We start from the raw sequence: 47,172 nt of genomic DNA on the forward strand, positions 1-47,172 counted from the left end.
TGCTCACCGCTGCGGCCCCCCGTACCGGCCACCCGGGCAGCGGCTACCGGCGGCTGGGCGACGGCCCCGGCTGGGACCGTGTCGTACGGGACCGGCTCGCCACCGCCCGCTCCGGCCGCGCCGCCCGGCGCACCACCATCGCCGCCTTCGTGCAACTCACCGACCTGCACCTCACCGACGTCCAGCACCCGGTGCGCGGCGAGTTCCTGCGCCCCGCCGACACCGCCGCCTGGCGCCCCCACGAAGCGCTGACGGTGCCCGGCGCCGTCTCCCTGGTCGAACGCGTCAACGCGCTGCGCACCGGGCCCGCCACCGGGGCGCCGCTCTCCTTCGTGATGACCACGGGGGACAACACCGACAACAACTCCCACGCCGAACTCGGCTGGTTCCTCACGGTGATGAGCGGCGGGCGCATCACCCCCAACACCGGTGACCCGCGCCGCTACGAAGGGGTCCAGGACTCCGGCATCAAGCACTTCTGGCACCCGGACTCGGCCCTGCGCGACACCGACAAGCAGCGCGGCTTCCCGCACATCGAGGGGTTCCTCGCGGCGGCCGTACGCTCAGTGAACAGCCCCGGCCTGCGCATGCCCTGGTACTCGACCGTTGGCAACCACGACTCGCTCAGCAGCGGATCCATGGCGGCCCGCGGCCACTTCCTGGCCGACTTCGCGGCCGGCGGACGGAAGCTGTACGAGATCCCGGCCGCCGAGGCACGCGCCCAGCTGGCCACGGACCAGAAGAACGGGGACTTCGACGGCAGCCACTTCGCCGCCCTGGTCCGCAGGCACGGCAAGGACCTGCGCCCCATCACCCCTGACCCGGCCCGCGCCCCCTTCACCCCGCGCGAGTACCTCACCGCCCATCTCGACCCCGCGCACGCCGGCGCCGGCCCGGTGGGGCACGGCTACACCCGGGCCAACCTCGACAACGACACCCTCTACTACACGTTCCGGATCGCGCCCGGCGTCATCGGGATCAGCCTCGACACCACCGGCAGGGGCGGCCACTTCACCGGCACGGTCGGCACCGCACAGCTGAACTGGCTGGACCGCACGCTCACCGCCCACGCGGGCGAACACGCCCTGGTCTTCAGCCACCACAACAGCTGGACCATCACCAACACCCACCCCGACCCGGCCCGCCCCGGCGAGCGGAACCACTCCGGCGACGAGATCGTCGCGCTGCTGGGCAGGCACCGCAACGCGGTCGCCTGGATCAACGGCCACAGCCACCGCAACAAGATCCAGCCGCACGGCTCCTTCTGGGAGGTCACCACCGCGTCGCACATCGACTTCCCGCAGCTCGCCCGGGTCTTCGAGCTGACCGACAACAAGGACGGCACCCTCTCGCTCTTCACCACCCTGGTCGAGTCGGCGGCCCCGCACCGCACCGACTTCACCGACCTCTCGCAGACCGGACTCGCCGCGCTCTACCGGGAACTGTCCTTCAACGCCCCCGGCTCCCGTACGGACCTCTCGGGTGCGGCCGCCGACCGGAACACCGAACTGGTCCTCAAGAAGCGCTGATCCGCCCCCGGCTGCACCCCCTCGCCGCCGCCGGCCTCCGGCTCAGCGGGGCAGGATCACCACACGGGCCGCGGGCGCGCGGTCCTCGGCGGCCATCAGGGCGGTACGCACCACCGTCGCCTGCTGTCCCGGTGCGTCGCGCAGCTTGGCCGGCGTCAGATGCACGACGGTGATGCCGAGCCGCTCCAGATGGTCGCGCTTACGGGCGTACGGCGAATCGAGCACGTCCTCATCGGCGCAGGCCGCATGACCGGCCGCACCACCTGCCCCCTGACCGGTGCGCCCGTGGGGCGCCGCCCGGGTGTCCAGCGCCACCGCCACCGCCTCGTCGGGCCAGTAGACGTCCACACCGCCCAGCGAGGGACCGCCCGGCAGCCGCAGCTCCACATTCCACAGCGGGTCGGGCAGCCGGTGGTCGCGCACCAGGCCGTAGAGGCGGCCCTCGGCGAGGGAACGCCCCTCGGCGAGGAGCGAGTCGACCGCGTCCGCCACCTGGTCACGCGAGAGCAGCCGGGCCAGCGTCAGCTCCCTGACCAGGGCGGCCGGTTCGCAGTGCCCGCCGCGCACGGCTTCGGTGAGCAGCCGGTGCACGGTGTCCGCGTCCGGCAGCTCGGCGACCGCGTCGGCCAGTGCCCGCTCCACGGGCGCCACCGGCACCCCCGCGACCGGCTGGGCGGCCGGCAGGGTGTGCGCGCGGATGATCCGGGCGCAGCCGGTGGAGCGGAGCCTGCGGGTGCGCGGCACCAGGACATCGATCCGGTCGATCGAGATCAGCGGGGGAGCGGCCGAGAAGCGGTGCAGCGCGAGCGCCGCGAGACCGGTGACCATGGTGTTGCCGTACGGAACGGGCCAGGCCGCAGGGCCGCCGTGTGCTGAACCGCCCTGTGCTGAACCGCTCTGTGCCGAACTGCTCTGTGCCGCACCGGCCGCAACGCCGCCGTGTGCCAGGCCCTGGCGCGGCTGGGACGGCACCTTGCCTGATGACCGTTCCGCCGGTGGCCGCCCGGCGTACAGCAGCGCGGCGTGCAGCCGTTCCTCACCGGTCGGCGGGCCCGGGTGCAGTACGAAGACCCCGGGCAGCAGCTGCTGCCAGGGGCCTCCGGGCCGGCACTGGGCGGCCGCGCGGGCCGCCGTCACTCCGTGCGCGCGCAGCTGCGGTGCCGAGAGCACCCGGCTGTGCACACCGGCGGAGTGGGAGAGGGAACGGGGGGAGTGCGGGGACGAGGTCTCCCCGCAGAGGGAGGTATCGCGGTTCATGCACCGGAGATGCCCACGCTCCTGCCGCCCGCTAACCCCTGTTACACAACTGTCGGCAAAACCGGACAACACCGTCCTAAAGTAAGCGCCTTCAACGGCCGAGCGGGCCGTCGCCCGGATGGCCCAGGCGGACGGCCCGCCGATGGAGCAGCCGACGGTTTATCGGACCGCGACCCGGCTGAGAACCCGGCTGTGGCCCGGCAGAGTCCCCGGCCGGGCCACAAGGCTGAGTCCCCGGCCGCGGTCCGGCGTTCGCTCCGGCTGCCGCCCCGGGTCTCAGCCGGCAGCCCGGCCCGCGCCGGCGTCGCAGTCCTGGGCGCGCAGCGCACGCGCCAGGTCGTCCCTGGCCTCCAGGACGAGCCGGCGCAGCGCGGGCGCCGCGTCCCGGTGCTCCTCAAGCCAGGCGTCCGTCGCGTCCAGCGTCGACCGGTTGTCCTGCAGCCCGGGGAAGAGCCCCCGTACGACGAGCATCCCGATCTGGATCGAACGCTCGGCCCAGATGCGCTCGATGACCTCGAAGTACTTCGGTGCGTACGGTGCGGTCAGCTCACGCTGCGACGCCTGTCCGAAACCGCCGATCGTCGCCTCCACCAGCGCGTTGGAGAGCGTGTCGGACTCCACGAGCGCCGCCCACGCCTCGGCCTTGACCGCCGCCGACGGGCGCGACGCCAGCGCGCGCACCTCGTGCCGCTTGCCGGACGCCGTGTCGTCGCGGGCCAGCTCCGCCGCGATGCCCTGCTCGTCGGCGACGCCGTGCGAGGCGAGCGGGGCCAGCAGCTCCCAGCGCAGCTCCTGGTCCACGTCGAGCCCGTCGACCTTCGCCGAGCCGTCCAGCAGCCCCTCGATCAGCTGGAAGTCGGTGTCCGTCGTCGCGGTGGCCGCGAAGAACCGCGCCCAGGTCAGCTGGGCCTCGCTGCCCGGCTCGGCCTGCCGCAGCTCGCGCAGCGCACCATCGGCGAGCAGCCGCCCGCCTTCCTCGCGCCAGTCGGGAGCCGCGTAGTGCAGCAGCGCGCTCCGCGTCCAGGCGTGCAGCATCTGGAGCACACCGATGTCCGACTCGCGGCCCGCGAACCGCAGGACCAGGGCGATGAAGTCCCTGGCCGGCATCAGCGCGTCCCGGGTGAGATTCCACAGCGCCGACCAGCAGAGCGCCCGCGCGAGCGGATCGGTGATGTCGCCGAGGTGCGCGCGGAGCGTGTCGAGCGAGTCCTCGTCGAAGCGGATCTTGCAGTACGTGAGGTCGTCGTCGTTGACCAGCACCAGATCGGGCCGCTCCGCCCCGGCCAGCTCGGCGACGACCGTACGCGGGCCCGATACATCGGCCTCGGCGCGCGCGTACCGCGCCAGCACCCCGTCCTGGACCCGGTAGAGACCGACGGCGACCCGGTGCGGGCGCAGCTCGGGGTACGCGTCGGCCGCGTCCTGCAGGACGGTCAGCTCCGTGATGCGGCCCTCGGCGTCGTGGACGACGGTGGGCGTCAGCGAATTGACCCCGGCCGTCTGGAGCCAGGAGCGCGACCAGGACACCATGTCCCGGCCGCTGGTCTCCTCCAGCACCGACAGCAGATCGCCGAGCCGGGTGTTGCCGTACGCGTTCCGCTTGAAGTAGCGGCGGGCGCCCTCCAGGAAGGCGTCCTGCCCGACGTAGGCGACCAGCTGCTTGAGCACCGAAGCGCCCTTGGCGTAGGTGATCCCGTCGAAGTTGAGCTTGGCGTCCTCCAGGTCACGGATGTCGGCCGTGACCGGGTGGGTGGACGGCAGCTGGTCGGCCCGGTACGCCCACGCCTTGCGGTTGTTGGCGAAGGTGATCCAGCCGTCGGTGAAGCGGGTGGCGTTCACCATCGAGAAGGAGCCCATGAAGTCCGCGAAGGACTCCTTCAGCCACAGGTCGTCCCACCAGACCATGGTGACGAGATCGCCGAACCACATGTGGGCCATCTCGTGCAGGATGACGTTCGCCCGGCGCTCGTACGCGGCGCGGGTCACCTTGCCCCGGTAGACGTACTCCTCGCGGAACGTCACCAGACCCGGGTTCTCCATCGCGCCGAGGTTGTACTCGGGAACGAACGCCTGGTCGTACTTGCCGAAGGGGTAGGGGAAGTCGAAGTGGTCGTGGAAGAAGTCGAGGCCCTGCTTGGTGACCAGGAAGATGTCGTCGGCGTCGAAGTGCCTGGCGAGGCCCTTGCGGCAGAGGGCGCCGAGCGGGATCTCCAGCTCGGTGCCGTCCTCCAGGGTCCTGCGGTACACATCCGTCACATGGTGGTACGGGCCCGCGACGACCGCGGTGATGTACGTGGAGATCGGCTTGGTCTCGGCGAAGCTCCACACCTCGCCGGTCCGCTCGCCGACGCCGTTGCTCCACACCGTCCAGCCGTCGGGTGCGGTGACCTCGAAGGTGTAGGGCGCCTTCAGGTCGGGCTGTTCGAAGTTGGCGAAGACCCGGCGAGAGTCGGCGGGCTCGTACTGCGTGTACAGATAGACCTCGCCGTCCTCCGGGTCGACGAAGCGGTGCATGCCCTCGCCGGTCCTGCTGTACGCGCACTGCGCGTCCACGACCAGGACGTTCTCGGCGGCGAGCCCGTCGAGTGCGATCCGCGATCCGTCGAAGACGGTGGCCGGGTCCAGCTCCCGCCCGTTCAGCCGCACCGAGGTCACCGACGGGGCGATCAGATCGGCGAAGGTGGAGACACCGGCCTCGGCCGAGCGGAACCGCACGGTCGTCACCGAGCGGAACGTACGCGGCTCGCCGTCCGGGCCGTCCCCGACCGCCGAACGCAGATCGAGGGCGACCGCGTACCCGTCGACGGAGAGCAGCTCGGCCCGCCTCCTGGCTTCGTCGCGGGACAGGTTCTCACCGGGCACGGGCACTCCTTTGTGGTTACGATCCGTTGTCCGAATCCTCCCACGCGCCGCTCGGGGGCGGCAGCCGGGAATGGCGGGGGCCGCCGGGGGCGTTGTCGCGGAGGAGTTGCCGCAGTCGAGAAGTGCGCCTCCCGAGGAGAGACATGTCCGAGAAGACCCCCGTCGACTTCTGGTTCGATCCGCTGTGCCCGTGGGCGTGGATGACATCCCGCTGGATGCTCGAAGTGGAGAAGGTCCGGGACGTCGAGGTCCGCTGGCACGTGATGAGCCTGGCCGTCCTCAACGAGGACCGGCTCGACGAGCTGCCCGAGGGCTACCGCGAGACGCTCTCCAGGGCGTGGGGGCCGGTGCGGGTCGTCGTCGCCGCCCAGCAGAAGCACGGCGACGAGGTCGTCGGCAAGCTGTACACCGCGCTCGGCACCCGTTTCCACAACGAGGGCCAGGGGCCGACCCGTGAGGCGATCGCGGCCGCGCTGGACGAGGTGGGCCTGCCCGCCGAGCTGCTCGACTACGCGGACCAGAGCCCGTACGACTACGAGGCCGAGCTGCGCGCCTCGCACCACGAGGGCATCGACAAGGTCGGCCAGGAGGTCGGCACTCCGGTCATCGCGGTCCCGGGTTCCGACGGTGAGCAGATCGCCTTCTTCGGCCCGGTCGTCACCCCGGCGCCCAAGGGCGAGGAGGCGGCGAAGCTCTGGGACGGCACGCTGATGGTCGCCTCGATCCCCGGCTTCTACGAGATCAAGCGGACCCGGACGCAGGGGCCGATCTTCGACTGAGGCGCTGAAGCCCGGAATCAGCGGTTCTTGGGTTGTCAAAAGGAGTCCGAACTGCGATTGCGCATTGGGCAGATGGACGGTCCCGTTCTCTGGGAGCCGCATCTGGCCGCTGTTGTCCGCGCTGCTGGGCACGGACGGGGCACGAGGGCCGGCAGTGCAACGAGCCCTGCGAGGTGCGTGCTCCGTCCGTCCGGGCGGGCTGGTGGGTCAGAGAGGGATGAGGCGGACCTGGCTGCCGCAGAGCTTGGTCATGTCGTCGGTGTCGGAGGTCAGGAGGGCTACCGGTTTCGGCTGGCGCAGGGCGACCTCGGCGACCGTGGCGTCGATGGCGTACTTGTGCCCGTGCAGTCCGGCGGCTTTGAGGATTTCCGCTGCCGCTTTCGCCGCTTGTTCGGTGACCGGTTCCACCTTGATACGGGACAGGGCCCAGCCCAGGTGAGGCATGTGGGTGCGGGAGTGGGTGACTTCCACGATGGTGTTCGCCCCGATCACCAGGTCGGCTCCCATGTCGTGGAAGACCTGCAGTATCGCGAGGAGCTTACGGTTCTGGGCGATCCAGGCGGAGAGACCCTCCGAGTCCAGGACGACGGTTTCGACGCGTTCGCTCACGCTGCGTCCGCGCCCTTGGAGGAGTCAGCACCGCAGAAGATCTGACCGGAGCCTCCCTCGAAGAGCGGGTGACGAGAATTGAACTCGCGCTCTGAGCTTGGGAATCACCGGTGCTTGGGCTGCCAGAGGCGGCCTGAACTGGGGTTTTGCGTCGGGCAGGTGGATGGGCCTCTGCCTCTGAGAGCCGTATCTGGCCGCTGTTGTCCGCTCTGCTGGGCACGGATGGGGTACGAGGGCCCGCAGTGCGACGGAACCTGCCGAAGTGCGTGCTCCGGGTGGGCGGGCAGGCCAGAGGGGGCCATGGAAGGGTCCCTGACATGTCGGCTGGGCTGCACCTCCAAGGGCCGTCGGTGCCGTGCCGATCCTCTTGCCTTGGTCTTGCTGTCGGTGTCAGATAGCAGCTTCCAGGCTGGTTCGATGGGTTTCGCTGCTCGACGATGTTCAGTATCGGTCTTACCGGGCCGCTGATGGGCGCCCTCGGATGGCCAGAGCGGAACGGGTGCCGTTAGCGCTGTTTTCGACGTATGGGGGGGGGAGTTCACTGAGCGCCCTCGACAGTCGTACCACCCCGCCGGGGAGTGCTGCGCCTGCTGGACGATCAAGCTTCCACCAATGGTTGCGCGCCTGACATGCCCGGCAGATAAGGTGAGTCATGAGCGATGTCCCCTTCCTCAAGCAGCGAGAGCCCGTCCGAGATGGGAGCTGCTCTCCACGGTTCGGCCGACACCCACGAACGGTGTTCCTCCTATCCAAGATGGACGAGTGCTGCCGCAGAGGCTGTTTGAAGCCGTGAGCTTGCGCTTTCCTCTGCGGAGAGCTGGAGCCGGGTGCCCTGGTGCTGTGGGAAAGGGCCTTCCGCCCTGGCAGCGGGTGGCTGCCGATACTCGCACCTGAGCGTCGCTGTCGGCCGCGCCTGGTGGGCGCGGCCGACGGTATGTTCGGAGGCCGTCAGGCCGCCGTAGCGGCTTCGCGGCCCCTTCGCGTCCGGCGGTGGAGGATCTCGTCGAAGGTGGCGCGGGCGCCCGTGGGGTCGATGTAGTGCATGGCCAGGAGGGCGGCGATGACGGAGCCGACCAGGTCGTTCTGGACCTCGGACCAGGTGTGGTCGTCGTCGCAGGTGGTGAGGTCCTTCAGACCGTGGAGGGCGTGCATGGCCTCGCCGGCTTCCTCGGCGACCTTGCCGACCTGGAGGGCTTTGAGTTCCTCGTCGGGGAGATGGGCACCTGCCGCACGGCAGACGGCGGAGAGCTTTTCGATGTTGTCCCACAGGGTGTCCACGTCGGACCTCCGATCGATGGGTTCGGTTATTCCTGTGCGGGTCGTCCGAGCTGGCGTACGGTCCATCCGGCCATTCGCCAGGCGTCGGCGTCGATGAGGTTGCGGAGGTCGACGAGGACCGGGGCCGCGACCAGTGGGGCGAGGGCCTTGGGATCGGCCTCGCGGAAGTGGGGCCACTCGGTGGCCAGGACGATCAGTTCGGCGCCCTGGACGGAGGAGTCCAGGGTGGCGGCGTAGTCGAGTTCGGGGTTACGGCGCAGCGCACTGGGCACGGCGTGCGGGTCGTGGACCGTGACCGTCGCGCCGCGCTGGTGCATCAGCGCGGCGATCGCCAGGGCCGGGGATTCGCGTACGTCGTTGGTGCCGGCCTTGAAGGACGCGCCCCAGACGGTGACGCGTACGCCGTCAACCGGGCGGCCGAGGGTCTGCTCGATGAGCTTCAGCGCGGCGGTGGGGCGTGATTCGTTGACCTCTTCCGCTGCGCGCAGCATGGTCGCGGCCTCGGTGGCGCCCAAGGTGCGGGCGGAAGCGGTGAATGCGCGGACGTCCTTGGGGAGGCAGCCGCCGCCGTAGCCGGGTCCGGCGTTCAGGCCGCCGCGGCCGATGCGAGGGTCGACGCCGATGGCCTCGGTCAGCTGCTGGACGTCGGCCCCCGCCGCGGCGCACATGTCGGCGACGCCGTTGATGAAGGAGATCTTCAAGCCGAGGTACGCGTTCGCCGCGCCCTTGATCAGCTCAGCGGTAGCCGGGTCGGTGACGAACAGCGGGATGCCGTCGGCCAGGAGCGGCGCATACACCTCGCGTACGACGTCCTCCGCGCGGGCCGATGGGACGCCGACCACGATCCGGTCGGGTCGCAGCGTGTCGTCGATGGCGTGGCCCTCGCGGAGGAACTCCGGGTTCCAGACGACCTCCACGTCCTCACCAGCCGGGGAGAGCCGGGCGAGAAGTGCGCCGAGATCGCGGGAAGTCCCAACGGTGACCGTCGACTTGCCGATGATCAGCGTCGGGCGGGTCAGGTGCGGGGCCAGTGCGCGGGCGGCGCCGAAGACCTGCCCGGTGTCGTAGCTCCGTCCATCCGCGTCGATAGGCGTGCCCACGGCGAGAAAGTGGACATCGGCGAACTCGGCCGCCTCGGCGAGGCTCGTGGTGAACCGGAGCCTCCCGGACGCGGTGTGGGTGGCGAGGAGTTCCGGCAGGCCCTCCTCGTAGATGGGGCACCCACCGGCGTTGAGACGGTCGATCTTCGCCTGGTCCAGGTCCACGCCGATGACCTCGTGGCCGATCTCGGCCATGGCAGCGGCGTGGGGGATACCCAGGTGACCGCAGCCGATGACGGATACGCGCATGGTCGACTCTCCTATCCCTGTACTCGCCCGCCCGGTGAGTCCGGGCCGGCCGGGTGCGCCACGCTAGCGCTCGCACCCAGCGCTGCCCTCTTCGTGCAGGTGGCTCAACCGTGCTGTGGCTTCAGGGCGTTGACGAGTGCCGGCAACGCATCGGCGGCGGTGGCCCGGCACACCAGATCACCGTCCTGGGGCCCTTCCAGCGGGTACGACATGAACTCGCCGTCGTGCCAGAAGCCCTCCGGGTCGAGGTAGACGACCTGCATGCCTCGCTCGCGGGCGCGAGCCTGCACCTTGCGTCGGTCGGCATGCAGACCGACGACGAGGAGGGCCTTGGCGCCGTCCACCCATTCGACATCGGGCACCGCCTGGTCGTACCGGCGCATGAAGCACTCGTCGAGCCCGGCACGAGCGGCCAGAACATCGAAGTTGTTGGTGATGACGGGCCCGACGAGGTGGCCGGCGTCCTTCAGCTCCTTGAGTGCCCGCATCGCCGGGGTGGGCTCGGCAAGGAAGCAGGCGCGGAACATCTCGACGAACTCCGCCGCCTTCTCCTCCGGCTCGGTCAGTACCTCGTGGAGGAGCGTGTCGGCCGTCGGCGAGAGCGTGAAGCGGTGTTCACGTGGTTCGTGCCCCTGGCGGTCTGTGACCCGGTAGATCTCGTGGAGCCGGTGCAGGGGCGGGATGCCCGCCTCCACCGACGTACCGCAGCCGATCTCCACCTGGAACGGTCGCAGGTCTGCCAGCACGGACAGGTCCGGGATGCGCGTCGGCGTGCCTGGGCGGTCTTTGCGCCGGATGCCGGTGGACAGCACGTTCCACGGGAGTTGTCGGACCGCAGGCGGAGGGGCATAGGCCACTGATGCGATCTGCACGTCCAGACTCTGGTAGTCAGGGGGCAGCGTGCGGCCGACAGCCGCGTCCTGGGGGTGGACATCGTGTTCGGTGATGCGGCACTTCAGGTCCCGGCGGGTCCATAAGAAGCCGCCAGGTGCTTCTCTCCATCCGCCGGCGGCGAGCGAGTCCATGAGCGCGTCATGGTGCGCGTCGATCTCGTCGCTCGGGGCGGACGTGGAGTGGTAGAGGTACAGGTCGGTCAAGCCGATGGCTGGTGCCGCTGTGGTGGGTACCAGGCCGTACCGGTAGCGGTAGTGAATGATCCGCCGCCGGGCGTCGTCGGAGGTCGCCCAGCCGGACTGGCCGGCGGTGTCCTTCTCCTGAGTGCGACGCCAGATGCCCTCTTCGATGTAGCGGGGGCGGTCGGCGTCACCGAAGTACGTGTTCCAGACTCGCTGCTGCTCGGGTACGAGCTGGTCGATGACGATGTACGGGATGTCCACGATTCCTCCCTGAAGAATCACGCGTGGATGTTCCAGATGGCTGACGGGGTGCGGCCGAGCCGCAGGCGGATCTCTCTGGAGCCGGAGCGGCCTCAGCGGTCGGAGTGCCGGCTCGTGTCCACTGCGACGGCAGAAGGCCGGTGGATGGCGCCGACGAGAAGCGGAGTGGTCTGCTTCTGCAGTGCCCAGGCCGGACCGACCAGCCCGCGACGGCCAGGAACACGAGCGCGAGCCGGCCCCCGCCCCTCGGGTCGTGGGGTGATGGAAGCGGCGCTTCGGGCGTGACGGTGTCGAGCCCTGGTCACGGGGTGCTTCCGAGAGCGCGCTCGTGCGCCTCCAAGAGGCGGCTGGTCTGCGCGTACAGCCGCTCTAGCTCCGCCGTGGTGAGGATGAGTGCGCCGTCGAAGGTCGAGCTGTCGTCGAAGTGGAACTCGACGGGGACCGACCCCTGCCGGGCTCTCCGGTCGTAGACCGCGTCCCCGCCGGCCAGCAGCGTGGCGTGCGTGGCTTTCGCCGGCACCGGCCTGAGCGTCGTCCCGTCGGCGGGCGCGGACCACTGGGTTCCGCCTCCGGGCGGGCGCAGGTGGTAAGTCGTGGCAGAGCCCTCGCCGGGGAGGGCGACCACGACACCGACACGACCCTCGCGGGCGCTGTCGGTGGCGAGGTCGCCGAGCCGTGGAACGAAGGGGGATGCCGTACCTAACTCGACTCCCTGTGACGGGAGATGGGGAGAGGGTTGTCGCGTCATGCTCTGAAGTTAGGGACACGACGACCCTCGAATATGAGCCGGAGGAATACGATGCCTATCCGTCCAGGTGGAAGCGGTCGGACATGCGCCGCAACTTCTCCCGCGTCACCGCTCGTTCCGCATAGACGATGCTGCGCAGCGTCGAGCGGGCGATCGGGTGGTTCCGCACGAGCTGGGGTGCGATCCGCTCGGCTGTCTCCAGCTCGGCCAGGGCCCTTATGCGGTTCCCGTCCCACAGCCAGGCGCGCGCGACATCCATGTGGTGATGCCCCTGGCGGGAGTTGGGCAGCGACCCGATCAGGTCTGGGCTGGTACGACGGTTTATCTCAAGGGCCTTGCCCTGCTTGCCCATCTCCAGAGCCACGCTGATGGCGTGGATCTGCACGTTCCCGGCAGAGAAGGTCAGCGAATGCCGGTCGTACACCGGCGCTCCGACGTACGCGTCCATGCGTTCGGCAGCAGCCTTCGCGTGACCGATACGGTCTTCGGCCTCCGAGGCGCGGCCGGCTCGGGCGGCGGAAACCGCAGCTCGCAGCTGCAGCGTGCCCCAGGCTCGTACGGCCAGCGGTTCGCCACGGTCGTACTCCTGCTCCACTGACGTGATCGCCTTGTCCGAGAGCGTCAGGGCGTCGGTCCAGTCAGCCGTCGCCCACATGTCCCAGACCCGCATCCAGTCGGCGACGGCGGGCAACACGGGGTCCCCCGAAAGCCTGGCCGACCAAGCGACCCGCTCGCACGCCATGGCGACCAGTTCGGGATGCCCGAGAGAGTGGGCGGCGGTGTGTGCGAACTTGCAGCACACGGCGTAGATGGCATACGCCTCCTCCCGCTCGTGCCCCTCCGACTCCTCCGCCAGGGCGCGCGCCTCGCGGAACAGGTCCGGGAGAACCCGGAGAATCGCCACGTTGGAAGCGGTGTCCCGCAGGCGGTGCAGCCGGGTCACCTCACGCCACAGCTGTGATGCGGGCCGCGGAGCCCCGTCGAAGACGGGAACGAGGTCATAGCGGCGCAGCTCGCGCAGGATCGACGAGGCGGCAACCTGCCACTGGTTGTCGTCGGGGGAGCTGCTGTACGGGCGCCCGATCAGGTCGTTCGGATGGACGTGCAACTCTGCGGCCAATTGGTTGAGCAGCCCGACCCTGTCCAGCTCGATCAGGCCACGTTCCATCTTCGACACCCAGCCCTGCGACTTCCCCAGGGCCGTCGCCAGATCGGCCTGCGGCATCCCCAGCCGCAGCCTCGCCCTGCGAACGCGCTTGCCGATCTCCTCGGCTTCCTCCAGCATCAGGACACCTCCCGGCCGCCGGACGATCCGGCGCGATCGCCGGTCCGTCCGTACAGAGTTCGTCTCCAGCACGGTACCCATGACGCGGCTTGCGCGTGAGACGAGCTGCCGGGATTAGGAGTGCCACAGCCGTGTTTCCTGTCTCGCCATGATCCGTCCGGCTCCGCAGGCATCGACGGTGCCGTCTTCGGTCGGCCGCCAGGTGAGGGGCGCACGGCACGGCTCTATCTCTGGGGGTCGGCGACACCGTCGACCCGGTGGTGCCGCTGTTTACGAGCTCTTCGCTGATCCTCTCCGATCCGGCATACCTGCCGAGCGTGGCGCTGGGCGTCGGAGTGGGAAGCGGTCGCCGATACGCCCGCAGCCGGCCCCCGCGAGTCATGTCCTCGCGGGGGCCGGCTGTTTTCATCCGCCTGCAGGTGAAGGTTGAGAAGACGATCACGAGCAGGACGTCATGAGCAGGACGTCAGAAGCACCGCCCCGTCACGGCGCGAGCAGCAGCACGTCGGCGCGCTCCTTGGCGGCGGCGTAACGCTTCGCCACGTCCTGCCAGTTGACGACCTTCCACATCGCCTCGATGAAGTCCACCTTCTGGTTCTTGTACTGCAGGTAGAAGGCGTGCTCCCAGGCGTCGAAGACCAGGACCGGCACCGAACCCTGGCCGACGTTGCCCTGGTGGTCGTAGATCTGCTCGACGATGAGCCGCCCGCTGACCGGCTCGTACGCGAGGACGCCCCAGCCCGAACCCTGGGTGGTCGCTGCGGCCTTGGTCAGCTGGGCCTTGAACTTAACGAAGGAGCCGAACGACTCGGCGATCGCACCGGCGAGCTCGCCGACGCCGTCCTTGTCCAGAGGCTCGCCACCGCCGTCGCCGGTCATGTTGTGCCAGTAGATGCTGTGCAGGATGTGACCGGAGAGATGGAACGCGAGGTTCTTCTCCAGGCCGTTCACCGCGCCCCACTGGTCCTTGTCGCGCGCCTCCGCCAGCTGCTCCAGCGTGTCGTTGGCGCCCTTCACATAGGCCGCGTGGTGCTTGTCGTGGTGCAGCTCGATGATCTGGGGATTGATCACCGGTTCCAGCGCCGCGTAGTCGTACGGAAGTTCAGGAAGTGTGTAAGTCGCCATGTCGTCCGAGCCCTCCGACTGCTTATTGCAAGCTATATGCAAGTGCAGGCTAGCAGCAGCTGCATGTGAGGCGCGGGAGGCCCCGCCGTACCGGCTCGTGCCGCCCGTAGCGCTCGTACCACGGACAGCCGGAAGGGCGGGCGCCCTGTGCGGCGCCCGCCCTTCCGGCTGACTCTCTGACTCTCTGACTCTCTGGATCTCTGGCGTCTCCGGGGCCTCCGGACCGGGTCAGCTCCCCGCGACGGCCCGACGCCGTCGCGCGCTCAACTCCCGTATGCCGGCCGCCACCAGCACCACCGCCGTCGCCCCCAGCGACCACAGCAGCTGCGGGCGTGCCGTGTCATCGGTCAGCATCAGTACGAAGACGACGGCCAGACCGGCCAGCGTGGCCCAGCTCAGCCACGGGAAGCCCCACATCCGCAGTTGCAGCAGCTCCGGGGTGTCCCGCTCGATCCGCCGGCGCAGCCTCAGCTGGCTGGCGGCGATCAGCGCCCACACGAACAGCAGGACCGCACCGACCGCGTTGAGCATGTAGAGGAACACCGAGTCCGGCCACTCCAGATTGAGCAGGACCGACACGAACCCGAAGGCGACCGACGCCAGGACCGCCCGGCGCGGCACGCTGCCGGTGACCTTGAGCAGCCCGCGCGGCGCCTCGCCCCGCTCGGCCAGCGAGAAGATCATCCGCGACGAGCCGTAGAGATTGGCGTTGAGCGCGGAGAGCATCGCCACGAAGACGACGATGTTCATGATGGTCCCCGCCGACGGCACACCGATCGAGTCGAGCACCGTCACATACGGGGAGAGCCCCGCCTGCTGTGCGCTCCAGGGCAGTACCGCCACGATGACCAGCATCGACCCCACGTAGAAGAAGAGGATCCGGAACACCGCGCTGCGCACCGCACGGCCGACCGCCCGCACCGGGTTCTCGGTCTCCGCCGCGGCGATCGTCACCACCTCGAGACCGCCGAAGGCGAAGACGACCGCGAGCACGCCGGAGATGACGCCGTGCCAGCCGTGCGGCAGGAAGCCGCCCTGCCCGGTGAGGTTGGTCAGCCCGACGGGGTCGGTGTCCGGCAGTACACCGAAGACCGCCAGCAGCCCGAGCGCCAGGAAGAGGACGATGGCGCCGATCTTCAGGGCGGCGAACCAGAACTCGAACTCGCCGAAGTTCCGTACGGCCGCGAGGTTGGCGACGGTGAAGACCACCATGAAGACCAGCACCCAGGCCCACTGCGGAACCCCCGGCACCCAGCCGTTGGCGATCTGGGCCGCGGCCGTCGCCTCCACGGCGAGGACGACCACCAGCAGGAACCAGTACAGCCACCCCACCGTGAATCCGGCCCAGCGCCCCAGCGCCCGCTCCGCGTGCACCGAGAACGAGCCGGACGCGGGGAGCGCCGACGACATCTCGCCGAGCATCCGCATCACGAGCATCGCGAGGGTCCCCGCGATCAGATAGGAGACGACGATGCCGGGGCCCGCGACGGCGATGCCCGCGCCCGAACCCACGAAGAGCCCGGCGCCGATCACCCCGCCCAGGCCGAGCATGGTCAGATGGCGCTGCTTCAGCCCGGCGGAGAGGGGCTCCGCCCTGAGGGGTTCGGACATGGTGCTCGACGCTCGCGATGCTCTGGATGACGGGAACGGACGTTTTGGTGAGATCCCACAGTGTCCCCAAGGGGCCACCCGTTCCGCAACGGAGATCTACCTGCCAGGACCTCCAGTGACGAGCATCACGCGCGAAGACGGTTGAACCGCACCCTTTGTATGAAACCAACCAAAGCCCCAACCTCCGCTTTGTGGGCCGCTGATGGTGTTCCGCACCGGCCCGCCGCGCTAACGTCAGCCTGTCCCCACCTGCCCTCACCCGCGGAGTCCCGATGAGCACTGCTGCCGCCACCACCCGCCCCGGAGCGGTCCTCGCCGATCTGCTGCCGGCCACCCGTACGCGCGACATCGCGCTCGTGCTCGGCGGCGCCGCGCTCACCGGCATCGCGGCGCAGATCGCCGTGCCGATCCCCGGCTCCCCGGTCCCGGTCACCGGCCAGACCTTCGCCGCGCTCCTGGTGGGCGCCTCGCTCGGCGCGCGCCGCGGTTTCCTCTCCCTCGCGGTGTACGCGCTGGTGGGCATGGCGGGCATGCCGTGGTTCGCGAACGGCGCATCGGGCCCCGGCGGCGCCACCTTCGGCTACGTCCTCGGCATGCTGCTGGCGTCGGCCACGGTCGGCGCCCTGGCCAGGCGCGGCGGTGACCGGTCCGTGCTGCGCACCGCGGGCACCATGGTGCTCGGCTCCGCGATCATCTACGCGGTCGGCGTCCCGTACCTGGCGCTGACCACCGGCATGTCGGCCTCGGCCGCCATCGCCGCCGGCCTCGTCCCGTTCCTCATCGGGGACGCGCTGAAGGCGGCCCTCGCCATGGGCGCGCTGCCGAGCGCCTGGAAGCTGGCGGGCCGCCGCGGCTGACCCGGCCGGACACGGACGTACAACGGACAGACATGCGGGAGGGGCCGCACCCGGTTCGCCGGGTGCGGCCCCTCCCGCATGTCTGTCCCGAGGTCAGCCGTCGGCCTCCGCCGGAGCCGGCGCGAGGGCCCTGCGCCGCCGGTCCCGTACCACCGCGACCACCAGCACCAGCACCGCCGCGAGCACCGAGAGCAGCATCTGCTTGCGCCCCTCGGTGTCGTACAGCATGTAGCCCACCACGAAGAGGATCAGGCCGATCGTCGCCCAGGTCAGATACGGGTACAGCCACATCCGTACGGTCAGCAGCTCCGGGTTCTCCCGCTCGATCCTGCGGCGCATCCGCAGCTGCGAGAAGCAGATGACCAGCCAGACGAAGAGGGCCACCGCGCCCGACGAGTTCAGCAGGAACTGGAACACGGTGTCCTGCGCGATGTAGTTGAAGAACACCGCGACGAAACCGAACGCGACGGACGCCCAGATCGCGACGGCCGGCACACCGCCCCGGTTGACCGTGGCGAACGCCTTGGGGGCGTCACCGCGCTGACCGAGCGAGAAGGCCATCCTGGAGGCCGTGTACAGACCGGAGTTGAGACAGGAGAGCACCGCGGTCAGCACCACGATGTCCATGATCGTGCCGGCGCCCGGGATGTCCAGCGAGTCGAGCACCGCGACATAGGGGCTGGCCGTGACCGCCTTGGAGTCCCACGGCAGCAGCGTCACGATGACGAAGATCGAACCGATGTAGAAGAGCGCGATCCGCCAGATCACGCTGTTGACCGCCTTGCGGACGGCCTGCACCGGGTTGGGCGACTCGGCGGCGGCCAGCGTCACGATCTCCGAGCCCATGAAGGAGAAGACGACCAGCAGCATCCCGGAGAGGATCGCGCCCGGCCCGTTCGGCAGGAACCCGCCGTGCCCGGTCAGATTGCTCATCCCGGCCGGGTCGCCGCCCGGCGGCAGACCGAAGACGGCGAGCAGACCGATCACGATGAAGGCAATGATCGAGACGACCTTGATCCCGGCGAACCAGAATTCGAATTCACCGAACGAGCCGACCGAGACGAGGTTGGTGCCGGTCAGCACCAGCATCACCAGCAGCGCCCACGCCCACTGCGGTATCGCGGGCACCCACCCGGTGAGGATCGACGCGGCCGCCGTCGCCTCCACGGCGAGGACCACGGCCCAGAAGAACCAGTAGAGCCAGCCGATGGTGAACCCGGCCCACCGGCCGAGGGCCCGGTCGGCGTACGTGGAGAAGGAACCCGAGACCGGATCCGCGGCGGCCATCTCGCCCAGCATCCGCATCACCAGGACGACGAGCAGTCCGGTCAGCGCGTAGGAGAGCAGAATGCCGGGGCCCGCCGCGTTGATGCCGGCCCCCGAGCCGACGAAGAGCCCCGCACCGATCACGCCACCGATGGCGATCATGGAGAGATGGCGGTTCTTCAGGCCGGCCTGAAGTCCGTCCGGTGAATCGCCGCCGGGGGAGTCCCCGCCCGGCGATCTGTCAGCGACCCGAGAAGGAGGTGCAGCGCCCATGCTCTCTGTCCTTAATTGTCGCGAACGGGTCACGCTTTACGTGCCCCGACCAGGCGTCCCACCTACCCGGCGTGCCACACTCGAAGCATGCGCGTGTACCTCGGTTCCGATCATGCCGGATACGAACTCAAGAACCACCTCGTCGAATGGCTCACCGCCCACGGCCACGAGCCCGTGGACTGCGGCCCGCACATCTACGACGCCGTGGACGACTACCCGCCGTTCTGCCTCAGGGCCGCCGTGAAAACGGCCGCCGACCCCGACAGCCTCGGCGTCGTCATCGGCGGTTCCGGCAACGGTGAGCAGATCGCGGCCAACAAGGTCAAGGGCGTCCGGGCGGTGCTGGCCTGGAGCGAGCAGACCGCCGCGCTCGGCCGCGAGCACAACAACGCCAACGTCATCTCCGTCGGCGGCCGGATGCACACGCAGGAGGAGGCGGTGAAGTTCGTCGAGATCTTCCTCGCCACCCCGTACTCCGGCGAGGAGCGCCACCAGCGCCGCATCGACATGCTCACCGCGTACGAGGCGACCGGCGACCTCCCCCCGGTCCCGGCCCACCACCCGCAGAAGGACTAACTCCGCAGTGCCCGAGGGTCACACGATCCACCGACTGGCCGCCGACCACTTCGAGAGGTTCGGCGGCCGGCCTGTGCGCGCCTCCAGTCCGCAGGGCAAGTTCTCCGGCAGTGCGGCGCTCATCGACCGCCGCACCCTGGAGACCGCCGAGGCACACGGAAAGCATCTGTTCCTGGGCTTCGGCGCGGGCGGCTGGGTCCACATCCACCTCGGCCTGTTCGGGAAGCTGGGCTTCGGCACCGCGCCCGCCGCGCCGCCCACCGACACGGTCCGGCTGCGCCTGGTCAACGACGACGCGTACGCCGATCTGCGCGGCCCGACCACCTGCGCGCTGATCACCGACGGCGAGAAGCACGCGATACACGACCGGCTCGGACCCGACCCGCTCAGGCCCGGCGACTCCCCGGACCGCGTCTGGACCCGGATCTCCCGCTCACGTACGACCGTCGCCGCGCTGCTCATGGACCAGAAGGTGATCGCGGGGGTCGGCAACGTCTACCGCGCCGAGGTCCTCTTCCGGCACGGCATCGACCCGTACCGCGCGGGCAAGGACCTGACCCGCGCCGAATGGGACGCGATCTGGGCCGATCTCGTGGCCCTGATGCGCGAGGGCGTACGGAACAACCGCATCGACACCGTCCGTCCCGAGCACATGCCCGAGGCGACCGGGCGGGCACCGCGGGTCGACGACCACGGCGGTGAGGTGTACGTCTACCGCCGGGCCGCGATGCCCTGCCACCTCTGCGGCACCGAGATCCGTACCGCGCCGCTGGCCGCCCGCAACCTCTTCTGGTGCCCGGACTGCCAGCGGCGTTAGGAGCAGCGTCAGAGCGTTCCGCGCGGCACCGGAATCAGAAGCCGTGCAGCTGGAGCCGTGCAGCTGGAAGCCGTGCAGCTAGAAGCCGTGCGGCAGCCAGGGCGCCCTGTCCGAGCCGAAGGCGAGCGACACCGCGGCCAGCGTCCCCGGCCGCAGCTCCCGCACCAGACCGGCGTCAGCCAGCGCGGTCAAGGGCGTACCGCCCAGGTAGGCGGCGCCCAACTCCCGTACGGACAGTTCGAGATCGGCCGGCTCGTCGGTCCGCACACAGGTCGCGCCCCCGGTGTCCCCGGTCAGCCGCCAATGCCCGCTGTTCCAGGGGCAGAAGGCGTCCTCGACGCCGAACACCACATCCACCGGGGCCCGGTAGGTGCGGGCTTCGAGCGCCGCCCCCACATCCACCAGCCGCAGATGCAGCACATCGCGGACCTGGACCCGGCACCTGCGGATGTCCGACACCAGATACTGCCAGGGGTCGTCCAGCGGCCGGTTGCGGACATGCAGCGTCGACGTCAGGTCGATCCCGAACAGGAAACGCCACAGCGCGGCGCTCGCCGCCGGATCCACCGCGTCCAGGTTGCGCAGCCGGACAGAACCCCTGGGGCCCGCCGCGTCCGACTCGGGCTTCGTACGGAAACGGGCGTACCCCACCATCTCGCCGTCCCGCTCGGCGATCACACACTGGAGCGGTGATCCGCCGTCGCGCTCCGAGGGCGGATCGAGCAGCGGCAACCGCTCCCAGCCGGGCGTCCGCCCGAGCATCCCGGGGCGCGAACCGATCGTGCGGACGTACAGCGCCTCGCACCGCGCCGCCGACTCCTCGACCGGCGCGTACCGCAGCCGTACGGCGTCGGTCCCCGGCGGGACCGCGAGCGTCACCCGCGAGGTGTCGATCTCGGCCGTCAACTGCCGTGAGGCGATGCCGTATCCGAACCGGCCGTAGATCGCAGGCTCCGAAGCGGTCAGCAGGGCCAGCGGCTCACCGAGCGCCCGTACGTCGTCCAACTGCCGCCGCATCATGGACGTCAGGATCCCGCGCCGCCGGTGCGTCGCCGCGACACTCACCATGGTCACACCCGCCGCCGGCACGAAACCGCCGCCGGGCACCGAGAGCGTGAAGCTGAACGCCCCCGTGGTGCCCACACAATCGTCGCCCTCCCAGGCGCCGATCGACCGCTCGAACTCGGTGAGACCGTCCCAGAGCGCGCGCTCCTCGGGCGGTTCGTCCACTCCGCCGAAGGCCCGCAGCAGGCCCCCGTACCAGGTGTCCATGGTGTCGCGGCTCAGCACTCTCAGCTCTGGGTCCATGAACCATCCCTACCAGCGGTGCCCACACCGGGCGAGCCAATTTCGAACGCGAGGTCACAGGGTCCCCCTGCGCAGGACCCGCACGGGTGGATAAGGTCCGAGCCATGGCCGGTCGCGTCGGAGAAGAAGCGTTCACGGCCCGGATGCGGAAGTCCGTGCACCGGGCCAGGACCGTGCTGCGCCGGTCCGGTGTCGACTACTTCCGCGGCGACGGCTCCGAAGGGCTCGCCCTCGCCACCCTCCTGCTGACCGTCCCCGCGCTGGCCTGGGCGACCATCCTCACCCCGGTCTGGTGCTCACCCTCGACGCTGGTCCTGCCCATCGTGGCGGGCGGACTGCTGCTGCGCCCGGCCAGCCTGCTGGGCCTCTACGCGGCGGCGGCCGCGGCCCTCATCGTCGAGTCGGTCAAGCTCGGCCCGTACACCGACGGCGCCGCGCCGGTCACCCCGGGCACCGTCCTCACGGTGGCCGCCTGCGGGCTCTTCGGGCTGCTCATCGCGCAGTTCCGCAGCCGGGTCGGGGTGCCGTGGCGGCGCGGCGGCACCATGCTCTTCGACCTCCGCGAACGGATCCGCGTCCAGAGCAAACTGCCCCGGCTGCCGCAGGGCTGGCACCGCGAGATGGCGCTGCGGCCGGCCGGCGGGCAGTCCTTCTCGGGTGACTTCGTGGTCGCCGCGCGCACCAGCGGCGGACGCGTCCTGGAGGTCGTCCTCACCGATGTCTCCGGCAAGGGGATGGACGCGGGCTCCCGGGCGCTGCTGCTCTCGGGCGCCTTCGGCGGGCTCCTCGGCTCGCTCCCGCCCCATGAGTTCCTGCCGGCCGCCAACGGCTATCTGCTGCGCCAGGACTGGGACGAGGGGTTCGCCACCTCGATCCATCTGGTCCTCGACCTGGACACCGGTGAGTACGAACTCCTCTCGGCCGGCCACCTCCCGGCGCTCCAGCTCCACGCGGGCAGCGGCCTCTGGGAGGAGAAGTCGGGCGAGGGGCCGCTGCTCGGGGTCTACGACGGCGCCCAGTTCGACGCGGCCAAGGGGTCGCTCGGCCCGGGCGATGTCCTGATGCTCTTCACGGACGGCCTGGTCGAGGCGCCCGACCGCGACATCAGCGAGGGGATCGACCGGCTGACCGGGGAGGCCGACCGCTATGTCGCCAGTACCTTCGAGGGCGCGGCATGGCATCTGATCGAGGCGGTCGCCAAGGACGTCAACGACGACAGGGCGCTGTTGCTGATCTGCCGGGACAGCGACGCCGGGCCGATGCTGCTGTAAGGGTCCCGGTCCTGCCCGGGCGCTCTCCTCACGCGGTTGAGCCCCGTACGACGGCGGTCCGTCGTACGGGGCTCAACGCGGGCGGTGCGGTGCTGCTGGTTCAGCTCAGAACATCTGGGCCCGGGCCCCGGGCTGCTGTTCGGATCAGGCCGGAACCTTCTCGCGCTCCCGCTCCCGTGCCTTCTCCACCGGGTCGGACCGGAACGCCCACTTCATCTCGGGTTCCGTCGCGAAGCGCATCACACGCCGCACCGGCGGGGTGCAGAACAGCGTCACGGCCGCCGCCATGAACACCGTCGCGAAGATCTCGCCCAGCGGGCTCTTCAGCCAGCCGTAGTCGTCGATCAGGCCCGCGTACTCGATGGTCTTGATCAGCAGGCCGTGCAGCAGATAGCCGCAGAGCGTGCCGGCGCCGAGCGCGGTGAACCAGGTCCTGCCGCGCGGTACGAGGGCCAGGAAGCAGGCGGTCAGCACCAGCCCGCAGACGGTGAGGCCGAGGGTCATCACGATGCCCTCCCACCAGTCGACGCCCAGCTGCTGGGCGCTGGTGCCCCGGTAGAACCAGTTGAGCGTCATCCTGGGCGCCGCCCAGTAGGCGAACACCAGCGTGGCCAGCATGATCACGACAGCCACCGGCCGCGAACCCTTGCGCTGCACCCACTCGAAGTGCTCGGGCCTGAGCTTCAGGCCCAGCACGAAGAACGGCAGGAACTGGAGCACCCGCTGCAGATCGAGGTCGTCACCGATGTTGGGGGTGACCGACGCGAGCATCGCGATGACGAGCGAGATGGTCAGCGGATAGCGCAGATTGAGCCAGATCGGCGTGGTGACCCGCCAGATGAAGAGGGCGATCAGGAACCACGTCAGGAAGTACGGGTCGAGCAGGCTGATCTCGTGACCTGGGTCGTTGTTGCCCCACTTCTCGTAGAGCGAGTAAGTGGTCTCGAAGATCACATAAGGAACGACGACACCCGTCACGAGCCGGCGGAGCCGGTCGGGGCGCATGTCAAAACTGCGGGAGAAATATCCCGAGATAATGATGAATGCGGGCATGTGGAACGTGTAGACGAACATGTAGAGCGCCCGTGTGGTGCGGCTGCCGTCCATGATCGGCTCCCACGCGTGCGCCATGGCCACGAGCACGATGGCCAGGAACTTCGCGTTGTCGAAGAGCGCGTTGCGCTGCTTCTTGGCGCCGGGGGCGGGCGCCTGTGCCTGCGCTGTGCCAGGTCTGTCCGGCGCCTGTGAGTCCGTGGAGGTTTCGGGTTCCGTCTCCCGCGCCAGGGGGAGTGGGGCCCGCTGATATTCGTGTGGAGCATGAACCATTCGAGGAACCCTAGCGTCGCGTGAGGGAATCCGTAAAACCCTCTCAGTGGATGTCGGGCGGCTGTGATATTCGCCGTACGTGTACCCCCGCGGCTTACCTTTACTACCCTGATCTTATGTATGCATATGGGGTGTCTCATCCCACTTAAATAGTGCATAACGACGGGTTCCAGGGCCTGTTTCGGAGCCGGTTCGGGGGCAGTCCACTCTTATCGCAATCACCTGTGAACGTAATGTGTGGACAGTGAAACGATCGATTCTGATTTACCCCCGCGAGTGGCGGGCCGCACCGTCCTGAAATTGCCGTCGGGCTTCCCGGAGGCGCCCGCGCGCCGGGCGCCTGGGCCGGGTGCGCGGGGAGTGCGGGATGGCGCGATCCGATCGGTGCCGTTTCGTCACCGGGCAACAACCACAGGGCTGTTGGTGGCACCATGGAGCCGCGGAAGAAGTGCTGGAGCGGCATCGTTCCCGGCCGGCAAGGCGGACCGACCAAGGGTTGTGATCAGTTGTGGCCATTTCACTGTCAGTGGTGCTGCTGTTGGCGATCGTCCTTGTGGTGTTGATCCGCGGTGGATCCATCAAGGCCGGTCCGGCGATCGTCGCCATGCTGTTCGGCTTCTTCCTGGCCTCGACGGGCATGGCTCCGTCGATCAACAGGTTCCTCAACTCGATAGCCGACACGATCAACCAGATCAAGTTCTAGCGGCTGTCCGGCAGTCCGGCTGTCCGGCCGCCCCGTCCCGGCCGCACCGTTCTCCGGTGCGGCCTGGGGCAACGGCGCCGGGAACGGCAGGTGCGGGGAACGACAGGCACCGGAACGACAACGGCCCGGCGGTGAGAAGGCTCACCGGCCGGGCCGTGTGCTGTGCGGAGCGGGCGACGGGAATCGAACCCGCGTAGCTAGTTTGGAAGACTAGGGCTCTACCATTGAGCTACGCCCGCAGGCGCCGCCGGTCGGAGCGACCGCGGCACGAGAAGCATCGTAGCGGGTCGGACCCGGTCCGCGCACACCCGTCCCGCGCCGGGTGGCAGCGGGTAAAGCTGCCGCGGCAGGGCGGGCGGCCATGTACCCTACGTCTCGCACCGACGGGGTGTGGCGCAGCTTGGTAGCGCGTCCGCTTTGGGAGCGGAAGGTCGTCGGTTCGAATCCGGCCACCCCGACCAGCAGCAAGATCGCATTGTGGGTCTCCTCCTGCTTGCCGTTACTATGCAAGCTGTGTGCCCGCGTGTCTCTCAACCGGGCAGGATTCTGAAGTCAGCCCCCAAGGAGACCGAACCGTGAAGAGCGCCGTGGAGACCCTGAACCCGACTCGGGTTCGGCTCAGCATCGAGGTGCCCTTCGAGGAGCTCAAGGACAGCCTCGACGCGGCGTACAAGAAGATCAACGAGCAGGTCACGGTGAAGGGCTTCCGTAAGGGCAAGATCCCGAACCGCGTGATCGACCAGCGCTTCGGCCGCGGTGCCGTGCTGGAGGAGGCCGTCAACGACGCCCTCCCGAAGTTCTACACCGAGGCCGTCAACGAGGGTGAGCTGAATGTCCTCGGCCAGCCCGAGGTCGACATCAAGGAGCTCAAGGACGGCGAGCTGCTGTCCTTCACCGCCGAGGTCGACGTCCGGCCCGAGATCGAGATCCCGGACTACTCCGGCATCGAGGTCGAGGTCGACGCGGTCGAGGTCAGCGACGAGGATGTCGACAAGGCCGTCGAGGAGCTGCGTGGCCGCTTCGCGTCCACCAACCCCGTCGAGCGCGCCGCCGCCGATGGTGACGTCGTCACCATCGACCTGGAGGCCAAGGTCGACGGCGAGGTGCTGGAGGACGGCGTGGCCGAGGGTGTCTCGTACACCATCGGCTCCGGTGAGCTGCTCGACGGGATCGACGAGGCCGTGACCGGCCTGGAGGCCGGTGGCGAGGCCACCTTCACCTCCGAGCTCAAGGGCGGCTCCGCCGAGGGCAAGCCCGCCGAGGTCACCGTCAAGGTCACCGCGGTCGCCGCTCGTGAACTTCCCGGCCTCGACGACGACTTCGCCCAGCTGGCGAGCGAGTTCGACACGCTGGACGAGCTCAAGGCCGACAGCCGCAAGCGCCTCGAGAACACCAAGCAGTACGAGCAGGCCACCCAGGCACAGGAGCGCGTCCTCGACGAGCTGCTGAGGCTGGCGGAGGTCCCGATCCCCGAGAAGCTCCTCGAGGACGAGATCAACACCCGCAAGCACAACCTGGAGCACCACCAGCTCGGCCAGATGGGCCTCGACCTCGCCAAGTACCTGGAGATCCAGGGCAAGACCGAGGAAGAGTTCACCGCCGAGACCAAGGAGCAGGCCGAGAAGGGCATCAAGACCCAGTTCATTCTCGACGAGCTGGTCAACAAGGAGAAGCTGAACGTCAACCAGGAGGAGCTCACCGAGCACCTGATGCGGCGTGCGCAGTCCTCCGGTATGAGCCCCGACCAGTTCGCCCAGGCGGTCGTCGAGGGTGGCCAGGTCCCGATGCTCGTCGGCGAGGTGGCCCGCGGAAAGGCCCTCGCGGTCGTCGTCGAGGCCGTCAAGGTCAAGGACACCAACGGTGAGGTCGTCGACCTGAGCGACGACGAGGAAGAGGCCGCCGAGGCCGCCGATGACGTGGCGGTCACCGAGGCCGCCGAGGCGTCCGACGAGGAGACCGAGGCCAAGCCGGAGGCCTGAGCCTCCACCGGTCCCGGCCGGGCCGTTCCGCGGCCCGGCCGGTTCTGAACTCGATCGAAGGGTCCGGGCGTGCTGCACGTCCGGACCCTTCGTCGTACGCGACGTCCGGACCCTGTCGTACGCGCGGACGGGACCCCAGGGGCCTGCCCCTGTGGCGCCTGCCCCACCTTGCGCTCCCAGCGAACAGTTCGGGAAGCGGGATGGCGTTGTCCCACCTGCGCGTTAGGGTCCATGAAGAGGAAAGCCCGGAGTGGGCAACCACCCCCGGAATCCTGCTGTACGAAGACGCTGAGACGGCCGGAGCCGTCAGAGACGAGCAGGTGGATACGTGACGAATCTGATGCCTTACGCCGCCGGCGAGCCCAACATCGGTGGCGGCCTCGGCGACCAGGTCTACAACCGACTGCTCGGTGAGCGGATCATCTTCCTCGGCCAGCAGGTCGACGACGAGATCGCCAACAAGATCACCGCGCAGCTGCTCCTCCTTGCCGCTGACCCGGAAAAGGACATCTACCTCTACATCAACAGCCCCGGCGGCTCGGTGACGGCAGGCATGGCGGTCTACGACACCATGCAGTACATCCCGAACGACGTGGTCACCATCGGTATGGGCCTCGCGGCCTCGATGGGCCAGTTCCTGCTGACCGGCGGCACCGCGGGCAAGCGCTTCGCGCTCCCCAACACCGACATCCTGATGCACCAGGGCTCGGCCGGTCTCGGCGGCACCGCATCGGACATCAAGATCCAGGCCGAGCAGCTGCTGCGCACGAAGAAGCGCATGGCGGAGATCACCGCCCGGCACTCCGGCCAGACCGTCGACACGATCATCCGTGACGGTGACCGCGACCGCTGGTACACCGCGGACGAGGCCAAGGAGTACGGCCTCATCGACGAGATCATCTCCTCCGCCTCGGGCGTTCCGGGCGGCGGCGGCACCGGGGCCTGACGCCCCGCATCCCTGCCTCCGAACCCGACCGACCACTTGAACGCCACCAGGATGGTGAACACCAGCATGAACGACTACTCCGCCTCCGCCAGCGGCCTCTACACCGGCCCGCAGGTCGACAACCGCTACATCGTTCCGCGCTTCGTCGAGCGCACCTCGCAGGGCGTGCGCGAGTACGACCCGTACGCGAAGCTCTTCGAGGAGCGTGTGATCTTCCTCGGCGTGCAGATCGACGACGCCTCCGCCAACGACGTCATGGCGCAGCTGCTCTGCCTGGAGTCGATGGACCCGGACCGGGACATCTCGATCTACATCAACAGCCCCGGTGGCTCGTTCACCGCGCTGACCGCGATCTACGACACGATGCAGTTCGTGAAGCCGGACATCCAGACGGTCTGCATGGGCCAGGCGGCCTCCGCCGCCGCGGTCCTGCTGGCGGCCGGCACGCCCGGCAAGCGGATGGCCCTGCCGAACGCCCGGGTGCTGATCCACCAGCCCTCGTCGCAGACCGGCCGTGAGCAGCTCTCCGACCTGGAGATCGCGGCCAACGAAATCCTGCGTATGCGGACCCAGTTGGAAGATCTGCTGGCCAAGCACTCCACGACGCCGGTGGAGAAGATCCGCGACGACATCGAGCGCGACAAGATCCTCACGGCCGAGGATGCCCTGGCCTACGGCCTTGTGGACCAGATCGTTTCCACCCGTAAGGGCTCCGTGGGGATGATGACCACCTGATGGCCGTTTGATTTACCTTCCGTCCCCTGGCACGGTGCACGTCAAAGTGAACCGTGCCAAGGGGGGCCCGAACGAGGGGCCCGGCAAGGTACCGTCGAATATGAGGCACCAGGAGACGCTGAACGTGGCGCCTCCCAGGCGAAGGGGAAGCACCTCGTGGCACGCATCGGTGATGGCGGCGACCTGCTCAAGTGCTCGTTCTGCGGCAAGAGCCAGAAGCAGGTGAAGAAGCTCATCGCAGGCCCCGGGGTGTACATCTGCGACGAGTGCATTGATCTCTGCAACGAGATCATTGAGGAAGAGCTCGCGGAGACCTCCGAAGTGCGGTGGGAGGAACTGCCCAAACCGCGCGAGATCTATGAGTTCCTCGAGGGGTACGTCGTCGGGCAGGAGCCCGCGAAGAAGGCCCTCTCGGTAGCGGTCTACAACCACTACAAGCGCGTCCAGGCCGGAGAGAACGGCGGCGGCAGCAGCCGCGAGGACGCCATCGAACTGGCCAAGTCCAACATCCTGCTGCTGGGCCCCACCGGCTCGGGCAAGACGCTGCTCGCCCAGACGCTGGCCCGGATGCTCAATGTCCCGTTCGCCATCGCGGACGCGACAGCGCTCACGGAGGCCGGTTATGTCGGCGAGGACGTCGAGAACATCCTGCTCAAGCTGATCCAGGCCGCCGACTACGACGTCAAGAAGGCCGAGACCGGCATCATCTACATCGACGAGATCGACAAGGTCGCCCGCAAGAGCGAGAACCCGTCGATCACGCGTGATGTCTCCGGCGAGGGCGTCCAGCAGGCCCTGCTGAAGATCCTGGAAGGCACCACGGCTTCGGTGCCGCCGCAGGGCGGCCGCAAGCACCCGCACCAGGAGTTCATCCAGATCGACACCACGAATGTGCTGTTCATCGTGGGCGGCGCGTTCTCCGGTCTGGAGCGGATCATCGAGTCCCGGGCGGGCGCGAAGGGCATCGGCTTCGGTGCGACCATCCGCTCCAAGCGGGAGATCGAGGCGAGCGACCAGTTCCAGGAGGTCATGCCGGAGGACCTGGTGAAGTTCGGGATGATCCCCGAGTTCATCGGCCGGCTGCCCGTCCTGACCTCGGTGCACAACCTGGACCGCGAGGCCCTGCTGCAGATCCTGGTCGAGCCGCGGAACGCGCTGGTGAAGCAGTACCAGCGCCTCTTCGAACTCGACGGTGTGGAGCTGGACTTCGACCGTCCGGCCCTGGAGGCCATCGCCGACCAGGCGATCCTGCGCGGCACCGGGGCGCGCGGTCTGCGCGCCATCATGGAGGAGGTCCTCCAGTCGGTGATGTACGAGGTGCCGTCCCGCAAGGACGTCGCCCGGGTCGTCATCACGGCGGATGTCGTCCGGGACAATGTGAACCCGACGCTGGTCCCGCGCGAGCCGCGGATCGTCGGCAACGACGGGCGGCACGAGAAGTCCGCGTAGCGCAAGCCGCGTTGAGCGCGTAGCGCAAGCCGCATTGAGTGCGAACGACGCGTTGAGTGCGAACGACGCGTTGAGTACGGAAAACGGAGGGGCGCCGGCCGGTCCAGGTGGACCGCCGGCGCCCCTCCGGGCTGTCCGTCCGCTGCTACTGCTTGACGCGCGAGGCGTTGTACACCTTGGCGGTGAGCGCCGCTGCGTCGTCCAGCGAGAGCGACTGATGGGTCATGATCAGCGACACATCGGTGTTCTGGACGATACCGAGGGTGCTGTAGTCGGCCCAGATGCAGATGGGCAGTACGAAGGTCTTCGGCACCGCCGCCGACTGACCGCTGGTGTCGGTGCTGGTGCTGGTGTTGGTGACCTTGGCGTTCTGGCACTTCATGAGAGCGCCGCTGAAGCCGGCCGGTGTGACCGACTTGGGGCTGTCCTGGAGCTCCACCTTGAGGCCGCCGGACGCCTTGTCGGCGATGTTCGCCTTGGAGAGGGCGAAGGCACCGTCGATGGCCTGCTCCGGGTCGTCGATCGTGCCCCAGAGCCCGGAGAGGTTGAGGTCCTTCTCGGTCAGGCCCGAGCCGGTCTTGTAGGCGGCACCCATCTTCGACGGGTTCTTGACGCCCACCCCTTCGGCCTTCTGCTTGCCGTCCTTGCCCCACGACGAGTCGTCGGCGCCCTGCTGCTTCTGGTACTCACCGATCGAAGCGGGGGCCGCGAGCTTGTACCCCTTGGTGCTGTCCGACACATCGCTGTTGCCGCCGCCGGAGGTCAGCAGATAGACCCCGCCGCCGATCACCGCGACCGCCACGATCACCGCGCCGACGATGAGCCCGGTCTTCTTCTTCGGGGACTGCGGGGGCGGCGGCACCTGGCCGTACGCGGGCTGCTGCCCGTACGGCGGCTGCTGGGGCTGCTGGGGCTGCTGGGCGTACGGGTTCGGCTGGCCGGGCTGCTGCTGCGGGTAGCCGTACCCGGGCTGCGGCGGGACGCCCTGCGGGGGCTGCTGCGGATAGCCGTAGCCGGGCTGCGGCTGGCCGCCCGGCTGGCCGTACGGGTTGCCGGGCTGCTGCTGGGGCTGCGGCGGCTGTCCGTACGGGCCCGGCTGCGGGGGCGGCTGCTGCCCGTACGGCCCCGGCTGCTGTGGCTGCTGTCCGTACGGCCCCGGCTGGTTGTAGCTCATGGACTGGGATCCCCCTCTGCGTACTTACGTGATGCGGACATCCTGACGGACGTCCTGGCACACCGGGGAGACGGGGGCCACAGTCTCACCAAAGATTCCCGTTTCAGTACGGGACCGTGACGCCCTTAAACTAGGCCCGTGACCGAGAACTCTTCGCAGACGCCAGCGCCCATCACCGAACTGCCGACCCAGTACGCGCCGGCCGAGGTAGAGGGGAAGCTGTACGAGCGCTGGGTGGAGCGCGGTTACTTCGAGGCCGACGCCAAGAGCGAGAAGCCCCCTTTCACCATCGTCATCCCGCCGCCGAACGTCACGGGCGCCCTGCACCTGGGCCACGCCTTCCAGCACACGCTGATGGACGCCCTCACCCGCCGTAAGCGCATGCAGGGGTACGAGGCCCTGTGGCTGCCCGGGATGGACCACGCCGGTATCGCCACCCAGAACAAGGTCGAGCAGCAGCTCGCCGAGGAGGGCAAGTCCCGCCAGGACCTGGGGCGCGAGGAGTTCACCGCGCGCGTCTGGCAGTGGAAGGAGCAGTACGGCGGCAAGATCCTCGGGCAGATGCGCCGGCTCGGGGACGGGGTCGACTGGTCCCGTGAGCGGTTCACCATGGACGAGGGGCTGTCCCAGGCCGTCCAGACCATCTTCAAGAAGCTCTACGACGACGAGCTGATCTACCGCGCCGAGCGCATCATCAACTGGTGTCCGCGCTGTCTCACCGCGATCTCCGACATCGAGGTCGACTACCAGGACGACGACGGCGAGCTGGTCTCGCTGAAGTACGGCGAGGGTGACGAGACCCTGGTCGTCGCGACCACCCGGGTCGAGACGATGCTCGGTGACACCGCGATCGCGGTCCACCCCGACGACGCCAGGTACGCGCACCTCATCGGCAGGCGGATCAAGCTGCCGCTGACCGACCGGACCATCCCGGTCGTCGCCGACACACATGTCGACCCCGAGTTCGGCACCGGCGCCGTCAAGGTGACGCCCGCCCATGACCCGAACGACTTCGCCATCGGCCAGCGGCACGGCCTGGAGTCCATGACGATCATGGACGAGCGCGGTGTCATCACCGTGCCGGGGCCCTTCCACGGGCTCGACCGGTTCGAGGCGCGCGCCACCATCGTCGAGGCCATGCGGGAGCAGGGCCGTGTCGTCGCCGAGAAGCGCCCGTACACCCACTCCGTCGGCCACTGCTCGCGCTGCAAGACGACCGTCGAGCCCCGGCTCTCCCTCCAGTGGTGGGTCAAGGTCGAGACGCTGGCCAAGGAGGCGGGCGACGCGGTCCGTGACGGCCGGGTCACGATCCACCCGAAGGAGATGGAGAAGCGCTACTTCGACTGGGTCGACAACCTCAACGACTGGTGCATCTCACGCCAGTTGTGGTGGGGCCACCGGATCCCCGTCTGGTACGGCCCGCAGGGCGAGGTCGTCTGTGTCGGACCGGACGACGAGGTGCCCACCGGCGAGGGCTGGCACCAGGACGAGGACGTCCTCGACACCTGGTTCTCCTCCGGCCTGTGGCCGTTCTCGACGCTGGGCTGGCCGGAGCAGACCCCGGACCTGGAGAAGTTCTACTCGACCGATGTGCTGGTCACCGGCCACGACATCATCTTCTTCTGGGTCGCCCGGATGATGATGTTCGGTCTCTACGCGATGGACGGGCAGGCCCCGTTCAAGACCATCGCGCTGCACGGTCTCGTCCGCGACGAGCACGGCAAGAAGATGTCCAAGTCCTTCGGCAATGTGGTCGACCCGCTGGACTGGATGGACGAGTACGGCTCCGACGCCGTCCGCTTCACCCTCGCCAACGGCGCCAACCCCGGCGCGGACGTGCCGATCGGCGAGGACTGGGTCAAGGCGTCGCGCAACTTCGCCAACAAGATCTGGAACGCGACCCGCTTCGCGCTGATGAACGGCGCCACCGTCGAGGGCGAACTGCCGCCCGCCGAGAAGCAGTCGGCCAACGACCGGTGGATCCTGTCCCGGCTCAACGCGGTCGTCGCCGAGGCGGACGCGTACTACGACGACTACCAGTTCGCCAAACTCGCCGACACCCTCTACCACTTCGCGTGGGACGAGGTCTTCGACTGGTACGTCGAGCTGTCGAAGACGACGTTCTTCGCGGGCGGCGAGCCCGCGAAGGTCTCGGCGCGGGTCCTCGGTGAGGTCCTCGACGTGATGCTGCGGCTGCTCCACCCGATCGTCCCGTTCGTCACCGAGACCCTGTGGACCACGCTCACCGGCAAGGAGTCGGTCGTCGTGGCCGACTGGCCGAAGGACTCGGGCTTCCGGGACCCTGCGGCCGAGCAGGAGATCACGCTGGTCCAGCAGGTCATCACCGAGGTCCGCCGCTTCCGGTCGGACCAGGGGCTGCAGCCGGGCCAGAAGGTCCCGGCCGAGCTGGACCTGGCGGGTACGGCGCTGGCGCCCCACGAGGCGTCCATCCGGCAGGTGCTGCGGCTCCAGCCGGCGGGGGAGGGCTTCCACGCCACGGCGTCGCTGCCGGTCGCGGGCGCCCGGGTGGCGCTCGACCTGTCGGGCACGATCGATGTGGCGGCCGAGCGCAAGCGGCTGGCCAAGGACCTCGGCGCCGCCGAGAAGGAGAAGGCGCAGGCGCTGGGCAAGCTCGGAAACGAGGCGTTCCTGGCCAAGGCGCCGGACAACGTGGTGGACAAGATCCGTACTCGCCTCGCCAAGGCCGAGACGGACATGGAGCGGATCCAGGCCCAGCTCGACGGGCTGCCGCAGGCGTAGCGGAGCCAAGCGCGCGTACGACGAAGACCCCCGGTTCCGCCGGGGGTCTTCCAGTCCTCCGCCTCGTACCCGGGGCGCCACGCCCGGGCCGTCACGTGGTGGGTGTCAGCACCTTGGCGGTCACCGAGTCGAACTCCTCGACGCACTTGCCCGTCCCCAGCGCCACACACTCCAGCGGCGACTCGGCCACGGTCACGCCGATGCCGGTGGCCGACGCGATCCGCAGGTCGAGTCCGGGCAGCAGCGAACCGCCGCCCGTCAGGACGATGCCGTGCTTCATCACATCGGCCGCCAGCTCCGGCGGGCACTCCGCCAGGGTCGACTGCACCGCGGCGATGACGGCCTCGATCGGCTCGTCCATCGCGGCGCGGATCTCCGGGGCGGTGAGGATGAGCGCGGTCGGCACCCCGTTCGTCCTCTCGCGCCCCCGCACCGTGCAGGTCCGTGTCTCCAGCGCTTCGTCGTCGGGGACCGGCCACGCCGACCCGATCTCCAGCTTGACCTCTTCCGCCGTCCGCTCCCCGATCAGCAGGCTGCGCTCCTGCCGGATGTGGTCGGTGATCGCCGAGGTCATCCGGTCGCCGGCCAGCCGCAGCGACCGCGAGGTGACGATGCCGCCCATGGAGATCACGGCGATCTCGGTCGTACCGCCCCCGATGTCGACGACCATCGAGCCGCGCGGCTCGTCCACCGGCAGCCCCGCGCCCATCGCCGCCGCCATCGACTCGTCCAGCAGATGGACGGTACGGCCGCCCGCCTCCTGCGCTGCCTGCACGATCGCCCGCAGCTCCACCGGCGTCACCCCGGTGGGCATGCAGACCACCATCCGGACGCGTGCCCGTCTGCCCTGGAGGCCCTTGCGCACGAAGTACCGGATCATTTCCCTGGCGGCCTCGTAGTCGCCGATCACCCCGTCCCGCATCGGACGGAGCGCGGTGACCGAGTCCGGGGTGCGCCCGAGGCTCTCGCGTGCCTCGTCGCCGATGGCCGGGGCCCCGCGGCTGTGGTCGCGCACCGCCATCACGGAGGGTTCGTTGAGCACGATGCCCTTGCCGCGGACGTAGAGGAGCGTGTTCGCCGTACCGAGATCAATGCCTATGTCCATACTTGGTAAGTCTGCCCCGATAAGCGGGTGTTCCGCGCGTCGGAGTGCTCCGAACCGGGGGTCGGCGCCCGGACGGGACGGGCGAGGTCCGGGCGCGCCGGGACCTCCGTAGACTGGTCCTGTGAGCGAGTCCGACCCTTTCGACGAAATCGTCGACGCAGCGACCGACCTTCCCCCAGCCGACAGTGCGGAATCAGCGGGGGAGACCCCGTCGTCCCCCGACCAGGCGGTGATCGAGGCCGGCAGCCGCACCCTGCGCACCCACGGCGGACCTCCGCCCGGTGACGCAGTGCCCGCGAGGCCCGCCGACCCGGAGGTGGACAGGGCGCTGCGCGCGGTGGAGCAGGAGCTCGTCGGCCGCTGGCCCGAGACCAGGCTCGACCCCTCCCTCGTACGGATCGAGGCGCTGCTCGACGTGCTGGGTGATCCGCACCGCGCGTACCCCTCGATCCACATCACCGGCACCAACGGCAAGACGTCGACGGCGCGCATGGTCGAGGCGCTGCTCGGCGCCCTGGAGCTGCGCACCGGGCGGTACACGTCCCCGCACGTCCAGTCGATCACCGAGCGCGTCAGCCTCAATGGCGAGCCGATCGGTGCCGAGCGGTTCATCGAGACGTACGAGGAGATCAAGCCGTTCGTCGGCATGGTCGACGCGCAGCAGGAGCACCGGCTCTCGTTCTTCGAGGTGCTCACCGGGATGGCCTACGCGGCCTTCGCCGACGCGCCGGTGGACGTCGCCGTCGTCGAGGTCGGGATGGGCGGCAGCTGGGACGCGACGAACGTCATCGAGGCGCCCGTCGCCGTCGTCACCCCGATCTCGCTGGACCACACGGACCGCCTCGGGTCCACGCCCGCCGAGATCGCCGGCGAGAAGTCCGGGATCATCAAGCAGGGCGCGACGGTCATCCTGGCGCAGCAGCCGGTCGACGCCGCCCAGGTGATGCTGAAGAAGGCCGTCGGGATGGACGCCACGGTCGCCCGTGAGGGCATGGAGTTCGGTGTGGGCAGCCGGGAGATCGCCGTCGGCGGCCAGCTGCTGACGCTGCGCGGCCTCGGCGGTGACTACGAGGACATCTTCCTCCCGCTGTACGGCGCCCACCAGGCGCACAACGCGGCGGTGGCGCTCGCCGCGGTCGAGGCGTTCTTCGGGGTCGGTGCGCAGCAGGCGCAGCGGCTCGACATCGACGTGGTCCGCAAGGCGTTCGCGTCGGTCACGTCGCCGGGCCGTCTCGAAGTCGTACGGAGCTCGCCGACGGTCGTCCTGGACGCGGCGCACAACCCGGGCGGCGCGCTGGCCACGGCCGCGGGTGTCACCGAGGCGTTCAGCTTCTCGCGGCTGATCGGAGTGGTCGGGGCGAGCGGTGACAAGGACGTCCGCGGGCTGCTCGAAGCGTTCGAGCCGATCTTCGCGGAGGTCGTGGTGACCCAGAACTCCACGCACCGCGCCATGAGCGCGGACGATCTGGCCACGATCGCCGTCGAGATCTTCGGCGACGAACGCGTGGTGGTCGAGCCCCGGCTCGACGACGCTCTGGAGGCGGCGATCACGCTGGCCGAGGAGGAGGACGAGTACGCCGGAGCGGGCGTCCTCGTCACCGGTTCCGTGATCACGGTCGGCGAGGCCCGGCTGCTCCTGGGAAGGCGCTGACCCATGCGCACACTCTGCGCGTCCACCCTGATCGGTGAGTTCTTCGTGATCGGCTTCGCCGGTCTCGTCGCCATGAAGGGCGATCTGCCGGAAGCCACCGTCTGGACGGTGTGCGGTATCGGCATGCTCCTCTCGGTGCTGCTGTGCGGAATGCTGAGCCGCCCGGGTGCGGTCCAGATCGGCTGGGCGCTCCAGATCGCGCTGGTCGCCAGCGGATTCATCGTGCCGGTGATGTTCATCCTCGGGGTGGCGTTCGCGGGACTGTGGTGGGCCTCGGTCCACTACGGACGGATCATCGACACGGCAAAGGCCCGTTGGGCGGAGCAGGCATCCGCAGGGCCTGACGCTGCGTAATAGGCGCACGACAGGGCCCTGTAACCTGAGGGCCGCTGATCCGTATCCCGGTATCCCGGCAGCCTGTATCCCCGTAACCCGTCATGCCGTACTGAAGGAGTCCGCACAGTGAGCCAGCGCACGCTCGTTCTGCTCAAGCCCGACACCGTACGCCGCCATTTGGTCGGCGAGGTCATCGGCCGCATCGAGCGCAAGGCGAACTGGACCATCTCGGCGCTTGAGCTCCGCACGCTGGACCAGGACACGCTGGAGCAGCATTACGGCGAGCACAAGGGCAAGCCCTTCTACGAGCCGCTGGTCGAGTTCATGGCCTCGGGTCCGGTCGTCGCGATGGTCGTCGAGGGCGAGCGGGTCATCGAGGGCGTCCGCGCCCTGGCGGGCCCGACTGACCCGATTGCCGCAGCGCCCGGCTCCATTCGTGGCGATTTCGGCACCATCGTCCGGGAGAATCTCATCCACGCCTCGGACTCGGAGGAGTCCGCGGAGCGAGAATTGAAGATTTTTTTCCCGGGCGTATCCTGACGTCATGTCAGCCGAATAGCGCTCACAGCCTCGGGCGACCGAATTAATTCGGTCGCCCTTCGGCATATGCCGGGCGATTTCGGGAACGCATCGCACCGACATGACGTCACCATGACTGAGGCGGGCACAACTTCCGCCCACATGGCGGAGGACCCTCGCGCGGTGTCCGTGCAGGCGGCACTACGATGGAAGCCTTCACACCCACAGCGCTCACTTCGCCTACCAAAAAGCCAATCGCTCCACTTGGGAAGGCCCGACGCATCCTCATGGGGAACAAGGGGAACTCAATGTCGTTCATCGGCCGTGACATGGCTATCGACCTCGGGACTGCCAACACGCTGGTGTACGTCAGGGGTCGAGGGATCGTCCTCAACGAACCCTCCGTCGTCGCCATCAACACCAACACCGGCGGGATCCTCGCCGTAGGCGCCGAGGCCAAAAAGATGATCGGCCGTACGCCGGGCAACATCGTTGCCGTACGGCCGCTGAAGGACGGCGTGATCGCCGACTTCGAAATCACCGAGCGGATGCTCCGCTACTTCATTCTGAAGATCCACAAGCGCCGCTATCTGGCCCGGCCGCGCGTCGTCGTCTGTGTCCCCTCCGGCATCACAGGGGTCGAGCGCCGCGCCGTCATCGAGGCGTCCACCCAGGCGGGCGCCCGTCAGGTGCACATCATCGAGGAGCCCATGGCCGCCGCCATCGGCTCGGGCCTGCCCGTCCACGAGGCCACCGGCAACATGGTGGTCGACATCGGCGGCGGCACCACCGAGGTCGCGGTGATCTCGCTCGGCGGCATCGTCACGGCCCAGTCGATCAGGGTCGCAGGCGACGAGCTGGACAACGCGATCATCCAGCACATCAAGAAGGAGTACTCCCTCCTCCTCGGTGAGCGCACCGCCGAACAGATCAAGATCACCATCGGCTCCGCGTTCGACCTGGAGAAGGACGAGCACACCGAGATCCGCGGCCGCGACCTCGTGTCGGGGCTGCCCAAGACCGTGGTGATCTCCGCGGCCGAGGTCCGCAAGGCCATCGAGGAGCCGGTCAACGCCATTGTCGACGCGGTCAAGACGACGCTCGACAAGTGCCCGCCCGAACTCTCCGGTGACGTCATGGACCGCGGCATCGTCCTCACCGGCGGCGGGGCGCTGCTCCGCGGTCTGGACGAGCGGCTCCGCCACGAGACGGGAATGCCGATCCATATCGCCGAGGACCCGCTGGACTCGGTCGCCCTCGGATCGGGCAAGTGCGTCGAGGAGTTCGAGGCACTCCAGCAGGTACTGGACGCCCAGCCCCGCCGGTGACGGACCACGTTCTTGCGCCGTACGGGGCATGTCCGCCCCGTACGGCGGATCGTTGAAGTAAAGAGTTCGACTTGATTCCTGTCGGCCTCCGCAGACGCAGAACTCCATAAACGCATATGAATTCCGACGAGGAAGGCACGGCCTCCGCACGTGAGGGACACACGAGAGAGCCGGCTGCTCCTGGTGCTGCTGATCGCCATCGCGTTCGCGCTGATCACGGTGGACATCCGCGGCGGTGAGGCGTCTCCGGTGGATGGCGCCCGGCACGCCGCCGCCACCGTGTTCGGACCGGTCGAGAGCGGTGTCGCGGACGCCGTGAACCCGGTCGGCAACGCCATCGGTGCAGTACGGGACTCCGGCGACCGGCACAGCCGCATCAGCGCGCTGCAGCGTGAGAACACCGCTCTGAAGCAGCAGCTCGGCAGCAGCGACCGCAACCGCAGCCGCGTCCGCCAGCTCGACAGCATGCTCAAGACCGCGGGCGCCGGCCAGTACGGGATCAAGGGCGCCCAGGTCATCGCCATAGGAGCGGCCCAGGGGTTCTCCTGGACGATCACCATCGACACCGGGACCTCCGACGGCATCAAGCGGGACATGACCGTGCTCAACGGCGACGGACTCGTCGGCCGGGTCACCACCGTCGGCCCCCACACCGCCACCGTGCTGCTCGCCAACGACCCCGACTTCACCGTGGGCACCCGGATGGAGAAGACCGACGAGGTCGGCTTCGCCACCGGCCGTGGCGACCGCCCGCTCGCCGTCCAGTTCCTGAACGGCAAGGCCGAGGTCAAGAAGGGCGACCGACTGGTCACCTTCGGGTCGAGCAACGACAAGCCGTTCGTGCCGGGCGTCCCCGTCGGCAAGGTCTCCCGCGTCGACCCGTCGGGCGGCGACCTCACCCGTACGGTCTATGTCCGCCCGTTCGTCAACTTCACCAAGCTCGACCTGGTGGGCGTCGTCGTCGAGCCGCCGCGCAGCAACCCGCGCGACACGGTCCTGCCGGCCAAGCCCGCCAAGGCGAAGCCGGCCCCCACGGTCACGGTCACCGTCACGCCGTCACCCGGCGCCAACGGCAATACGGATCCCAACGGCAGCACCGACCCCAATGCCAACACGGATCCCAACGCCAACACCGATCCCAACGCTGACCCCAACACCGACCCCAACGCCCCCCAGTAGGAGGAGCTGATCCGTATGCGTCTCAACCGGATGCTGCTCTCGGCCACGCTGGTGGTGGTCGCCCTGGTGATCCAGGTGAGCGTGCTCGCCCGACTCCAACTCCCCGGCGCCGTCCCGGACCTGCTGCTGCTCACCGTGGTCGCACTCGCCCTGGTGTACGGCCATGTGGGGGGCGCCTTCATCGGGTTCGGCGCCGGCCTGCTGGCCGACCTGGCGCCGCCCGCCGACCACGCCGCCGGGCGGTACGCACTGGTGCTGTGTGTGATCGGGTACGCGGCCGGGCTCGCCAAGCCGGAGAACGGCCGCCTCAGGTCCGTCACAGGGCCGATGCTCGTGGTGGTCGCGGCCGCCATCGGCTCGACCCTGCTCTACGCCGGGGTCGGCTCCCTCGTCGGTGACACCGCCGCCCGCCATGTGGGCCTGCTCGGGCTGCTGTTCAGCGCGGCGATCTACGACCTGCTGCTCGCGCCGTTCACCGTCCCCTTCATCATGGCGCTGGCGAGACGCGCCGAGCGCGACCCGCTCGCCGAGGGCCGCGACAGCGGCGGTGTCACGAGCGACATCGCGACCGGCTGGCTGGCGACGGGCACCGGACTGAAGATCGGCGGCCAGCGCGGCGGTATGCGGATGAAGGCGGCCAAGTCACGCGCGGCGAAGGCCGGACGCATCAAGGGGGTCAAGAGGCTGTGAAACTGCGACACGCGGGGGCACGGCCGTCGGATCCCGGCCGGACGATCAGTGGGGCACGGCTGTGAGCAATATTCCCGAGACCGGACGGACCTCGCGGGTCCGTATCCGGCTCGTTGTCATCCAGATCCTTGTCTTCTCCCTCCTGCTCACCCTCGGCGGCCGGCTCTGGTACCTCCAGATCCGCAACGGCGAGGAGTACAGCGCGGAGGCCAAGAACAACCACGTCCAGCAGGTCGTCCAACCCGCCGTCCGGGGCTCCATCGTCGACGCCCGCGGGGTGCCGATCGCCGACAACGAGACAAAGCTCGTCGTCTCCGCCAACCGCACCGACCTGATGAAGATGAGCGACGACGGCAAAGCCGTCCTCACCCGGCTGGCCGGTGTGCTGGGGATGAAGCCGGCGGACGTCATCGCGAAGGTCAGGCTCTGCGACGCGAAGACCCCGAAGCCCTGCTGGAACGGTTCGCCGTACCAGCCGATCCCCGTCACCGAAGACGCCACCACCCAGCAGGCACTCCAGATCCGCGAGCGCACCGAGGACTTCCCCGGCATCACAGCCGAGCCCACCGCCGTGCGCAGCTACCCCGGCACCGGCGGACTCAACGCCGCCCAGGTGCTCGGCTACCTCGGCCCGGTCACCGACAAGGAAGTCGCCAAGTCGAACAAGACGGACAACCCGCTGCTCCGCTCCGACCAGGTCGGCCGGGCCGGTCTCGAGTCCATGTACGACCAGCAGCTGCGCGGCAAGTCCGGCGTCACCCGCTACGAGGTGGACAACCTCGGCCGGGTCATCGGCAAGGCCGGCCAGACCGCTTCACAGCCCGGCAGCTCCCTGGTCACCAGCATCGACTCCCGGGTCCAGGCGCTCACCGAGAAGGAACTGGACGCGGCCATGAAGGCCCTCCGCAAGACCTATGACTCGGTCACCCACACCAACTACAAGGCCGACTCCGGTGCGGCCGTGGTGATGGACGTGCACACCGGGCAGGTCATCGCGATGGCCAGCGCTCCGACGTACAACCCCAACGTCTGGAGCGGCGGCATCTCGGCCAAGAACTACGACAAGCTCACCAAGACGTCGTCCAACTACCCGTTGCTGAACCGCGCCATCCAGGGCCAGTCCGCCCCCGGCTCGACCTTCAAGGTCATCTCCACCAGCGCCGCCATCAACGCCGGTTACGCCCCGGACGGCGGCTACCCCTGCACCTCGTCGATGACCATCGGCAACCGCGAGTTCAAGAACTTCGAGGGCGAGAACTACGGGGACATCAGCCTGGGCAAGGCCCTTGAGGTCTCCTGCGACACGGTCTTCTACCACGTGGCCTACGACCAGTGGAAGAAGGACGGCGGCAACAACCCCAAGCACCCGAAGGACTGGTTCTTCAAGACGGCCCACGAGTTCGGGCTCGGCAAGAAGACCGGTATCGACCTGCCCAACGAGCTCGCCGGCCGGGTCCCGGACCGCGAGTGGAAGAAGGCGTACTGGGAGGCCAACAAGGACCTCTGGTGCAAGCAGGGCAAGAAGAACGGCACCTACGTCGAGCAGATCGAGTACGAGAACTGCACCGACGGCAAGCAGATCCGCGCCGGTGACTCCGTCAACTACGCGATCGGCCAGGGCGACACGCTCCTCACCCCGGTGCAGGAGGCGGTGATCTACTCGGCACTCGCCAACGGCGGCACGATGTACCAGCCGAGCGTCGGCAAGGCGATCGTCAGCGCCGACGGCAAGAAGGTCCAGCCGATCAAGCCCAAGAGCATCGGCAAGCTCCCCGACACCAAGTCGACCGTCTCGTACATCAACAAGGCCCTGGAAGGCGTCGTCACCAGCGGTACGGCGGCCTGGCAGTTCGGCGGCTGGCCGCAGGACAAGATCACCCTGCACGCCAAGACCGGCACCGCCGAGGTCGCAGGCAAGCAGACCACCGGGTGGCTGTCCACGTACACCAAGGACTACGCGATCATCATGACCATCTCCCAGGGTGGTACCGGTTCCGGGGCCGCGGGCCCCGCGGTCCGCAAGATCTACGAGGCGATGTACGGCATCGGCAAGGACGGCAAGCCGAACCCCAAGAAGGCGCTCATGCCGAAGCCGGAGACGGCCCTGCCGAAGATCAACAGGGACGGCGCGATCGTCTCGCCCAAGATCACACCGCCCAAGCCCGACCCGTCGCCGCCTGCGCCCTCGCCCTCGTCGTCCGGCGGGCAGGAGATCGCGGCCGCACCGGGCAGAAGGGACTAGGGCCATGGGTGGTTTCTCCGTAGCGCGGTACGCCCCCGAGCAGGGCGCCTGGTCCAAGCTGACCGCCCGCGACTCCCTGGTGCGCAGGCTGGACTGGCCGCTGCTGATGGCGTCGCTCGCGCTGTCGTTCATCGGCATGCTGCTGGTGTACTCGGCCACCCGCGGCCGCACCTCCCTCACGCACGGCGACCCGTACTACTTCCTGCTGCGCCACGCCATGAACACCGGCATCGGGTTCGCCCTGATGATCGGCACCATCTGGCTCGGGCACCGGACGCTGCGCGGCGCGGTCCCGATCCTGTTCGGGCTCTCCGTGCTCATGATCCTCGCGGTCCTCTCGCCGCTCGGGCAGACCGTGAACGGCGCACACGCCTGGATCGTCATCGGCGGCGGATTCTCCCTCCAGCCGTCCGAGTTCACCAAGATCACGATCATTCTGGGGATGGCGATGATCCTCGCCTCCCGGGTGGACGCGGGCGATCAGGAGCATCCCGACCACCGCACGGTCGCCAAGGCGCTCGGCGTGGCCGCCATCCCGATCCTGATCATCATGCTGATGCCGGACCTCGGCTCCGTCATGGTGATCGCGATGATCGTCCTCGGAGTCCTGCTCGCTTCCGGCGCCTCCAACCGCTGGGTGGTCGGACTCATCGGCACCGGCGTGGTCGGCGCCATCGGGGTCTGGAAGGCCGGGCTGCTCGACGAGTACCAGATCGCCCGCTTCGCCGCCTTCGCCAACCCCGCGCTCGACCCGGCGGGTGTCGGCTACAACACCAACCAGGCGCGGATCGCGATCGGCTCCGGCGGGCTGCACGGGACGGGCCTCTTCCACGGCTCGCAGACCACCGGGCAGTTCGTCCCCGAGCAGCAGACCGACTTCGTCTTCACCGTCGCGGGCGAGGAACTCGGCTTCCTGGGCGCCGGACTGATCCTGGTCCTGCTCGGCATCGTGCTCTGGCGCGCCTGCCGGATCGCCCGGGAGACGACCGAGCTGTACGGCACGATCGTCGCGGCCGGGATCATCGCCTGGTTCGCCTTCCAGGCGTTCGAGAACATCGGGATGACGCTCGGCATCATGCCGGTGGCCGGGCTTCCGCTGCCGTTCGTCTCGTACGGAGGATCCTCGATGTTCGCCGTGTGGGTCGCGATCGGGCTGCTCCAGTCGATCCGGGTGCAGCGGCCCATGTCGGCCTGATCCGTGGCCTGCTGCCCGCCCCGGACCGCCCCGGACCGTGCCGGTTCGGGGCGGGCGGATTTCCGGGCGGCAGGAGGGGGCCGGCCGCCGGGGTACGCTGGATGGTCATCCCTGCCCGCTCATGAGAGACACCACCATGCCTGTCGAGTCGGTCGAGTCGGTCTTCCCGCGACTGGAAGCGCTTCTCCCGCACGTCCAGAAGCCCATCCAGTACGTGGGCGGAGAGCTGAACTCCACCGTCAAGCCGTGGGAGAGCTGCGACGTCCGCTGGGCGCTGATGTACCCGGACGCGTACGAGGTCGGGCTCCCCAACCAGGGCGTCATGATCCTCTACGAGGTGCTCAACGAACGTGAGGGAGTGCTCGCCGAGCGCACCTACAGCGTCTGGCCGGACCTCGAAGAGCTGATGCGCGAGCACAAGGTGCCGCAGTTCACGGTCGACGCACACCGCCCGGTGAAGGCGTTCGACGTCTTCGGGCTCTCCTTCTCCACCGAGCTCGGCTACACCAACATGCTCACCGCCCTGGATCTCGCGGGCATCCCGCTGGACTCCAAGGACCGCACCGTCGACGACCCGATCGTGCTCGCGGGCGGCCACGCCGCGTTCAACCCCGAGCCGATCGCCGACTTCATCGACTGCGCGGTCATCGGCGACGGCGAGCAGGCCGTCCTGGAGATCACCGAGATCGTCCGCGCCTGGAAGGCCGAGGGCCGTCCCGGCGGGCGCGACGAGGTGCTGTTCCGGCTGTCGAAGACCGGCGGTGTCTATGTGCCGCGCTTCTACGACGTCGAGTACCTGCCCGACGGGCGCATCGGCCGGGTCGTGCCCAACAGGTCGGGCGTGCCGTGGCGGGTCTCCAAGCACACCGTCATGGACCTCGACGAGTGGCCCTACCCCAAGCAGCCGCTCGTCCCGCTCGCCGAGACCGTCCACGAGCGGATGTCCGTCGAGATCTTCCGCGGCTGCACCCGCGGCTGCCGTTTCTGCCAGGCCGGCATGATCACGCGCCCCGTGCGGGAGCGAAGCATCACCGGCATCGGCGACATGGTGGAGAAGGGCCTCAAGGCGACGGGCTTCGAGGAGGTCGGCCTGCTGTCGCTGTCGTCGGCCGACCACAGCGAGATCGGCGACATCGCGAAGGGCCTCGCCGACCGGTACACCGAGGACAAGGTCGGCCTCTCGCTGCCCTCGACCCGGGTGGACGCCTTCAACATCGACCTCGCCAACGAGCTGACCAGGAACGGCCGCAGGTCCGGTCTGACCTTCGCCCCCGAGGGCGGCTCCGAGCGCATCCGCAAGGTCATCAACAAGATGGTCTCGGAGGAGGACCTGATCCGTACGGTCTCCACCGCGTACGGCAACGGCTGGCGCCAGGTGAAGCTGTACTTCATGTGCGGCCTGCCCACCGAGACCGACGAGGACGTCCTGCAGATCGGTGACATGGCGGTCAACGTCATCGCCGAGGGGCGCAGGGTCTCCGGCCAGAACGACATCCGCTGCACCGTGTCCATCGGCGGCTTCGTGCCCAAGCCGCACACCCCCTTCCAGTGGGCCCCGCAGCTCTCCGCCGAGGACACCGACGCCCGGCTCACCAAGCTGCGCGACAAGATCCGCGGCGACAAGAAGTACGGCCGCTCGATCGGCTTCCGCTACCACGACGGCAAGCCCGGCATCGTCGAGGGCCTGCTCTCGCGCGGTGACCGCCGGGTCGGCTCGGTCATCCGCGCGGTGTACGAGGGCGGCGGCAGGTTCGACGGCTGGCGCGAGTACTTCAGCTACGACCGCTGGATGAAGGCCGCCGAGCAGACGCTGCCGGACTTCGGTGTGGACGTCGACTGGTACACGACCCGGGAGCGCACGTACGAGGAGGTCCTGCCCTGGGACCACCTGGACTCCGGTCTCGACAAGGACTGGCTCTGGGAGGACTGGCAGGACTCGCTCGACGAGACCGAGGTCGAGGACTGCCGCTGGACACCGTGCTTCGACTGCGGGGTGTGCCCGCAGCTCGACCTGGACATCCAGATCGGTCCGACGGGCAAGAAGCTGCTGCCGCTGACCGTCGTCAACAAGTAGCTTCCGGAAGCAGCTCCCGGAAGCAGCTCCCGGAAGTACGCGAACGTCCGGCCCGGTCACCCGTGTGGCCGGGCCGTTCCGTACGGCGGTTCGGACGGGTCCCGGGCGTCGTCGGGCCGGGCGCGAGGTGCGGCGGGCGCTCTCCGGCGGGCCGGCTCCGGCGGAGGCCCGGGAACCAATAGGGGCCCGAGCGCGTACTCTGGGTAGTACAACAAGACTGTCCCCGAGGCGGCACCCGAACCCGAGATCTCCCTGCGCGAGCAGGGGTGAACCGGCGGCCCGGTGCCCCGGGAACCCCGCAGTAGGGCGGCGCGCCCCCCGCGTCGGCCCCGCACCGAGGAGAAGAACCACTGGGCAAGCGACAGCCCGAAGGCCCGCCGCCCGCACCGGCAGTGCAGCGCATCCGACTGCGCTACACCAAGCGCGGCCGCCTCCGGTTCACCAGCCACCGTGACTTCCAGCGTGCCTTCGAGCGAGCGCTGCGCAGAGCCGAGGTGCCGATGGCGTACTCGGCGGGCTTCACGCCCCACCCGAAGGTCTCGTACGCCAATGCCGCACCCACCGGCACCGGCAGCGAGGCCGAATTCCTGGAGATCGCCCTCAGCGAGGCGCGTGACCCCGAAACGCTGCGCAAGCTGCTCGACGAGTCGCTCCCCGACGGGCTCGACATCACCGACGCGGTCGAGGCACGCACCTCGGGCCTCGCCGAGCGGCTGACCGCCTCCGTATGGGAACTGCGCCTGGACGGCGTCGAGTTCGACGAGGTCGAGCGTGCCGTGGCCGCGTTCACCACGGCCGGGACCGTGGAGGTACAGCGCCGCACCAAGAACGGCGTACGGACCTTCGACGCCCGCAGCGCCGTGGCCGATCTGCGGGCCGTCCGCCCGGAGCCCGGCGCGGACGCCGGATCCACCGCCGACGACGCCGAGCCGGTCAATAGGCCGGGAGGTGAGCGCTGTGCGATACTGCGGCTGGTTGTTCGGCACGTGACACCTGCTGTGCGACCCGACGACGTCCTGTCCGGTCTCCGCGTTGTGGCCGACCTCGCGCCGCCGGTCCCCGCAGCGGTGACCAGGCTGGCGCAGGGGCTCTTCGACGAGGAGTCCGGCACGGTGACCGACCCGCTCTCGCCCGACCGCGAGGCAGCCCCGGCCGCTCCACCCACGGCCGCCGGAACCGCCACCCACCGGCTTCCCGCCGACGGGACACCCGCGACGGTGTGAGACGGACCTCCCCGGCCCCCGGGCCTCGGAGGCGGTCCCGCCGCGTCAGGACCAGTCGTCGTAGCGCAGCCCTCGTATCCGGGAGCCACCTGGGTCGGGCAGCGCACTGACCAGAAGACTTTCGCCAGGCCGTACGTACATCGCGTAGGGAACCGGCGAGCCAGACATCAGCTCCCGTGCGGCGCCCGCGCCCCGGACGAGCGGAACCGCGTATCTGACGCGGACCGTGCCGGACCGGACACAGACGCGGCGCCCGGGAGCGTGACGGGAGAACCGCCCGCAATGCTTGAGTCGAACGATTCCGGTACCACCGGAGCGAACGAAGAGAACAGTCCCAGCGACACGCTGCCCCCGCGCCGTCGGCGCAGGGCCGCGTCGCGCCCCGCAGGCCCCCCGGCCGGTGCGCGCGACGCCACCGCCG

37 protein-coding genes and 2 tRNA genes are annotated in these 47,172 nt (G+C 69.1%); 23 read left to right on the forward strand and 16 right to left on the reverse strand.

Going from position 1 to position 47,172, the window contains the following annotated elements; genetic code table 11:
• A partial coding sequence (locus G3I19_RS07845) for a TIGR03767 family metallophosphoesterase (protein ID WP_164261110.1) occupies window positions 1-1,529 on the forward strand: 1,529 nt, incomplete at its 5' end.
• Window positions 1,530-1,571: 42 nt separating this feature from the next.
• On the opposite strand, the gene G3I19_RS07850 is transcribed toward G3I19_RS07845, so the two are convergent.
• Both G3I19_RS07850 and pepN read right to left on the reverse strand, forming a co-directional pair.
• On the reverse strand, window positions 1,572-2,786 hold the full coding sequence (locus G3I19_RS07850) for a hypothetical protein (RefSeq protein WP_164261113.1): 1,215 nt from the start codon (window positions 2,784-2,786) through the stop codon (window positions 1,572-1,574).
• A 276-nt stretch (window positions 2,787-3,062) separates the two neighbouring features.
• Window positions 3,063-5,648, reverse strand: a complete 2,586-nt coding sequence (gene pepN, locus G3I19_RS07855) for an aminopeptidase N (RefSeq protein WP_164261116.1) — start codon at window positions 5,646-5,648, stop codon at window positions 3,063-3,065.
• A gap of 143 nt (window positions 5,649-5,791) precedes the next feature.
• Here pepN and G3I19_RS07860 point away from each other — a divergent pair, with 143 nt between their 5' ends.
• A complete protein-coding gene (locus G3I19_RS07860; RefSeq protein ID WP_164261119.1) occupies window positions 5,792-6,427 on the forward strand; it encodes a DsbA family protein in 636 nt (211 codons plus the stop codon).
• A 207-nt stretch (window positions 6,428-6,634) separates the two neighbouring features.
• On the opposite strand, the gene G3I19_RS07865 is transcribed toward G3I19_RS07860, so the two are convergent.
• The 8 genes from G3I19_RS07865 to G3I19_RS07900 all read right to left on the reverse strand — a co-directional run bounded on the left by G3I19_RS07865 (window position 6,635) and on the right by G3I19_RS07900 (window position 15,769).
• Window positions 6,635-7,036, reverse strand: a complete 402-nt coding sequence (locus G3I19_RS07865; protein WP_164261121.1) for a DNA-binding protein — start codon at window positions 7,034-7,036, stop codon at window positions 6,635-6,637.
• Window positions 7,037-7,984: 948 nt separating this feature from the next.
• Complete coding sequence (locus tag G3I19_RS07870) at window positions 7,985-8,314, reverse strand: MazG-like family protein (protein ID WP_164261124.1); 330 nt, start codon at window positions 8,312-8,314, stop codon at window positions 7,985-7,987.
• Between the two features lie 26 nt (window positions 8,315-8,340).
• The gene (locus tag G3I19_RS07875; RefSeq protein ID WP_164261127.1) at window positions 8,341-9,663 is read right to left on the reverse strand and encodes a UDP-glucose/GDP-mannose dehydrogenase family protein; all 1,323 of its coding nucleotides are present in this window, start codon (window positions 9,661-9,663) and stop codon (window positions 8,341-8,343) included.
• Window positions 9,664-9,767: 104 nt separating this feature from the next.
• Window positions 9,768-11,000: a hypothetical protein gene (locus G3I19_RS07880; protein WP_164261223.1), complete on the reverse strand. Its 1,233-nt coding sequence runs from the start codon at window positions 10,998-11,000 to the stop codon at window positions 9,768-9,770.
• 301 nt (window positions 11,001-11,301) lie between these two features.
• Window positions 11,302-11,748: a hypothetical protein gene (locus G3I19_RS37325; protein WP_239074061.1), complete on the reverse strand. Its 447-nt coding sequence runs from the start codon at window positions 11,746-11,748 to the stop codon at window positions 11,302-11,304.
• Window positions 11,749-11,803: 55 nt separating this feature from the next.
• Window positions 11,804-13,033, reverse strand: coding sequence for a helix-turn-helix transcriptional regulator (locus tag G3I19_RS07890; protein WP_164261128.1), 1,230 nt, complete (start codon window positions 13,031-13,033; stop codon window positions 11,804-11,806).
• A 483-nt stretch (window positions 13,034-13,516) separates the two neighbouring features.
• The gene (locus tag G3I19_RS07895; protein ID WP_164261131.1) at window positions 13,517-14,158 is read right to left on the reverse strand and encodes a superoxide dismutase; all 642 of its coding nucleotides are present in this window, start codon (window positions 14,156-14,158) and stop codon (window positions 13,517-13,519) included.
• Window positions 14,159-14,386: 228 nt separating this feature from the next.
• Entirely contained in the window at window positions 14,387-15,769 is a 1,383-nt protein-coding gene (locus tag G3I19_RS07900; protein ID WP_164261134.1) for an amino acid permease, read from the reverse strand.
• 272 nt (window positions 15,770-16,041) lie between these two features.
• On the opposite strand from G3I19_RS07900, the gene G3I19_RS07905 reads away from it, so the two are divergent.
• Window positions 16,042-16,626: a biotin transporter BioY gene (locus G3I19_RS07905; protein ID WP_164261137.1), complete on the forward strand. Its 585-nt coding sequence runs from the start codon at window positions 16,042-16,044 to the stop codon at window positions 16,624-16,626.
• A 93-nt stretch (window positions 16,627-16,719) separates the two neighbouring features.
• Here the strand turns inward: G3I19_RS07905 and G3I19_RS07910 are convergent, their stop codons facing one another.
• Window positions 16,720-18,165 carry an amino acid permease gene (locus G3I19_RS07910; protein WP_164261140.1) on the reverse strand — a complete coding sequence of 482 codons (1,446 nt, stop codon included), beginning with the start codon at window positions 18,163-18,165 and terminating at the stop codon, window positions 16,720-16,722.
• An 87-nt stretch (window positions 18,166-18,252) separates the two neighbouring features.
• Between G3I19_RS07910 and G3I19_RS07915 the strand changes: the two genes are divergently transcribed.
• Together G3I19_RS07915 and G3I19_RS07920 are read left to right on the forward strand one after the other, a co-directional pair.
• A complete protein-coding gene (locus G3I19_RS07915; RefSeq protein ID WP_164261143.1) occupies window positions 18,253-18,741 on the forward strand; it encodes a ribose-5-phosphate isomerase in 489 nt (162 codons plus the stop codon).
• 7 nt (window positions 18,742-18,748) lie between these two features.
• Complete coding sequence (locus G3I19_RS07920; protein ID WP_164261146.1) at window positions 18,749-19,558, forward strand: DNA-formamidopyrimidine glycosylase family protein; 810 nt, start codon at window positions 18,749-18,751, stop codon at window positions 19,556-19,558.
• Between the two features lie 78 nt (window positions 19,559-19,636).
• Here the strand turns inward: G3I19_RS07920 and G3I19_RS07925 are convergent, their stop codons facing one another.
• The gene (locus tag G3I19_RS07925; RefSeq protein WP_164261150.1) at window positions 19,637-20,866 is read right to left on the reverse strand and encodes a GNAT family N-acetyltransferase; all 1,230 of its coding nucleotides are present in this window, start codon (window positions 20,864-20,866) and stop codon (window positions 19,637-19,639) included.
• A 104-nt stretch (window positions 20,867-20,970) separates the two neighbouring features.
• Between G3I19_RS07925 and G3I19_RS07930 the strand changes: the two genes are divergently transcribed.
• Window positions 20,971-22,137: a PP2C family protein-serine/threonine phosphatase gene (locus G3I19_RS07930; protein WP_164261154.1), complete on the forward strand. Its 1,167-nt coding sequence runs from the start codon at window positions 20,971-20,973 to the stop codon at window positions 22,135-22,137.
• Between the two features lie 144 nt (window positions 22,138-22,281).
• Here the strand turns inward: G3I19_RS07930 and G3I19_RS07935 are convergent, their stop codons facing one another.
• A complete protein-coding gene (locus G3I19_RS07935) occupies window positions 22,282-23,463 on the reverse strand; it encodes an acyltransferase family protein (RefSeq protein WP_164261157.1) in 1,182 nt (393 codons plus the stop codon).
• A gap of 508 nt (window positions 23,464-23,971) precedes the next feature.
• Here G3I19_RS07935 and G3I19_RS07940 point away from each other — a divergent pair.
• Complete coding sequence (locus tag G3I19_RS07940; protein WP_164261160.1) at window positions 23,972-24,166, forward strand: hypothetical protein; 195 nt, start codon at window positions 23,972-23,974, stop codon at window positions 24,164-24,166.
• Between the two features lie 168 nt (window positions 24,167-24,334).
• Here the strand turns inward: G3I19_RS07940 and G3I19_RS07945 are convergent.
• Window positions 24,335-24,405: transfer RNA gene (locus G3I19_RS07945), tRNA-Gly, on the reverse strand.
• Between the two features lie 145 nt (window positions 24,406-24,550).
• Between G3I19_RS07945 and G3I19_RS07950 the strand changes: the two genes are divergently transcribed.
• The 5 genes from G3I19_RS07950 (at window position 24,551) to clpX (ending at window position 29,275) form a co-directional block, all read left to right on the forward strand.
• Window positions 24,551-24,627: transfer RNA gene (locus tag G3I19_RS07950), tRNA-Pro, on the forward strand.
• A 114-nt stretch (window positions 24,628-24,741) separates the two neighbouring features.
• Entirely contained in the window at window positions 24,742-26,145 is a 1,404-nt protein-coding gene (gene tig / locus G3I19_RS07955) for a trigger factor (RefSeq protein WP_164261164.1), read from the forward strand.
• Between the two features lie 340 nt (window positions 26,146-26,485).
• Window positions 26,486-27,091, forward strand: a complete 606-nt coding sequence (locus G3I19_RS07960) for an ATP-dependent Clp protease proteolytic subunit (protein WP_164261228.1) — start codon at window positions 26,486-26,488, stop codon at window positions 27,089-27,091.
• Window positions 27,092-27,142: 51 nt separating this feature from the next.
• Window positions 27,143-27,826, forward strand: a complete 684-nt coding sequence (locus G3I19_RS07965) for an ATP-dependent Clp protease proteolytic subunit (protein ID WP_164261167.1) — start codon at window positions 27,143-27,145, stop codon at window positions 27,824-27,826.
• Window positions 27,827-27,982: 156 nt separating this feature from the next.
• Window positions 27,983-29,275 carry an ATP-dependent Clp protease ATP-binding subunit ClpX gene (gene clpX / locus G3I19_RS07970; protein ID WP_164261170.1) on the forward strand — a complete coding sequence of 431 codons (1,293 nt, stop codon included), beginning with the start codon at window positions 27,983-27,985 and terminating at the stop codon, window positions 29,273-29,275.
• A 145-nt stretch (window positions 29,276-29,420) separates the two neighbouring features.
• On the opposite strand, the gene G3I19_RS07975 is transcribed toward clpX, so the two are convergent.
• The gene (locus G3I19_RS07975) at window positions 29,421-30,449 is read right to left on the reverse strand and encodes a hypothetical protein (RefSeq protein ID WP_164261173.1); all 1,029 of its coding nucleotides are present in this window, start codon (window positions 30,447-30,449) and stop codon (window positions 29,421-29,423) included.
• Window positions 30,450-30,587: 138 nt separating this feature from the next.
• Here G3I19_RS07975 and G3I19_RS07980 point away from each other — a divergent pair, with 138 nt between their 5' ends.
• Complete coding sequence (locus G3I19_RS07980) at window positions 30,588-33,209, forward strand: valine--tRNA ligase (protein WP_164261191.1); 2,622 nt, start codon at window positions 30,588-30,590, stop codon at window positions 33,207-33,209.
• Between the two features lie 91 nt (window positions 33,210-33,300).
• Here the strand turns inward: G3I19_RS07980 and G3I19_RS07985 are convergent, their stop codons facing one another.
• Window positions 33,301-34,314 carry a rod shape-determining protein gene (locus G3I19_RS07985; protein ID WP_164261194.1) on the reverse strand — a complete coding sequence of 338 codons (1,014 nt, stop codon included), beginning with the start codon at window positions 34,312-34,314 and terminating at the stop codon, window positions 33,301-33,303.
• A gap of 121 nt (window positions 34,315-34,435) precedes the next feature.
• On the opposite strand from G3I19_RS07985, the gene G3I19_RS07990 reads away from it, so the two are divergent.
• The 10 genes from G3I19_RS07990 (at window position 34,436) to G3I19_RS08035 (ending at window position 46,751) form a co-directional block, all read left to right on the forward strand.
• The gene (locus tag G3I19_RS07990) at window positions 34,436-35,965 is read left to right on the forward strand and encodes a folylpolyglutamate synthase/dihydrofolate synthase family protein (protein ID WP_343235021.1); all 1,530 of its coding nucleotides are present in this window, start codon (window positions 34,436-34,438) and stop codon (window positions 35,963-35,965) included.
• Window positions 35,966-35,968: 3 nt separating this feature from the next.
• Window positions 35,969-36,319, forward strand: coding sequence for a DUF4233 domain-containing protein (locus G3I19_RS07995; protein ID WP_164261197.1), 351 nt, complete (start codon window positions 35,969-35,971; stop codon window positions 36,317-36,319).
• Between the two features lie 108 nt (window positions 36,320-36,427).
• A complete protein-coding gene (ndk, locus tag G3I19_RS08000) occupies window positions 36,428-36,841 on the forward strand; it encodes a nucleoside-diphosphate kinase (RefSeq protein ID WP_164261200.1) in 414 nt (137 codons plus the stop codon).
• 287 nt (window positions 36,842-37,128) lie between these two features.
• Window positions 37,129-38,148, forward strand: a complete 1,020-nt coding sequence (locus G3I19_RS08005) for a rod shape-determining protein (protein ID WP_164261203.1) — start codon at window positions 37,129-37,131, stop codon at window positions 38,146-38,148.
• Window positions 38,149-38,298: 150 nt separating this feature from the next.
• Window positions 38,299-39,327, forward strand: a complete 1,029-nt coding sequence (gene mreC, locus G3I19_RS08010) for a rod shape-determining protein MreC (RefSeq protein ID WP_164261205.1) — start codon at window positions 38,299-38,301, stop codon at window positions 39,325-39,327.
• A gap of 15 nt (window positions 39,328-39,342) precedes the next feature.
• The gene (gene mreD, locus G3I19_RS08015) at window positions 39,343-40,017 is read left to right on the forward strand and encodes a rod shape-determining protein MreD (protein ID WP_164261208.1); all 675 of its coding nucleotides are present in this window, start codon (window positions 39,343-39,345) and stop codon (window positions 40,015-40,017) included.
• Between the two features lie 61 nt (window positions 40,018-40,078).
• A complete protein-coding gene (gene mrdA / locus G3I19_RS08020; RefSeq protein WP_164261211.1) occupies window positions 40,079-42,259 on the forward strand; it encodes a penicillin-binding protein 2 in 2,181 nt (726 codons plus the stop codon).
• 4 nt (window positions 42,260-42,263) lie between these two features.
• Window positions 42,264-43,454 (forward strand): rod shape-determining protein RodA, encoded by a 1,191-nt coding sequence (rodA, locus tag G3I19_RS08025; protein WP_164261214.1) that lies wholly within the window; start codon window positions 42,264-42,266, stop codon window positions 43,452-43,454.
• 136 nt (window positions 43,455-43,590) lie between these two features.
• On the forward strand, window positions 43,591-45,528 hold the full coding sequence (locus G3I19_RS08030) for a TIGR03960 family B12-binding radical SAM protein (RefSeq protein WP_164261217.1): 1,938 nt from the start codon (window positions 43,591-43,593) through the stop codon (window positions 45,526-45,528).
• Window positions 45,529-45,920: 392 nt separating this feature from the next.
• Window positions 45,921-46,751 (forward strand): TIGR03936 family radical SAM-associated protein, encoded by an 831-nt coding sequence (locus tag G3I19_RS08035; protein ID WP_164261220.1) that lies wholly within the window; start codon window positions 45,921-45,923, stop codon window positions 46,749-46,751.
• The last annotated feature ends 421 nt before the right edge of the window (window positions 46,752-47,172 follow it).

This window comes from Streptomyces sp. SID10853 (genome assembly GCF_010548145.1).
In the GTDB taxonomy this organism is placed as follows: domain Bacteria; phylum Actinomycetota; class Actinomycetes; order Streptomycetales; family Streptomycetaceae; genus Streptomyces.

Coding starts and splice junctions, on each gene's coding strand:
- G3I19_RS07965 (WP_164261167.1), top strand. CDS start 27,143: ATGGTGAACACCAGCATGAACGACTACTCCGCCTCCGCCAGCGGCCTC.
- G3I19_RS07860 (WP_164261119.1), top strand. CDS start 5,792: ATGTCCGAGAAGACCCCCGTCGACTTCTGGTTCGATCCGCTGTGCCCG.
- G3I19_RS07900 (WP_164261134.1), bottom strand. CDS start 15,769: ATGTCCGAACCCCTCAGGGCGGAGCCCCTCTCCGCCGGGCTGAAGCAG.
- G3I19_RS07925 (WP_164261150.1), bottom strand. CDS start 20,866: ATGGACCCAGAGCTGAGAGTGCTGAGCCGCGACACCATGGACACCTGG.
- mreD (WP_164261208.1), top strand. CDS start 39,343: ATGCGTCTCAACCGGATGCTGCTCTCGGCCACGCTGGTGGTGGTCGCC.
- G3I19_RS07995 (WP_164261197.1), top strand. CDS start 35,969: ATGCGCACACTCTGCGCGTCCACCCTGATCGGTGAGTTCTTCGTGATC.
- G3I19_RS07895 (WP_164261131.1), bottom strand. CDS start 14,158: ATGGCGACTTACACACTTCCTGAACTTCCGTACGACTACGCGGCGCTG.
- G3I19_RS07960 (WP_164261228.1), top strand. CDS start 26,486: ATGCCTTACGCCGCCGGCGAGCCCAACATCGGTGGCGGCCTCGGCGAC.
- G3I19_RS07985 (WP_164261194.1), bottom strand. CDS start 34,314: ATGGACATAGGCATTGATCTCGGTACGGCGAACACGCTCCTCTACGTC.
- G3I19_RS07850 (WP_164261113.1), bottom strand. CDS start 2,786: ATGAACCGCGATACCTCCCTCTGCGGGGAGACCTCGTCCCCGCACTCC.
- G3I19_RS07975 (WP_164261173.1), bottom strand. CDS start 30,449: ATGAGCTACAACCAGCCGGGGCCGTACGGACAGCAGCCACAGCAGCCG.
- G3I19_RS07935 (WP_164261157.1), bottom strand. CDS start 23,463: ATGGTTCATGCTCCACACGAATATCAGCGGGCCCCACTCCCCCTGGCG.
- G3I19_RS08005 (WP_164261203.1), top strand. CDS start 37,129: ATGTCGTTCATCGGCCGTGACATGGCTATCGACCTCGGGACTGCCAAC.
- G3I19_RS07915 (WP_164261143.1), top strand. CDS start 18,253: ATGCGCGTGTACCTCGGTTCCGATCATGCCGGATACGAACTCAAGAAC.
- G3I19_RS07890 (WP_164261128.1), bottom strand. CDS start 13,033: ATGCTGGAGGAAGCCGAGGAGATCGGCAAGCGCGTTCGCAGGGCGAGG.
- G3I19_RS08030 (WP_164261217.1), top strand. CDS start 43,591: ATGCCTGTCGAGTCGGTCGAGTCGGTCTTCCCGCGACTGGAAGCGCTT.
- G3I19_RS07905 (WP_164261137.1), top strand. CDS start 16,042: ATGAGCACTGCTGCCGCCACCACCCGCCCCGGAGCGGTCCTCGCCGAT.
- G3I19_RS07910 (WP_164261140.1), bottom strand. CDS start 18,165: ATGGGCGCTGCACCTCCTTCTCGGGTCGCTGACAGATCGCCGGGCGGG.
- G3I19_RS37325 (WP_239074061.1), bottom strand. CDS start 11,748: ATGACGCGACAACCCTCTCCCCATCTCCCGTCACAGGGAGTCGAGTTA.
- G3I19_RS07875 (WP_164261127.1), bottom strand. CDS start 9,663: ATGCGCGTATCCGTCATCGGCTGCGGTCACCTGGGTATCCCCCACGCC.
- G3I19_RS07930 (WP_164261154.1), top strand. CDS start 20,971: ATGGCCGGTCGCGTCGGAGAAGAAGCGTTCACGGCCCGGATGCGGAAG.
- rodA (WP_164261214.1), top strand. CDS start 42,264: ATGGGTGGTTTCTCCGTAGCGCGGTACGCCCCCGAGCAGGGCGCCTGG.